The 49423-nt window shown below is 71.6% G+C and carries 49 protein-coding genes and 1 pseudogene; 26 read left to right on the forward strand and 24 right to left on the reverse strand.

Going from position 1 to position 49423, the window contains the following annotated elements; all coding sequences use genetic code 11:
* Positions 1–167: 167 nt before the first annotated feature.
* Together ACFWEP_RS02910 and ACFWEP_RS02915 are read left to right on the forward strand one after the other, a co-directional pair.
* A complete protein-coding gene (locus ACFWEP_RS02910) occupies positions 168–1271 on the forward strand; it encodes an NAD-dependent epimerase/dehydratase family protein (RefSeq protein ID WP_387364536.1) in 1104 nt (367 codons plus the stop codon).
* 15 nt (positions 1272–1286) lie between these two features.
* On the forward strand, positions 1287–2417 hold the full coding sequence (locus tag ACFWEP_RS02915; protein ID WP_387364539.1) for a lysophospholipid acyltransferase family protein: 1131 nt from the start codon (positions 1287–1289) through the stop codon (positions 2415–2417).
* Between the two features lie 120 nt (positions 2418–2537).
* Here ACFWEP_RS02915 and ACFWEP_RS02920 read toward each other — a convergent pair whose 3' ends face one another.
* From ACFWEP_RS02920 to ACFWEP_RS02930, 3 genes are all read right to left on the reverse strand, one after another.
* The gene (locus ACFWEP_RS02920; protein WP_387364542.1) at positions 2538–3761 is read right to left on the reverse strand and encodes a DUF5667 domain-containing protein; all 1224 of its coding nucleotides are present in this window, start codon (positions 3759–3761) and stop codon (positions 2538–2540) included.
* Between the two features lie 250 nt (positions 3762–4011).
* A complete protein-coding gene (locus ACFWEP_RS02925; protein WP_387364545.1) occupies positions 4012–4830 on the reverse strand; it encodes an ECF subfamily RNA polymerase sigma factor, BldN family in 819 nt (272 codons plus the stop codon).
* A 672-nt stretch (positions 4831–5502) separates the two neighbouring features.
* Positions 5503–6453, reverse strand: a complete 951-nt coding sequence (locus ACFWEP_RS02930) for an HAD-IB family hydrolase (protein ID WP_328720134.1) — start codon at positions 6451–6453, stop codon at positions 5503–5505.
* 192 nt (positions 6454–6645) lie between these two features.
* Between ACFWEP_RS02930 and ACFWEP_RS02935 the strand changes: the two genes are divergently transcribed.
* The 5 genes from ACFWEP_RS02935 (at position 6646) to ACFWEP_RS02955 (ending at position 12177) form a co-directional block, all read left to right on the forward strand.
* Positions 6646–6924 carry a glutaredoxin family protein gene (locus tag ACFWEP_RS02935; protein ID WP_387364548.1) on the forward strand — a complete coding sequence of 93 codons (279 nt, stop codon included), beginning with the start codon at positions 6646–6648 and terminating at the stop codon, positions 6922–6924.
* Positions 6925–7230: 306 nt separating this feature from the next.
* On the forward strand, positions 7231–7998 hold the full coding sequence (locus ACFWEP_RS02940; protein WP_327177233.1) for a redox-sensing transcriptional repressor Rex: 768 nt from the start codon (positions 7231–7233) through the stop codon (positions 7996–7998).
* Entirely contained in the window at positions 7995–9527 is a 1533-nt protein-coding gene (locus ACFWEP_RS02945) for a glutamyl-tRNA reductase (protein ID WP_387364551.1), read from the forward strand. The genes ACFWEP_RS02940 and ACFWEP_RS02945 overlap by 4 nt, the downstream gene beginning before the upstream one ends.
* Positions 9524–10510: a hydroxymethylbilane synthase gene (gene hemC, locus ACFWEP_RS02950; RefSeq protein WP_387364554.1), complete on the forward strand. Its 987-nt coding sequence runs from the start codon at positions 9524–9526 to the stop codon at positions 10508–10510. Before ACFWEP_RS02945 ends, hemC begins: the two co-directional genes overlap by 4 nt.
* Positions 10507–12177 carry a bifunctional uroporphyrinogen-III C-methyltransferase/uroporphyrinogen-III synthase gene (locus tag ACFWEP_RS02955; protein ID WP_328720129.1) on the forward strand — a complete coding sequence of 557 codons (1671 nt, stop codon included), beginning with the start codon at positions 10507–10509 and terminating at the stop codon, positions 12175–12177. Before hemC ends, ACFWEP_RS02955 begins: the two co-directional genes overlap by 4 nt.
* A 78-nt stretch (positions 12178–12255) precedes the next feature.
* Here ACFWEP_RS02955 and ACFWEP_RS02960 read toward each other — a convergent pair whose 3' ends face one another.
* Positions 12256–12786: a hypothetical protein gene (locus tag ACFWEP_RS02960; RefSeq protein WP_387364557.1), complete on the reverse strand. Its 531-nt coding sequence runs from the start codon at positions 12784–12786 to the stop codon at positions 12256–12258.
* A gap of 216 nt (positions 12787–13002) precedes the next feature.
* On the opposite strand from ACFWEP_RS02960, the gene hemB reads away from it, so the two are divergent.
* Positions 13003–14007 (forward strand): porphobilinogen synthase, encoded by a 1005-nt coding sequence (gene hemB, locus ACFWEP_RS02965; protein ID WP_387364560.1) that lies wholly within the window; start codon positions 13003–13005, stop codon positions 14005–14007.
* 85 nt (positions 14008–14092) lie between these two features.
* On the forward strand, positions 14093–14656 hold the full coding sequence (locus tag ACFWEP_RS02970; RefSeq protein WP_387364563.1) for a hypothetical protein: 564 nt from the start codon (positions 14093–14095) through the stop codon (positions 14654–14656).
* Between the two features lie 57 nt (positions 14657–14713).
* Here the strand turns inward: ACFWEP_RS02970 and ACFWEP_RS02975 are convergent, their stop codons facing one another.
* The gene (locus ACFWEP_RS02975; RefSeq protein WP_387364566.1) at positions 14714–15136 is read right to left on the reverse strand and encodes a MerR family transcriptional regulator; all 423 of its coding nucleotides are present in this window, start codon (positions 15134–15136) and stop codon (positions 14714–14716) included.
* Positions 15137–15325: 189 nt separating this feature from the next.
* Here ACFWEP_RS02975 and ACFWEP_RS02980 point away from each other — a divergent pair, with 189 nt between their 5' ends.
* The 3 genes from ACFWEP_RS02980 (at position 15326) to ACFWEP_RS02990 (ending at position 18069) form a co-directional block, all read left to right on the forward strand.
* Positions 15326–16294: an SDR family NAD(P)-dependent oxidoreductase gene (locus ACFWEP_RS02980; protein WP_387364569.1), complete on the forward strand. Its 969-nt coding sequence runs from the start codon at positions 15326–15328 to the stop codon at positions 16292–16294.
* Between the two features lie 97 nt (positions 16295–16391).
* Positions 16392–16916 carry a hypothetical protein gene (locus ACFWEP_RS02985; RefSeq protein ID WP_387364572.1) on the forward strand — a complete coding sequence of 175 codons (525 nt, stop codon included), beginning with the start codon at positions 16392–16394 and terminating at the stop codon, positions 16914–16916.
* 70 nt (positions 16917–16986) lie between these two features.
* Positions 16987–18069: a MerR family transcriptional regulator gene (locus tag ACFWEP_RS02990; protein WP_387364575.1), complete on the forward strand. Its 1083-nt coding sequence runs from the start codon at positions 16987–16989 to the stop codon at positions 18067–18069.
* Between the two features lie 43 nt (positions 18070–18112).
* Here ACFWEP_RS02990 and ACFWEP_RS02995 read toward each other — a convergent pair whose 3' ends face one another.
* Together ACFWEP_RS02995 and ACFWEP_RS03000 are read right to left on the reverse strand one after the other, a co-directional pair.
* Positions 18113–18643 (reverse strand): HEAT repeat domain-containing protein, encoded by a 531-nt coding sequence (locus ACFWEP_RS02995; RefSeq protein WP_387364578.1) that lies wholly within the window; start codon positions 18641–18643, stop codon positions 18113–18115.
* A gap of 207 nt (positions 18644–18850) precedes the next feature.
* Positions 18851–19696, reverse strand: a complete 846-nt coding sequence (locus ACFWEP_RS03000; protein ID WP_387364581.1) for a DUF4253 domain-containing protein — start codon at positions 19694–19696, stop codon at positions 18851–18853.
* Between the two features lie 174 nt (positions 19697–19870).
* Between ACFWEP_RS03000 and ACFWEP_RS03005 the strand changes: the two genes are divergently transcribed.
* Positions 19871–20230 carry a hypothetical protein gene (locus ACFWEP_RS03005; RefSeq protein WP_387364584.1) on the forward strand — a complete coding sequence of 120 codons (360 nt, stop codon included), beginning with the start codon at positions 19871–19873 and terminating at the stop codon, positions 20228–20230.
* A 23-nt stretch (positions 20231–20253) separates the two neighbouring features.
* On the opposite strand, the gene ACFWEP_RS03010 is transcribed toward ACFWEP_RS03005, so the two are convergent.
* The 3 genes from ACFWEP_RS03010 to ACFWEP_RS03020 all read right to left on the reverse strand — a co-directional run bounded on the left by ACFWEP_RS03010 (position 20254) and on the right by ACFWEP_RS03020 (position 23318).
* Entirely contained in the window at positions 20254–20799 is a 546-nt protein-coding gene (locus ACFWEP_RS03010; RefSeq protein ID WP_387364587.1) for a hypothetical protein, read from the reverse strand.
* A 482-nt stretch (positions 20800–21281) separates the two neighbouring features.
* Complete coding sequence (gene map / locus ACFWEP_RS03015; RefSeq protein ID WP_387364590.1) at positions 21282–22064, reverse strand: type I methionyl aminopeptidase; 783 nt, start codon at positions 22062–22064, stop codon at positions 21282–21284.
* 39 nt (positions 22065–22103) lie between these two features.
* Positions 22104–23318, reverse strand: coding sequence for an MFS transporter (locus tag ACFWEP_RS03020; protein ID WP_387364593.1), 1215 nt, complete (start codon positions 23316–23318; stop codon positions 22104–22106).
* Between the two features lie 578 nt (positions 23319–23896).
* Between ACFWEP_RS03020 and ACFWEP_RS03025 the strand changes: the two genes are divergently transcribed.
* Both ACFWEP_RS03025 and ACFWEP_RS03030 read left to right on the forward strand, forming a co-directional pair.
* Positions 23897–24907, forward strand: a complete 1011-nt coding sequence (locus tag ACFWEP_RS03025) for a quinone oxidoreductase family protein (RefSeq protein ID WP_387364596.1) — start codon at positions 23897–23899, stop codon at positions 24905–24907.
* Between the two features lie 250 nt (positions 24908–25157).
* A complete protein-coding gene (locus ACFWEP_RS03030; protein ID WP_387364599.1) occupies positions 25158–25751 on the forward strand; it encodes a dihydrofolate reductase family protein in 594 nt (197 codons plus the stop codon).
* 34 nt (positions 25752–25785) lie between these two features.
* On the opposite strand, the gene ACFWEP_RS03035 is transcribed toward ACFWEP_RS03030, so the two are convergent.
* Positions 25786–27120, reverse strand: coding sequence for an aspartate aminotransferase family protein (locus tag ACFWEP_RS03035; protein ID WP_387364602.1), 1335 nt, complete (start codon positions 27118–27120; stop codon positions 25786–25788).
* 93 nt (positions 27121–27213) lie between these two features.
* Here ACFWEP_RS03035 and ACFWEP_RS03040 point away from each other — a divergent pair, with 93 nt between their 5' ends.
* Positions 27214–27960, forward strand: coding sequence for an SDR family oxidoreductase (locus ACFWEP_RS03040; RefSeq protein ID WP_387364605.1), 747 nt, complete (start codon positions 27214–27216; stop codon positions 27958–27960).
* Between the two features lie 36 nt (positions 27961–27996).
* On the opposite strand, the pseudogene ACFWEP_RS03045 reads toward ACFWEP_RS03040, so the two are convergent.
* The 4 genes and pseudogenes from ACFWEP_RS03045 to ACFWEP_RS03060 form a co-directional block, all read right to left on the reverse strand.
* Positions 27997–28473, reverse strand: a pseudogene (locus ACFWEP_RS03045) (DUF6309 family protein); the annotation flags it as partial.
* The gene (locus ACFWEP_RS03050; protein ID WP_387364608.1) at positions 28470–29279 is read right to left on the reverse strand and encodes a phytanoyl-CoA dioxygenase family protein; all 810 of its coding nucleotides are present in this window, start codon (positions 29277–29279) and stop codon (positions 28470–28472) included. The pseudogene ACFWEP_RS03045 and the gene ACFWEP_RS03050, both read right to left, overlap by 4 nt.
* Before the next feature lie 380 nt (positions 29280–29659).
* On the reverse strand, positions 29660–29908 hold the full coding sequence (locus ACFWEP_RS03055) for a DUF397 domain-containing protein (RefSeq protein WP_387364611.1): 249 nt from the start codon (positions 29906–29908) through the stop codon (positions 29660–29662).
* Positions 29905–30690 (reverse strand): Scr1 family TA system antitoxin-like transcriptional regulator, encoded by a 786-nt coding sequence (locus ACFWEP_RS03060; protein ID WP_387364614.1) that lies wholly within the window; start codon positions 30688–30690, stop codon positions 29905–29907. Before ACFWEP_RS03060 ends, ACFWEP_RS03055 begins: the two co-directional genes overlap by 4 nt.
* Before the next feature lie 217 nt (positions 30691–30907).
* Here ACFWEP_RS03060 and ACFWEP_RS03065 point away from each other — a divergent pair, with 217 nt between their 5' ends.
* Entirely contained in the window at positions 30908–31324 is a 417-nt protein-coding gene (locus ACFWEP_RS03065) for an ATP-binding protein (protein ID WP_387364617.1), read from the forward strand.
* 119 nt (positions 31325–31443) lie between these two features.
* On the opposite strand, the gene ACFWEP_RS03070 is transcribed toward ACFWEP_RS03065, so the two are convergent.
* Positions 31444–32259 carry a DUF4232 domain-containing protein gene (locus ACFWEP_RS03070; protein ID WP_387364620.1) on the reverse strand — a complete coding sequence of 272 codons (816 nt, stop codon included), beginning with the start codon at positions 32257–32259 and terminating at the stop codon, positions 31444–31446.
* A gap of 397 nt (positions 32260–32656) precedes the next feature.
* Between ACFWEP_RS03070 and ACFWEP_RS03075 the strand changes: the two genes are divergently transcribed.
* Positions 32657–34243 carry a helix-turn-helix domain-containing protein gene (locus ACFWEP_RS03075; protein ID WP_387364623.1) on the forward strand — a complete coding sequence of 529 codons (1587 nt, stop codon included), beginning with the start codon at positions 32657–32659 and terminating at the stop codon, positions 34241–34243.
* 94 nt (positions 34244–34337) lie between these two features.
* Positions 34338–34544 (forward strand): hypothetical protein, encoded by a 207-nt coding sequence (locus ACFWEP_RS03080; protein ID WP_387364626.1) that lies wholly within the window; start codon positions 34338–34340, stop codon positions 34542–34544.
* Positions 34545–34572: 28 nt separating this feature from the next.
* Here the strand turns inward: ACFWEP_RS03080 and ACFWEP_RS03085 are convergent, their stop codons facing one another.
* Complete coding sequence (locus tag ACFWEP_RS03085; RefSeq protein ID WP_328723705.1) at positions 34573–34881, reverse strand: helix-turn-helix domain-containing protein; 309 nt, start codon at positions 34879–34881, stop codon at positions 34573–34575.
* A gap of 147 nt (positions 34882–35028) precedes the next feature.
* Here ACFWEP_RS03085 and ACFWEP_RS03090 point away from each other — a divergent pair, with 147 nt between their 5' ends.
* From ACFWEP_RS03090 to ACFWEP_RS03100, 3 genes are all read left to right on the forward strand, one after another.
* Entirely contained in the window at positions 35029–35379 is a 351-nt protein-coding gene (locus tag ACFWEP_RS03090; protein WP_387364629.1) for a DoxX family protein, read from the forward strand.
* A 156-nt stretch (positions 35380–35535) separates the two neighbouring features.
* Complete coding sequence (locus tag ACFWEP_RS03095; RefSeq protein ID WP_387364632.1) at positions 35536–36777, forward strand: phosphatidylserine/phosphatidylglycerophosphate/cardiolipin synthase family protein; 1242 nt, start codon at positions 35536–35538, stop codon at positions 36775–36777.
* A 130-nt stretch (positions 36778–36907) separates the two neighbouring features.
* Positions 36908–37336 carry a hypothetical protein gene (locus ACFWEP_RS03100; RefSeq protein WP_328720103.1) on the forward strand — a complete coding sequence of 143 codons (429 nt, stop codon included), beginning with the start codon at positions 36908–36910 and terminating at the stop codon, positions 37334–37336.
* 92 nt (positions 37337–37428) lie between these two features.
* Here ACFWEP_RS03100 and argS read toward each other — a convergent pair whose 3' ends face one another.
* Positions 37429–39213: an arginine--tRNA ligase gene (argS, locus tag ACFWEP_RS03105; protein WP_387364635.1), complete on the reverse strand. Its 1785-nt coding sequence runs from the start codon at positions 39211–39213 to the stop codon at positions 37429–37431.
* A 169-nt stretch (positions 39214–39382) separates the two neighbouring features.
* Between argS and lysS the strand changes: the two genes are divergently transcribed.
* A complete protein-coding gene (gene lysS / locus ACFWEP_RS03110; protein ID WP_387364638.1) occupies positions 39383–41137 on the forward strand; it encodes a lysine--tRNA ligase in 1755 nt (584 codons plus the stop codon).
* A 194-nt stretch (positions 41138–41331) separates the two neighbouring features.
* Complete coding sequence (locus tag ACFWEP_RS03115; RefSeq protein WP_387364641.1) at positions 41332–41607, forward strand: hypothetical protein; 276 nt, start codon at positions 41332–41334, stop codon at positions 41605–41607.
* 48 nt (positions 41608–41655) lie between these two features.
* Here the strand turns inward: ACFWEP_RS03115 and ACFWEP_RS03120 are convergent, their stop codons facing one another.
* Positions 41656–43176: a DUF2637 domain-containing protein gene (locus tag ACFWEP_RS03120; RefSeq protein ID WP_387364644.1), complete on the reverse strand. Its 1521-nt coding sequence runs from the start codon at positions 43174–43176 to the stop codon at positions 41656–41658.
* A gap of 332 nt (positions 43177–43508) precedes the next feature.
* Here ACFWEP_RS03120 and ACFWEP_RS03125 point away from each other — a divergent pair, with 332 nt between their 5' ends.
* Positions 43509–44042 carry a hypothetical protein gene (locus ACFWEP_RS03125; protein WP_387364647.1) on the forward strand — a complete coding sequence of 178 codons (534 nt, stop codon included), beginning with the start codon at positions 43509–43511 and terminating at the stop codon, positions 44040–44042.
* A gap of 21 nt (positions 44043–44063) precedes the next feature.
* Here ACFWEP_RS03125 and ACFWEP_RS03130 read toward each other — a convergent pair whose 3' ends face one another.
* Both ACFWEP_RS03130 and ACFWEP_RS03135 read right to left on the reverse strand, forming a co-directional pair.
* Complete coding sequence (locus ACFWEP_RS03130; protein WP_387364650.1) at positions 44064–45008, reverse strand: DUF3558 domain-containing protein; 945 nt, start codon at positions 45006–45008, stop codon at positions 44064–44066.
* A 184-nt stretch (positions 45009–45192) separates the two neighbouring features.
* On the reverse strand, positions 45193–46020 hold the full coding sequence (locus ACFWEP_RS03135; protein WP_387364653.1) for a DUF3558 domain-containing protein: 828 nt from the start codon (positions 46018–46020) through the stop codon (positions 45193–45195).
* Positions 46021–46237: 217 nt separating this feature from the next.
* Between ACFWEP_RS03135 and ACFWEP_RS03140 the strand changes: the two genes are divergently transcribed.
* Entirely contained in the window at positions 46238–47431 is a 1194-nt protein-coding gene (locus ACFWEP_RS03140) for an RtcB family protein (RefSeq protein ID WP_387364656.1), read from the forward strand.
* A gap of 48 nt (positions 47432–47479) precedes the next feature.
* Here ACFWEP_RS03140 and ACFWEP_RS03145 read toward each other — a convergent pair whose 3' ends face one another.
* The 3 genes from ACFWEP_RS03145 to ACFWEP_RS03155 form a co-directional block, all read right to left on the reverse strand.
* Positions 47480–48238, reverse strand: coding sequence for an SDR family NAD(P)-dependent oxidoreductase (locus tag ACFWEP_RS03145; protein ID WP_387364659.1), 759 nt, complete (start codon positions 48236–48238; stop codon positions 47480–47482).
* 98 nt (positions 48239–48336) lie between these two features.
* On the reverse strand, positions 48337–49119 hold the full coding sequence (locus ACFWEP_RS03150; RefSeq protein ID WP_387364662.1) for a Mut7-C RNAse domain-containing protein: 783 nt from the start codon (positions 49117–49119) through the stop codon (positions 48337–48339).
* 12 nt (positions 49120–49131) lie between these two features.
* A partial coding sequence (locus ACFWEP_RS03155) for a hypothetical protein (RefSeq protein WP_387364665.1) occupies positions 49132–49423 on the reverse strand: 292 nt, incomplete at its 5' end.

Consider the following 49423-nt stretch of genomic DNA (forward strand, 5'->3'; position numbering starts at 1 on the left):
GCTTCCCGCGCCGCATTTCCGGCGCGGTTTCCGGCCCCGGACGCGACGGGTTCGTCAAACCCCGCTCCGGGGAACCCGCAGGGAAACATCCACCCGCTACGGTGACCGGCAGGGGACGGCCCTTTTCGCGGGCGTCCCGCCTCGCGGACCGACGGAAGGCGCTGATCTTGGGGAAGGTCGTGCTCGTCACAGGAGCGGCCCGGCAGCTGGGCGGCCGCTTCGTACGGCGCGTCCAGCGCGAGCCCGGTGTGGACCGGGTGATCGCCGTCGACGCGACCGAGCCCGGGCACCGGCTGGGCGACGCGGTGTTCGTGCGCGCCGACATCCGGCAGCCCGCCATCGCACGGGTGCTCGCGGAACACTCCGTGGACACCGTGGTCCACCTGAACGTCTCCGGCAAGGCGCTCGGCGCGGCCGGCCGGACGGCGATCAAGGAGACCAACGTCATCGGCACCATGCAGCTTCTCGGTGCCTGCCAGAAGTCGCCCACCGTCCAGCGTCTGGTGGTGAAGTCCACCACCAGCGTCTACGGATCCGCACCGCGCGACCCGGCCGTCTTCACCGAGACGACCCCGCCCAAGTCGCTGTCGAGCGGCGGCTTCGCCAAGGACGCGGTGGAGGTCGAGGGGTACGTACGCGGCTTCGCCCGCCGCCGGCCCGACGTCGCTGTCTGCGTCCTGCGCTTCGCCAACATCCTCGGCCCGATGCCGGACTCGCCGCTCGCGGACTACCTCGCGCTGCCCGTACTGCCGACCGTCCTCGGCTACGACCCCCGGCTCCAGTTCGTCCACGAGGACGACGTGATCGACGTGCTGGGGATCGCGGCGGGCGAGCCCCGGCGGGGCAACCTCAACAGCGGCACCTTCAACATCGCCGGCGACGGGGTTCTGCTGCTCTCGCAGTGCGCGCGCCGCCTCGGGAGGCCCACGGTCCCGGTGCTGCTGCCCGCCGTCACCTGGGTCGGCTCGGCGCTCCGCGCGGTCGGCATGACGGACTTCTCGCCGGAGCAGATCCGGCTGCTCACCCACGGCAGGGTGGTCTCCACCACCCAGATGTACGAGACGCTGGGCTTCCGCCCCAGGTTCACCACGGCGGAGACCTTCGCGGAGTACGCCCGCAGCCGCGGCCCCGGGCTGCTGCCGCCGGAGGCGGTCGGCCGCGCGGTCGACCGCCTCGCGGCGCTGCCGCTCGCCGGCCCGGCGCGCCGGGCCCTGCCGGCCGACCCGACGACGGCCCGTACGACGACGCAGACGACGCACGGCGCCAGGTAGAGGAGCGCATCGACGATGGCGGACGCCAAGGTCATTCCGTTCGACGAGGACCGGCCCCGGGGAGGCGCGGGCGGATCACGTTCCGCGCGGCGCCGGACCGGTACGGGCCCCGGCGCGGCAGCCGGGCGGGCCGAGGGCGCCGCCGCGCCCGTGAGCGCCCTGCCGGGCGCCCAGGTGCCCGGACAGGGCCGCGCGGGCGCGGGGGCGCCCCAGGACGCGCGGGAGCCCCATGAGGGGGCGGGGGCGGTAGCCCCCGGGACGGAGGAGGCGCACGAGTCGGGGGAGGCGCACGGGAGCCCGGCACGCGCCGAATGGGACCGGCGGATCGCCGGCGGACTGGCCTTCCTGCGGCGGCGGGTGACCGGTGATTACGAAGTGGACGAGTTCGGCTACGACGAGGAGCTGACCGACCAGGTCCTGATGTCGCTGCTGCGGCCCCTCGCGGACAAGTACTTCCGCGTCGAGGTGAAGGGGATCGAGAACATCCCCGCGGACGGCGGCGCGCTCGTCGTCGCCAACCACTCGGGGACCCTGCCGCTCGACGGGCTGATGCTCCAGGTCGCCGTGCACGACCACCACCCGGCCGAGCGGCACCTGCGGCTGCTCGCCGCCGACCTCGTCTTCCGGCTGCCGGTGGTCAACGAACTGGCCCGGAAGGCCGGTCACACCCTGGCCTGCGCGGAGGACGCCCAACGACTGCTGGAACGGGGCGAGATCGTCGGCGTCATGCCGGAGGGCTTCAAGGGACTCGGCAAGCCCTTCGGCGACCGGTACAAGCTCCAGCGCTTCGGCCGGGGCGGGTTCGTCTCCACCGCGCTGCGGGCCGGGGTACCGATCGTGCCCTGCTCGATCGTGGGCGCCGAGGAGATCTACCCCATGCTCGGCAACGCGAAGACCGTCGCGCGGCTGCTGGGCTTCCCGTACTTTCCCGTCACCCCGACCTTCCCCTGGCTCGGCCCGCTCGGCATGGTGCCGCTGCCGACGAAGTGGACCATCCAGTTCGGCGAACCCATCCCGACCGACGGCTACCCGCCGGAAGCGGCGGAGGACCCGATGCTGATGTTCAACCTCACCGACCAGGTGCGCGAACAGATCCAGCACACGCTCTACAAGCTGCTGGTGCAGCGCCGCTCGGTGTTCTTCTGACCGGTGTTCTTCTGACGGCAGGCCCCACGCGGGGAGAGGGGGCGGACGTCCGGTGTCGATCCGGATGCCCGCCCCCTCGGGCGTGCTGGGGAAACACGCCCTCACGCCGCACGGACGGCGCTACTCGTCCGCGTCCTCCGCGCTGATGCCCAGGCCGGGGAGGAGGCCGGGCAGCAGCGGCGGCAGGGTGACGTCCGGCGTGCTGGAACTGTCGGAACCGCCCGCGCCCTCCGCGTCGCCCGAGCCCGACGGCGTGCCGCCGTCGTCCGTCGGCAGGCCGTCCAGCAGACCGTCCGTACCGCCGAGGAGGCCGTCCCCGGACTCGGGGGACGCCGAACCCGAGGGCGTGGGGGAGCCGCCCTCGGCGGACGAGGCCGCGGAGGAGGGTGGTGACGACGGCGCCGCGGACGGAGCGGTCCGTGAGGAGCCGCCGCCTCCCTGCGGGGCCCCGGACCGCTGCGAGGTGCCCCCGCCGCTCTTGTCCGGGGTACGTGGCAACAGCGATTCCAGCGGTGCGACCTCTTCGTCTATGGCCGCCAGCACCGAGCTGACCTTGTCCCCGACATCGGTGAGCTGGACGGGAAGCCGGTCCCGCAGGCTGCTCCAGCTGTCACGGTGCGAACGGGAGAACGAGTCCAGGGTCTGGATGGGACCGAGGCTGCCCTCGCGCTCGTACGCGGCGTGGAGCAGCCGGTGTCCCTCGGAGGCGTCGTGCGACATCCCACTGAGGGCACGCCGGATCTCGCCCAGCGACTCGTGGTCCAGGTGGCCGGAACGGCCGCGCTCCATCAGGCGGCGCGCTTCGCTGAGCCGGGTCGAGGCCTGGTCGAGGAAGGCCTCGCCGCGGTCGGTGTCGCTGTCGGCCATGGAGCGTTGGATGTCCTCCATGCCCCGCTTGAGGCCGTACAGCGAGTCACCGGGGAGGGCGTCGGAGCTGGCGGCTGCGACACCGCCGAACGCGCCCGCCGCCACACCCACGGTCAGTCCGCCGGCCGTGAGCCCCTTCGCCCAGCGGGATCGGGGCCGGAGCTTGCGGAGCGGGGAGGCCCGGTGGGCTCCCCTGGGGCGTTGCTCGGGCACCGTGGGGCCCGTGGACGCGCCGCCCTCCGCGAACATCGCCTCCATGGCGGCGACGAGCTGCGCCCGCTGCACCACTTTGACTTCGGGATCGAACTGCGGCGACGGCAGTTCACCGAGGCCGTTCGCCAGGGCCAACAGTGCTCCGTGGTCGGCCTGTTCGGCCGGTTCCTCGGGCTGTACGGCCGCCGCACCCTGGGGCGACTGCTCCTCCAGGGCCTGGGCGAAGGCGTTCGCCCGCCGGTGTGCCGAAACGTTTGCGATCACTGGCGGCACCTCCTCTCGTCATGACGGTCGACTCCCCTGAGGGTCCGGAAGGTTGTACACCCGGAGTCGATGCCACTCGATGGGGTGAGTGACGCCGGTCGAGGTGTAGCTACAGGGGGCCTGCATCCGGCACAACGAGCGGCGCGGCACTTGGGTTACGGACGAAAGATGATCGGACCAGTGCGTCATGAACGCGACACGCTGGGCGACAGGGCTGTGCCCTGTCGGCGGCGGCCGGCGGCGGGCCGCGTCAGCGGGCGTCGTCCGGCAGCAGGCGGGCGAGCGTGCGGACGGCCCGGTACTGGAGGGTCTTGATCGCGCCCTCGTTCTTGCCCATCACCCGGGCCGTCTCGGCGACCGAGAGCCCTTGCAGGAACCGGAGCGTCACGCACTCCTGCTGCTGCGGGTTGAGGCGTCGCACGGCCTGGAGCAGCGCGGCGTTGGAGAGGGACTCCAGCACGGAGTCCTCGGGAGAGCGCTCGACCTCGTTGGCGTCGAGCATCTCGCCGGTGGTCACTTCCAGCCGGAAACGGCTGGACTTGAAGTGGTCGGCGACGAGGTTGCGCGCGATGGTGACCAGCCAGGCGCCGAAGTCGCGGCCCTGCCAGGTGAACGTGGAGATGCGGCGCAGCGCGCGGAGGAAGGTCTCGCTGGTGAGGTCCTCCGCCGTTGCCTTCCCGCCCACGCGGTAGTAGATGTACCGGTACACGGTGTCGCTGTACTGGTCGTAGAGGCGGCCGAACGCGTCGGCCTCGCCGGCCTGCGCGCGCTCGACGAGGTCCATCATGCGGGCGCTGTCGCTGTCGGCGGTGGGACGGCGCACGGTCGGCGTGGACGAGGCGGACGAGGCGGACGACCCGGAGGATGCGGTCGAGGCGGCGCGGTTGCTGCGTCTTCCGACCACCGCACCGCGTTCCGCCAGGGCATGGCAAGGGCCGGCAGGTGCGGGTGCAGGGGTGGCGAGCGCGGGTACGGCGTACGCGGTGGGGACGAAGCCGCGCAAGCGGTCGAGGACCGTTGCACGCAGCGTAGCCAGGCCCGAGGCGTCAACCCCGACGTGTGGGTACACGGGACTCCCAGAGGCAGAGCTTCCATCACGAGCAGTTCGAAATCCGTCACCTTCAATCGGGGGTGGCGGGCTCCGTCATGCGTTTGAGGAGAATAACGCTTCGTACAGGCGACGCTACACCGAGTTGCTAAAATCACCGGTTGCGCCAGATTCCGTACCGCTCGGTGACTATTCCGATCGCGGATGGTGACCGGTTATTGATCGAATTGCTTCGGGATCTGTCCCCGCTCGGTACCGGTTGTGGTCGGTCGCCGCCCCTCGGTGGCCGTGGGGGCCGGGAGGCGCGGGGCTTTCGCGCCCTTCCCGCAGGAGGCCGCCGCGTGCCCGGCCCCGGGCGCGGCCCTGCGGGGGCGCGGACCGACGGAGGGGGAGTGTGCGGCGCACAAGGGCGCGCGGGCGGAGTGTTCGGAGGGCCGCGCGAAGGCGCACAGATGTCCGTGCCGAGGGGGAGGCGCCAGGCGGCCGGGCGTCCGTACGCGCGTGCGGACGCCCGGCCGTCGGCGCGTATGGACGTCCGACGGGGCGAACGGCGGGTAAGCCCGGGCGGATACGGGCGAGGCCGGGCGGATACGGGCGGATGCGGGCGAGGCCGGGCGGATGCGGGCGAGGCCGGGCGCGGGTGGGCCCGGACGGGTCGGCCCGCTCACCGCCGGGGCGGCCGGCGGAGTCGGGTCAGCGGCGGCGGCGGTGCAGCGCGACGGCGGCGACGGTGCCGCCGGCCAGGGCGCCGACCCCGGCGGCGGCCGGGAGGGCGACCTGCGCGGCCTTGCGGCCGGTGCGGTAGTCGCGCAGCCGCCAGTCGTGGGCGCGGGCGTGCTTGCGGAGCTTGGCGTCGGGGTTGATCGCGTAGGGATGGCCGACCAGCGAGAGCATCGGGATGTCGTTGTGCGAGTCGCTGTACGCGGCGCAGCGCCCGAGGTCCAGGCCCTCGCCCGCCGCCAGGGCGCGCACCGCCTCGGCCTTCGCGGGGCCGTGCAGCGGTTCGCCGACCAGGCGCCCGGTGTAGACGCCGTCGACGGACTCGGCGACCGTGCCGAGCGCGCCGGTGAGGCCGAGCCGGCGGGCGATGATCGTGGCGGTCTCGACCGGGGCGGCGGTGACCAGCCAGACCTTCTGGCCCGCGTCGAGGTGCGCCTGGGCCAGCGCGCGGGTGCCCGGCCAGATGCGGTCGGCCATGTACTCGTCGTAGATCTCCTCGCCGATGGACATCAGCTCGGAGACGCGGTGCCCCTTGACGATGGAGAGGGCGCTGTCGCGGGCGTCCTGCATGTGTTCCGGATCTTCCACGCCGGCCAGCCGGAACCACGCCTGCTGCCAGGCGAACCGGGTCAGCTCGCGGCGCTGGAAGAACTTCCGTTTGTAGAGGCCCCGGCCGAAGTGGAAGAGTGCGGCGCCCTGCATGACGGTGTTGTCGAGGTCGAAGAACGCGGCGGCGCGGTCGTCGCCGGCCACCGGGAACGCGGGTTCCCCGGGCTCGCCCTCGCCCGGCTTCGCTTCGAGGAGAGTGTCGCCGTCCCCGTCCAGCGTCGCCTTGCGGGCGGCCTCGGCCGCCGCCTCGCCCGCCAGCACGCTCCGTGCCGTGGCGGGGCGCCTGCGAGGTGTGAGCCATCCAAGAGAGGCCATGCGGCGAGCATAACCATTTCGCCGGGCACTTCCCGTCCTGCCGGGTGCCGGGGACGTGAACTCTCCGGTACCCGCTCGTTGAGCGGAGGTGCGGGGCGGCGTCCCGGCGGTGGCGCGTACGCGTCCGGGGCCCGCGGAGCGGGGTGCGCGGCGGGGTGCCGGAGCCGGGCGCGGCGGGCGGAGAATGGGGGCATGAGTGCCCTGCTGCGTCGTACGAAGAAGATGCCCGCCGACCGGGTCGTCACGCTCCTCCAGAAGCCCGGCTGTCACCTCTGCGAGGACGCGAGGGCGGTGGTGGAGGCGGTGTGCGCGGAGACCGGCTCGGTGGTGGAGGAGAAGGACATCACCCAGGACGAAGCGTTGTACGCGCAGTACTGGGAGCAGATCCCGGTGGTGCTGATCGACGGGGAGCAGCACACGTTCTGGCGTGTGGACCCGCAGCGGCTCCGCACGGCGCTGGGCCGCGGCTGACGGCGGGCAGACGCGGCACTGGGTGCCTGAGTCAACGATTTTCGCGTACCATCATGGGCGTTTTGAGTGGTCTCGGGGGCTTGGTCATGAGGAGTGTGTTCGGTTTTGCCCCCTTCGAACCCGCAACGGGTTGATGCGATCCGTGGTTCCGGGATCAGGCGGCGAATTCGCGTGACCCCGGTCACTTTGACCGGACAAAACGGACACAATCTTTGTGCACGTGTTCACAAAGACATAGCCTGCATTCGACGGGGCGGTCTTGGGACATACGGCCGCCTACAGCCCCGCTCATCCCGCAGGAGCACCGTGGCAACTGGCCGAACTCACCGACCGGCGACCCGAAGCCGAGGAATTCCCGAGGCCACTGTCGCCCGACTCCCCCTGTATCTGCGCGCACTGACCGCGCTGTCCGAGCGTTCCGTACCGACGGTCTCGTCCGAGGAACTCGCCACGGCCGCGGGGGTCAATTCCGCGAAGCTCCGCAAGGACTTCAGCTACCTGGGGTCCTACGGCACCCGGGGTGTCGGCTACGACGTCGAATACCTCGTCTACCAGATCTCCCGTGAGCTCGGCCTCACGCAGGACTGGCCGGTCGCCATCGTCGGCATCGGAAACCTCGGCGCCGCCCTCGCCAACTACGGCGGGTTCGCCTCCCGCGGCTTCCGGGTCGCCGCGCTGATCGACGCGGACCCCGCGATGGCCGGCACGCCGGTCGCCGGGATTCCCGTCCAGCACACCGACGACATGGACCGCATCCTCACCGACAACGGTGTGTCCATCGGCGTGATCACCACCCCGCCCGGCGCGGCCCAGCAGGTCTGCGACCGTCTCGTGGCCGCCGGTGTCACCTCGATCCTGAACTTCGCGCCGACCGTCCTCTCCGTCCCCGAGGGCGTCGACGTGCGCAAGGTCGACCTCTCCATCGAGCTCCAGATCCTCGCGTTCCACGAGCAGCGCAAGGCCGGCGAGGACGGCACCGCGGACGAGGCCGACGAGGCCGCGCCGCCGATGCGCGCGACCCCGGTGAACCGGAAGGGACCCGACGGGGACATGCCCGCCGTGATGCCGGCATGAGCCTTCTCGTCGTCGGACTGAGTCACCGCAGCGCCCCCGTCTCCGTGCTGGAGCGGGCCTCGCTCGCCCAGGACGCCCAGGTCAAGCTGTTGCAGGACACCCTCGCCGCGGAACCCGCGGCCGAGGCCACCGTGCTGGCCACCTGCAACCGCATCGAGCTCTACGCCGACGTGGACAAGTTCCACGCGGGCGTCGCCGAGCTGTCGACGCTGCTCGCGCAGCACAGCCAGGTCGGGCTGGACGAACTCACTCCCCATCTCTACGTGCACTACGAGGACCGCGCCGTCCACCACCTCCTGTCGGTGGCCTGCGGGCTGGACTCGATGGTCGTGGGCGAGGGGCAGATCCTCGGCCAGATCAAGGACGCGCTCGCCCTGGGGCAGGAGCTCCACACCGCGGGACGGCTGCTGAACGACCTGTTCCAGCAGGCCCTGCGGGTCGGCAAGCGTGCCCACAGCGAGACCGGGATCGACCGCGCCGGACAGTCGCTGGTCACCTTCGGCCTGGAGCAGCTCGCCGCCGGGCAGGACGTCGACGCCTGGGCCCGGGGCAAGCGCGCCCTGGTCATCGGGGCCGGTTCGATGTCCTCGCTGGCCGCCGCCACCCTGGCCCGTACCGGAGTCGGCGAGATCGTCGTCGCCAACCGGACCCGGGCCCGCGCCGACCGTCTCGTGGAGATCCTCGGCCAGGCGTCCGGACCGGAACTCCGTGCCCGCGCCGTGGAGATGAGCACCGTCACGGACGAGCTGACACGTGCCGACATCGTGGTGTCCTGTACCGGTTCGACCGGTCTCGTGCTGACCGCCGGGGTGATCGCGAAGGCAGTGGGCGCGGAGTACGACGCCGCGGCCGTCCCAGCGCCGAAGACCGCGTCCGCCGCGCCCGTGGACGCGCTGGACCAGCACGCCGCCTGGGTGGAGAACGGCTCGGCCGCCCCGGAGGACCACGACGTGCCGGGCACGGGCGCCGACGCGCGGGCGACCGCGCCGCGCCGCAGCACCATCCCCGCGCAGAACAACGGACCCGTGCGGCTCGCGATCCTCGACCTCGCCATGCCGAGGGACGTGGACGGCGGGGCGCACCGCATCGACGGCGTACGCCTCGTCGACATCGAGTCGCTCGCCGAGGCGTCCGCGGACGCCCCGATGGCCGCCGACGTCGACCGGGTGCGGGGCATCGTCTCCGCCGAGGTGGCCGCCTTCGGCGCCGCCCAGCGCGCCGCGCACATCACCCCGACCGTCGTCGCCCTGCGCACGATGGCAGCCGACGTGGTGGCCGGCGAGATCGCCCGGCTCGACGGGCGGCTGCCCGACCTCGACGAGAAACAGCGCGCGGAGATCACGCAGACCGTGCGCCGTGTCGTCGACAAGCTCCTGCACGCGCCGACCGTGCGGGTCAAGCAGTTGGCGAGCGAGCCCGGCGGCGCCGGGTACGCGGACGCGCTGCGAGAACTCTTCGACCTCGACCCGCAGACGGTGGCCGCCGTCTCCCGGGCAGACCTGAACGACCCGAATAGAGGGCGGTCATGACCGACAGCTCACCCCAGGGTGGGACCGACAACACGCCGCTGCGGCTCGGCACCCGGCGCAGCAAGCTCGCCATGGCCCAGTCGGGCCTGGTCGCCGAGGCGGTCAGTGAGGTGACCGGGCGCGCCGTCGAACTGGTGGAGATCACCACGTACGGCGACGTCTCCCGCGAGGACCTGGCGCAGATCGGCGGCACCGGCGTGTTCGTCGCCGCACTGCGCGAGGCGCTGCTGCGGGGCGAGGTGGACTTCGCGGTCCACAGCCTCAAGGACCTGCCGACCGCGCAGCCCGAGGGCCTGGTGCTGGCCGCCGTGCCGCTCCGTGAGGACCCGCGCGACGTGCTGGTGGCACGCGACGGGCTGACCTTCGAGGAGCTGCCGCCCGGCGCCCGCGTGGGTACGGGTTCGCCGCGCCGCATGGCGCAGCTGAACGCGTACGCCCGGTCGCACGGCCTCTCCATAGAGACCGTGCCGATCCGCGGCAACGTGGATACGCGCATCGGATTCGTACGCGACGGCGAGCTGGACGCGGTGGTTCTCGCCGCGGCCGGTCTCAGCCGTCTCGGCCGGACGGACGAGGTGACCGACTTCCTGTCGCCCGACACCGTCCTGCCCGCTCCCGGTCAGGGAGCACTGGCGATCGAGTGCGCCGCTTCGAGCGCCGACCTCGCCGCCGCGCTCGCGGAGCTCGACGACCCGTACACCCGGGTCGCCGTCACCGCCGAGCGTTCCCTGCTCGCCGCCCTGGAGGCCGGCTGCTCCGCACCCGTGGGTGCGCTGGCCGACCTCCTGGTCGACGGTCAGTCTGTCAACGAACTGCGCCTGCGCGGTGTCGTCGGTTCCACCGATGGTGCCTCGCTGGTGCAGCTGTCCACTACCGGTCCCGTTCCCACGTCGCAGGACGACGCGGCGGCCCTCGGTCGCGAACTCGCGTCGGAGATGCTCGCCAAGGGTGCGGCCGGTCTTATGGGGGAGCGAGCACTTTGAGCCCCACCGGCCCCGCCGTGTCCGACTTTCCGCTGCTGTCCGCACAGGGACACGTCACCTTCCTCGGCGCCGGTCCCGGCGATCCGGGTCTGCTGACGCTGCGCGCCGTCGAGGCGCTCGCGAGCGCGGACGTTCTTGTCGCAGAGCCCGAGGTGCTCGACGTCGTGCGCACACATGCGCGGGCAGGCGTGAGCACCCCTGAGCTGACCGTTGTTGACTCCGCGTCAACAGCCGCCGGAGTGCCTGTACTCAGGGACGCGGCCAATATTGTCATGGAGGCCGCGAAGGGCGGCAGGCGGGTCGTCCGTGCTGTCGCCGGTGACCCGGGTCTGGACGGTGGCGCGGGGGCGGAGATGCTCGCGTGCGCCGCCGCCGGGGTGCCCTTCGAGGTCGTCCCGGGTGTCGCGAACGTCGTCGGCGTGCCCGCGTACGCCGGTGTGCCGCTGCGTGACGCGCAGGGTACGGACGTGCGCTTCGTGGACGCCCGTACCGCGACCGACCGCTGCTGGAGCGAGGTCGGCGCGAGCGATTCGACCGCCGTCGTCTCGACCACTCTGGACTCCGTCGCGGCGGCTGCGGGCGAGCTGGTCTCGGCGGGCCGCAAGCCCGACACCCCGCTGACCGTCACGGTCGCCGGCACCACCACGCGTCAGCGGACGTGGACGGCGACGCTGGGCACCATCGCGCAGCTCTTCAAGCAGACGAAGGTGCTGCCGTCGCCGGACGGCCACCAGCCGGTCATAGCCGTGGTCGGGGACCGTACCTCCGCCGCCCAGCGCGACCAGCTCGCGTGGTTCGAGTCCAAGCAGCTCTTCGGCTGGAAGGTGCTCGTCCCGCGGACGAAGGAGCAGGCGGCCTCGCTCTCCGACCAGCTGCGCTCCTACGGCGCGGTGCCGCACGAGGTGCCGACGATCGCGGTCGAGCCGCCGCGTACGCCCCAGCAGATGGAGCGCGCGGTCAAGGGCCTGGTCACCGGCCGGTACGAGTGGATCGCCTTCACCTCGGTGAACGCGGTGAAGGCCGTTCGGGAGAAGTTCGAGGAGTACGGGCTGGACGCCCGTGCCTTCGCCGGGATCAAGGTCGCGGCCGTGGGCGAGCAGACCGCCGCCTCACTGGTCGATTTCGGTGTGAAGCCGGACCTGGTGCCCTCGGGCGAGCAGTCCGCCGCGGGTCTCCTGGAGGACTGGCCGCCCTACGACCCGGTCTTCGACCCGATCGACCGTGTCTTCCTGCCGCGCGCCGACATCGCCACCGAGACCCTGGTGGCGGGCCTGATCGACCTGGGCTGGGAGGTCGACGACGTCACCGCGTACCGCACGGTCCGCGCGTCGCCGCCGCCGGCGGACACCCGGGAGGCGATCAAGGGCGGCGGCTTCGACGCGGTGCTCTTCACCTCGTCCTCGACCGTCCGCAACCTGGTCGGCATCGCGGGCAAGCCGCACAACGTGACGGTCATCGCCTGCATCGGCCCGGCCACCGCCAAGACCGCCGAGGAGCACGGCCTGCGGGTCGACGTCCTCGCGCCGGAGCCCTCGGTGCACAAGCTGGCCGAGGCGCTGGCGGAGTTCGGCGCGCGGCGCCGGGACGCGGCCAAGGAGGCCGGCGACCCGGTGACCCGCCCGAGCGAGCGGCGCCCGGGCGCGCGGCGGAGGCGTACGACGACCTGACCGGTCGGCGACGGACGTACGGGCCCGGCTGCTCCCTCGTGGAGCGGCCGGGCCTTTTCCGGCCGTGCCCGGTGGGGGTCATCCCGCGCGGTAGCGGCGTGCGGTCAGCGTGACCTCCAGGGCGGATTCCTGCCGCTCCAGCCTCATCACCCCGGCCTGCTCGCCCAGGTGCTGGACGCGCAGCAGCTGTCCGTCGAGGACGACCCGCAGCTCGGTCCAGGGGTGCCGCCACAGCAGGATGTCGCGCTCCCACATCTCCAGTCCGCGCGTGGTCGAACGCAGCACGTACTGCGGGCCCTCGCTGGGTGAGGGCGGGGTGTACCCGGTGTACGTGGGCCGGACCACGTACGCGTTGAGCACGCGCTCTCCGGGTTCCAGTACGGCGTTCCTGGCGCTCTCCCGGCGGCTGGTCCGCCATCCGGTCAGGCCCGCTCCCACGGCGGCAGCCAGGGCCAGTGCCGCCGTCAGCCCCCAGGGCACGTCCTCCAGCGCCAGCGGGAGCCCGACGACGACGGCCGTGACGCACCCCGCGCCGACGGCGGCGGGGACGTTGCCCGCCGGAGCGCTGCGGGTGGCGTTGCCGTCGTTCTCGGTCTCGTCCTCGCTCACGATTCCCCCCGGGACGGTCCGGCCGCACCCCCGCGCGGTCGTCCCTGGAAGCGCCGGTCCGGTCCGGTCCGGTGCGCGTGGCCGTGGTCGTGATCGTTGTCGTGGAGTGATCGTAGGTATGCCCGCGGACGGCCCGGTGAGCGGGTGGCCGGGAGCCCGGGGTTTCCGGCAGGGGTGTCGGTAAGAGCCCGGTGTGGGCGGGTCTATGGTCAAAGGATGACTGCGTACGGAAACTTCCCCGGCTCCCGCCCCCGGCGGCTGCGGACGACCCCGACGATGCGACGGATGGTCGCCGAGACCCGCCTCCACCCCGCGAACCTGATCCTGCCCGCGTTCGTCCGCGAGGGCATCGACGCCCCGGTGGAGATCTCGGCGATGCCGGGCGTGCGGCAGCACACCCTGGACACCCTGCGGAAGGCCGCCGCCGACGCGGTGGCGTCCGGGGTCTCCGGGATCATGCTCTTCGGGGTGCCGGCCGACGAGAAGAAGGACGCCCGGGGCACGGCGGGGACCGACCCGGACGGCATCCTCCAGCAGGGCCTGCGCGCGGTGCGCTCCGAGGTCGGCGACGACCTCGTCGTCATGTCGGACCTCTGCCTGGACGAGTACACCGACCACGGCCACTGCGGTGTGCTCACCGAGGACGGCCGCGTCGACAACGACGCGACCCTGGAGCGGTACGCGGAGATGGCCCAGGTCCAGGCCGACGCGGGCGCCCACACGGTCGGCCCCAGCGGCATGATGGACGGTCAGATCGGTGTGATCCGGGACGCGTTGGACCAGACCGGGTACGAGGACGTGTCGATCCTCGCGTACACCGCGAAGTACTCCTCCGCCTTCTACGGCCCCTTCCGGGAGGCCGTCGGCTCCTCGCTCCAGGGCGACCGCAAGACGTACCAGCAGGACCCGGCGAACATCCGCGAGTCCCTGCGCGAGCTGGCGCTCGACCTCGAAGAGGGCGCCGACATGGTCATGGTCAAGCCGGCCGGGCCGTACCTCGACATCCTCGCCAAGGTCGCCGACTCCGTGAACGTGCCGGTCGCGGCGTACCAGATCAGCGGCGAGTACGCGATGATCGAGGCCGCCGCCGAGAAGGGCTGGATCGACCGCGACGCGGCGATCATGGAGAGCCTGACGGGCATCCGGCGCGCGGGTGCGCAGATGATCCTGACCTACTGGGCGACCGAGGTCGCGCAGCGGCTGGGCGGGCGTTCGGTGTAGTACGCGGTGCGGTGCGGTGCGCAGTGTGCCGGGGCCGGGTGCGGAGGGGTGGCGTTCGCGCCCGGGTTCTTGGGACGATCGGCCGGTGAACCACTTCTCGTACTCCGCCATCGGTCCCGGTCCCGGTCGCGAGTGGTGTCCCCCTGATCCGGTGCGGGCCGAGCCCGGCCGGTGGCCGGAGCTGGAGGCGGCGCTCGCGGTGGTCAACCGCGACGTGCGGGCGACCCTGCCGGGCCAGGAACCGCTGGTACTGATGAGCGTCCCCTCGGACGAGCCGCCGTCCTCGGCCTCCACCGGAGGCGAACAGGTCTACGTGGCGATGCCGGACGGCAGTTGGCAGGGCAACCCGGTCAACCCGTGGGAGCTGGACGATGGTTACCCGCCGGAGCCGGACGACCCGGACACTTTTCTGGCCGTGGTCGCAGAGACGGCGCAGGAGACCGTGATGGAACTCCTCTGGCGGGTCTGGCCCGTCTGCCCCGCCCACGGGACCGGCATGCACACCTACCCCCCGGAGAGCGCCGGCGGCGAGCGCCCGGACGAGGCCGACCTGTCGGGCCCACCGGCGTGGTGGTGCGGGGGCGGGCGGGACGGCGGGTGGCACGAGGTCGCCCGGGTGGGGGAGTTGGCCGCGACCGTCTCCGCCTGACCCGTTCACCGGACCTCGGGCCGGGCCGAGACGGGCCCGTCAGCGCTACGGGTCCCGTCAGCCTTGCGGGTCCCAGAGTCCGCCGGCGGCGCCGCGGTCGAGATGCTCGGAGTAGACGCCGACCTTCCAGGCGATGACGGAATGGCACTCCTCCAGCTCCCGGATCCGGGCCTCGACGCGCTTCTGATGGGCGTTGAGGAGCTGGAGGCGGTCCGCTTCGTTGCCCGGCCCGTCCCTCACGAGTTCGGCGAACCGCTTCAGTTCGGCGAGGGGCATTCCCGATTCCCGCAGCCTCACGCAGATCAGCAGCCACTCCAGGTCCGCCGTGGTGTAGCGGCGCCGGCCGCCCGTGTTCCGCCGGACCGGTGCGATCAGCAGGCCCTCGCGCTCGTACAGGCGCAGCGCGTGCACGCTGAGACCGGTCCGCTCGGCCACCTCGCCGATGCTCAGCTGCTCGGCGCGGGTCTCGGAGGACGTCATCCCCGCACCCTAGGGGTTGCCCCGCAATTCGTGGTGGGCCCCGCACCGCCACCGCCACCGCCCCGGCGTGCCGGGGGCCCGCGTCGAGGCCCACCGCCGACGTCGGAGATCGTGTGCGTGGCTTCGTGGGGGCCTGTATCGGGTTCTGGGCTTGATCTAGACCCCGCTCCAGCTCGTAGCGTCCTCGGCATGACCATCCAAGACCAGCAGCCGCTCGGCTCGCCCTTCTCCGCCGCCAGCACCGCCGAGGACGTCATGGCCGGTGTCGATCTCTCCGGTAGGACCGCCGTCGTGACCGGGGGCTACTCCGGGCTCGGCCTGGAGACCACCCGGGCTCTCGCGGGCGCCGGGGCCCGGGTGATCGTTCCCGCGCGTCGGCCCGCCATCGCCGCTGCCGCCCTCGACGACGTGAAGGGCTGCGAGGTCGTTCCCATGGACCTGACCGACCTCGACAGTGTGCGGGAGGCCGCCGCACGGATCACCGCCTCCCTGACCCGGCTCGACCTCCTGTTGGCGGTGGCCGGCATCATGGCCACCCCCGAGCGGCGCGTCGGGCCCGGCTGGGAGGGCCAGTTGGCCGCCAACCACTTCGGGCACTTCACTCTCGCCTGCGAGCTCTACCCTCTTCTCGCCGCCGCCGGTGGCGCGCGCGTCGTCGTCAACAGTTCCGGTGGGCACGCCATGACCGACTTCCGCCGGCACGACCCGCACTTCCGTACCGGGTACGACAAGTGGCTGGCCTACGGCCAGTCGAAGACCGCCAACGTACTGTTCGCCGTACACCTCGACACCCTCGGACGCGACGACGGCGTCCGGGCGTTCGCTCTCCACCCCGGAAAGATCATCACCGGGCTGCAGCGGGAGATGACGCTCCAGGAGCAGATCGATCGAGGCTGGGTGGATGAACAACGGAACGTCGTGGGGGCCGACTTCAAGACTCCCTCGCAGGGCGCCGCCACCGGCATGTGGGCCGCCACGTCCCCGCTCCTCGAAGGCCGGGGCGGGCTCTACCTCGAAGACTGTGACATCGCGCACGCCCGGACCCGGGACGCCACGGACGACGACGGTGTCCGTGAGTACGCCGTCGATCCCGAAGCGGCCGAACGGCTCTGGGAGTTGTCCCTGGCGGCGACCGGCGCCACCCCGGTCGGCAGGTGACCTTGCAGGCCGTGGGCCGGGCGGCCTGGCGGGGCCACGGGGCCGGGCGCCCCGTAAACCGAGGGCCGGGGAGCCGGCCGCCGAGGTAGAAGGGGGCATGGACCCTGCCCTTCTGGAACGGCTGAACACGGACGTCGATCAGCTCGTCGTGCACCACGGACACACGAACCACATGCGCGACTACGAGATCGTCTTCGACGTGGGCCCCGGCTTCCCGTACGCAGCGACGCCGACCTTTCTGCGGTACCTCTTCCGGTACTGCGTCGAGGCCCGGTGCGAGACGTTCCAGTCCGCGGAGACCTGGCGGGCCTCCCTGGACGATCGTCTCCTCGACCGCGGGACCGTCGACCCCGACCTCGGCGGGTACGTGTGGGGCATGAGGTTCCACGAGCTGTACGACATCCGGCTCTGCCTCGGGTCGGACGCCACGCGCCGCTGGACGCAGGCGGTGGGGATCGATTTCCACCAGGTCCGTAGGGAGACGACCGCGCACGACCTGACCCTCCTCTTCTCGGACCTGGAAGTGAGCGAGGTCCCGGTCGGATACGCGCCCTTCGTCGCGGGTGAGGATTCCGGTCCGTCCGACCCCGTCCCGTCCGGCGTGCCGGCCGCCGGTTCCTGAACACCGGGGACGACGAGTTGTTGACCCTCGACCTGGTGGAGGGCCCAGAGTTCCGGACGTGGAGAGCGAGATGCGCGGCATTGGTGAGATGGCCCGGGAGAGCGGGCTGAGCGTGAGCGCCCTGCGGTTCTACGACGGTGCCGGGGTACTGGTCCCGGCCTGGGTGGATCCGGTCAGTGGCTACCGCTGGTACGGCTCCGAGCAGCTGGAGGAGTCCCGGCTGCTCGCGCGGCTGCGCCGGGCGGGTATGCCGTTGGCGGACATCCGGCTGGTCCTTGCGGGCTGGTCCGGCGCGGACACCGATCTGGTGCGGAAGCTGCTGGAGGCGCATCTGCGCCGTCTCGAACGGGGGCTGTCCGATGCCCGCACCGAGTTCTCCTCGCTCCGAGCTCTACTCGACCGCAGGGAGAAATCGATGACCGTGCTCCGCACCGACCCCGTCCGGCTGACCGTTTCCGCGCCCGAGCTGGCCGCGGCGTTGGACGCGGTCCGCTTCGCCGCCGGAACCGACCCGGAGCTGCCGATGCTCGGCGGTGTCCTGTTCGACGTCGAGGGCGAGGTTCTTCACGTCGTGGCCACCGACCGGTACCGGATGGCTCTCGCGCGAGCCGGTGCCACCGGACATGACGGGGCCCGTGTGCAGGCCGTCGTACCTTCCCCGCTCGTCGACGCGATGCGGGCGCTGCTCGGCGACGACGCGTCCGTCCGGCTCACCGTGGACGGTGTCCGCGTGACCCTGGAGGCGGGGGACCGGCAGGCGGCCGGCCAGTGCGTCGATCAGGGCTTCCCCGACTACCGTCGCCTCGTCCACCTGCCGGCCGGGCGCCGTGCTCCCGTCGATGTCGCGGCGTTCCGTGAGGCGGTGGAGGCGGGGCCCGTACGCCCGAGTGAGGCGCGGGAGCAGGACGGAGTCTCCTTCGACCTCATCGTGCTGGAGGTGTCGGCCGACGGCGGGATCACCGTGTGCGAGGACGGTGACGGTGGCGGGAGCCGTATCGCGGTCAACCGCGCGTTCCTCCTGGAGGCCCTCGCCGCCGGCGCCCAGGACCAGCTGATTCTGGAGGTCGGTGCCCCCACGGCGCCGCTGGCGATCCGCCGGACCGACACCGACACCACCTTCTCGATGCTGATGCCGGTCCGCTTGGAGAGCTGACCGCCGGCCAAGCGCGCGGCGACGGGCCTGCACGGGACATGTCCTACCCGGCCGCCTCCTGCTCCCAGCCCGCGAGGATACGGGCGGCCTCGTGGCCGAGGTGGGCGTCGGCGGAGAGCAGGCGGAGCACCTCGGCCCGGCCCTCGCTCGGACCGGCCTCGCTGAGGGCGGCGAGGGCGTTGTCCCGTACGAGCGGATCGGGGTCGCCCAGGACGGCTTCGGCCAGCGCCGCGTGCACGACGGAGTCGTCGGCGTACGAGCCCAGCGCCATCACCGCGTACTGCCGGACCAGGTCCTCGTCCGGGTGTTCGACGGTCGTGACCAGGACGGCTCCGGCGAGGCGCCAGGTCTCCGGATCGGACGGGGGCCAGAGCCGCAGCGCCTTCGTCGCCTCGACGCGCGCGAGGTCGAACGCCTCCTGGTCGGCGACGACCTCGATGAGGAACGACAGGATGCCCGGATGGTCCGGCTCGGTGGAGAGCATGCCACCGAGGTCGTAGGCGATTTCCCGCCTGCGGTCGCTCTCCTGGGGCAGCGTTCCGTACTCCGCGATCAGCTTTTCCGTCCGGTTCATGGGATATGCGTTTCCCCGGACGCGATGTTCCACGCATCGGGGCGCGTTCCCGCACCCCGCTCCGTGGATGAGCACGCGGCAGCCTCGGAGCGGGGCCCCGTCCCCGGCCGTCGTGCCGGTGGACGGAGCGCGGCCCGGCTTCTCCCCTCGTGGAAGCCGGACCGCGTGATCGGGGGCGGACCCGACCGGCAGGTCAGGTCCTGCCGGTCAGTCCCACCAGAAGGACCAGGACTCGCTGTTCAGCAGGTGCTTCTCGGCGTACGCGTCGAGGTCGTACGGCGGGTTCTGGTCGATGTTGTCCGGGCAGAAGGCGTAGTGCTCGGCGGCGAGTGCCCGGGCCTGGGGGAGCGTGGTCGGCGGGCGGCCGACCGACACGGTCAGGGTGTCGAAGCCCAGCGCCACGACCCGGATGTCGTACCGGTCCTCCCAGGAGCGGAGCACCGCGCAGAGGCGGGCGACGTCGTCCTCGTGGTTGACCGGACCCGTCCAGCCGATGGCGGCGGGGATGTCCGCGCTGCGCCGCGCGGGTACGAGCGCCGGGCGCAGGCCGGTGCCGTCGCCGTCCAGGTGGAGGCTGCTGAGCATGTCGGCCAGATCGGCGGCCAGTCGGTCGGGGTCGTCAGGGCCCGCAGCGGCCGGGGACGGGGCCAGGCCGGGCCACTCGGGGGCTTCGGCGGACGCGGTGCTCCCGCTGGAGGGGTCCTCGGATTCGCCGCCGGTGCCGCCGAGTTCGTCGGCGGCGTAGGGCTCCCAGAAGCCGAGGAGCACCTCCTCGGCGTCGTGGTCCCCCGGGTAGGAGACGCGTCCGGGATCGAGGTCCCAGGCTCCCGGCGGCTCCTGGCGCGGTCCCTCGTCGATCAGCACGGGAAGCAGCCCGACCGGCCGGCCGATGGCACGCAGGGCCGCGAAGCCGCCCGGGGCCGCCGCCGCGTTCGCGTACCAGAACAGGGGTTCGTGCCAAGGGCCGTCGATCGTGGTGTCCACGAGAGAGCCGGACGGCAGATCCAGCCCATGGGAGGCAAGGGACGGAAGGGGGTTCGGGAGCGTCGCCATGCCGCAGACACTAAGGGGGGCCACTGACAGAGTCGTCGCGGCGTTACTGACACCGTGCCTGACAGTGCGGCTCTGCACGGCCTGAAGTGCTCGAACACTCCTGTTTCTGGGCCCGGTTCGCGCGAGAATCCCTCTGCGGGGCATCCGCAGAGCCCCCGCCGCCGAAGAGGAGACATGGCCCCTCAACCGAAGCAACCCGAGCGCCCCGAGCAGTCGAAGCGACCCGAGCGGTCCGGATCGGCCCGGCAGGGCAACCAGAAGCGCGAGAGCGACCAGAGGCGCGAGGGTGACCACGTCAACCCGGCCAAGCGGACCAAGACTTCGCGCCTCCCGGACGGTCGGCTGCTCATCGCTGACATCGACCTGGAGCTCCCCCCCGGCCGGAGTCCGCTCCAACGGGCCCTGCGTACAGCCGATATCAACCTCCCGCCGACCAGGTCCAGGACGTCCGGCGCCACCCACCCGGGCGGGCCGGCCGTGGGCGGACCGGCCGTGGACGGTTCCCCTTCGGACGGAGAATCCGCAGAGGGGTGAACGGCCGTCCGCGTGTGCCTCGTTCAGTCCCCCTTCGGTGTCGTCGCGTACGTGAACGGGCCGACGACACCGGCACTGTGGTGGGCCGCCGCCTGGAGCGCCGCGGTGATGCGCTGCCGCGGTTTCAGGTCGAGTGCACCGGTGGCGTGGAGTGCGCCGAGGGCGATGTCGTCCCCGCAGCCGACCGCCGCGTACTGGTCGGAGGGTTCGCCGACCTGGTAGTCCGAGTGGATGGTGTAGAGCCGCCCGGCTATGCCGACGAGGAACGTGCCCGCCTGCTCCTGCTCGGACTCCTTGCGTGCCCAGCCGCCGTCCTTGAGGCAGGAGCGCAGCGCGTCGATGAACTTGGTGACCATGAACCGGTCCAGATCGCCGCTCGGATGCGGTACCTCGAACGCGTACCGCAGGAGTTGTCCCATGCGGAACGACGAGGTGAACCCCATGACGTAGGGGCCGTTCCGGAACACCTTGAGGTCCCGGCGGACGGTGATCGAGAGCCCGGAGACCCCTGCCGAGTCGCCGCCGAGGTGGACACGGTTCTTGTGGACGAGCCCGACGATCACGGTCATACGGAGGCAACCTCACGAGGTGGTCGGAGTCGGAGCGGCCCCGGGGGCGGGGGCCGTGCGCGGTGGGCGGGTACCGCCCGATGGGCGCCTGGTGGGCGCCTGGTGGGCGTCGGATTCCGGTCGGAACCGGCACGGCCGCGGCCGGTGGTACGGGACGGGTGTCAGGAGATGCTGCCCGGGGCGGTGCGCGGCGAATCGCGGCCGGTGGCGCACTGGGGGGCGCACGAGGGCGTGTTCTCGAATGTGGCGCCGTACGCCCGGGGGCAGGTGTTCCGCTGACGGCCCAACAGGTGTCGCAACCCCGGCGGCCGAGAGGCGCCCGTACGTGCCGCCGTCCGCCCGCGGCCGTCCCGTGCCGCAGGGGCCCGTCAGGAACTGTGCGGTGTCCGGGACCCGGAGGCTGTCGGTGGCGACGAGGATCCGCGGCGGCACACACGGCCGCCGGGACGCTCGTCGCCGCGCCCTTCGTCGCCGCGCCCTTCCTACGGTCGTGCCCGCGTGGGCAGGGTGAGGATCTCGGCCCCGTCCTCGGTGATGGCGATGGTGTGCTCGCTGTGCGCGGTCCGGCAGCCCGTGGCGCTGCGCAGCGTCCAGCCGTCGGCGGCGGTGACGAGTGTGGCGGTGTCCGCCATGATCCAGGGCTCCAGTGCGAGCAGCAGCCCGGGGCGCAGCTCGTATCCCCGGCCGGGCCGTCCGGTGTTGGCCACGTGCGGGTCCTGGTGCATGGTCGAGCCGATGCCGTGCCCTCCGAACTCGGTGTTGATCGGGTATCCCGCCTCGCCGAGTACCGTGCCGATGGCGTGGGAGAGGTCGCCGATGCGTGCCCCGGGCTTGGCGGCGGCGATGCCGGCGGCGAGCGCGCGTTCGGTCGTCTCGATCATCGCCACGCTCTCCGAGGGCCTGGCCTTGCCCACCAGGAAGCTGATCGCGGAGTCCGCGGCCACCCCGCCCTTGGCCACGGCGAGGTCGAGTGTCAGCAGGTCCCCGTCCGTCAGGGTGTAGTCGTGAGGGCGTCCGTGGAGCACCGCGTCATTGACGGCCGTGCAGATGTAGTGCCCGAACGGGCCGCGCCCGAAGGAGGGTGCGTAGTCGACGTAGCAGGACTGCGCGCCCGCCTCGGTGATCATCTCCTTCGTCCACCGGTCGATCTGCAGCAGGTTCGTGCCGACCGTGGTGCGCTGCTTCAGCGTGTGCAGGATGTCTCCGACCAGGGCGCCGGTCTCTCTCGCCCGCTCCAGCCGCGCGGAGTTCAGGATCTCGATCATGGGGTGTCTCCCGTGTGTCCAATAACTATACCGGTCTAACTATACCGGTATGAGAATGGGGGCCCGACAGGCCCACCGGGCCGCGTAGGGCATCGCCAGTCCGGCGAGCACGAAGACGCCGCCGAGGGCCAGCCAGCCGGGAACGCCCCAGGTGATGCAGACGAGGCCCAGGACGGAGGGCGCGAGGGAGCTCGCCAGGCCGGTGCCGGTGGCGCCGAGTCCGGAGTACTGCCCCTGGGCGTGGGCCGGAGCCAGTCGGAAGCTCAGCTCGAACGAGGCGGCGGTGTGCCACAGTTCGCCGACCGTGTGCACGACGACGCCGGCGATGATCAGGACGGTGGCGAGCCGCGCCGGTGCCCCCGCCGCGAGCGCCACCGACGCCATGCCGAGCAGGAACGCCACTCCGGAACGGGCCGCGCCCCGGCCCGCCGAGGCGGTGTCGACGACCGACCGGCTCGCCCGTACCTGGAACACCACCACGATCAGGGTGTTGATCACCGCGCACCCGCCGACCAGCCACTGCGGGGCCGCGCTGTGCCCGACGATCCACAGGGGCAGCGCGAACACCAGGACGTGCCCCTGGAGCGAGAGGACCGAGTCCAGCGCGGTGACCACCACGTACGGACGGTCCTTCAGTACCTCCCAGCGGCTCGTGGGTGGGGCGCCGGTCTTGGACTCCTGCTGCCGGGACGGCGCCTGGTGCGGCAGCCTGCCCACGAGGGCCGCGCAGAGCAGGAAGCTCAGGGCGTTGGCCAGCACCAGCGCCAGGTACGCACCCCGGGTGTCCAGCTGCACCACCACGCCGGCCATGACTCCACCGCAGGCCCCGGCCAGATTGGCCACGGCCCGCAGGTAGGACCGGTACTTCGTCGGCTCGGCCCCGGCGAGTCCGCGCGTCAGCGGCCCCCTGGCGGCGGCGCCGGCCGAGGAGGCGAGCTGGGTGACGGTGATGACCAGCACGAACATGCCGAACGAGTGCACCAGCACCAGCACCGCCATCGCCACGGCCTGCACCAGCTGGATCACCAGATACGTCTCGCGGGGCCCGCGCAGGTCGGCCACCCGCCCCACCGGAACCCCGGCCGCCAGGCCGATGAGGGCCGCCACTCCCATGCCCAGGCCGACCTGCGCCACCGACAGTCCGACCGAGCGGGTGAAGAAGAGCGCGGCGGCGGTCATGAAGAGTCCGTTGCCGATCGAGCTGATGAAGGTCGCCGCCGCGAGCGTCCGCCGCGGTCCCGGCTCGGGCAGCACGAGCCCCGACTTTCCGGGGCGGCCCGGCGTGTTCGGTGCCGCTGTCGCGACGGGTCCGTCCGGCGCCGGGCCGGATGTCCCGTCGGCTTCCACGCGCGAAGTCCTCAAGTGTCTGCTCCCCTCCCCGCGGGCCTCGTGGCCGCCCCGGGACGATGCACCACGGCCCTCCCGCCGCGATAGCCGTGTCGACCTGGCGAAATGTCACATCTCGCAGGGGAACGGGGAGACGCTCGTGGGGCGTTGTGACGAGTGACGGTGGGCCGGTTCGGTGACCGCTCCGTGGCGCTTCCGCGCCATATGTTCGGCCCGGCGTCCCCAGCGCGCTGTTCCGGCCCCCGCCGGCCCCGCGCATGGCGCGCCCCTCCCGCGCCCTTCCCGGAGGGGTGAGGCGGACGCCGCCGCTCCGGTGGCGGAAGCGGCGGGTGGTGCGTTCGGCGACCCTTGACGGCCTCGGTCTCCTGTCCCGGACCCGGGAGCACAGCAGGTGTCTCAGCTTTCGGCGGCGGGCTGGTCTGCCTGCCGGGAATCGGATCGCCATCAACGGGGTTGGTGGTGGGAAAGCCGTTGTTGGAGGGGTCATGCGGGCGATTCAGGTGTACGAAGTGGGCGGTCCCGAGGTGCTGCGGGAGGCCGAGGTGGACCAGCCGCGGCCGGGTCCGGGCGAGGCGGTCGTGGAGGTCGCCGCGTCCGGGGTCAACTTCCTCGACGTCTATTACCGCGAAGGCCGTTACCCTCTCCCGCTGCCCTTCACCCCGGGCTCTGAGGGCGCCGGCACGGTCGTCGAAGTCGGCCCCGGCGTCGCCGACGTCGCGGTCGGGGACCGGGTCGGTTGGGTGGAGATTCCCGGGACGTATGCCGAGCGGGCCGTCGTGGACTCCTCCCGGCTGGTGCCGCTGCCCGACGACATCGGCTTCGAGACAGCCGCCGCCGTGCTCCTCCAGGGCATGACCGCGCACTATCTCGTCAAGGACGCCTACCCGGTTCAGGGGGGCGACACGGTGCTCGTGCATGCGGCTGCCGGCGGCATGGGGCTGCTTCTGACCCAGCTCATCAGCCATCTCGGCGGCAGGGTGATCGGCACGACGTCGACCACGGCGAAGGCCGAGCTGGCGAAGCGTGCCGGGGCCGCCGAGGTGATCCTTTCCTCCGCGGTCGACGACCTCGCAGCCGAGGTCAGGCGGCTCAACGGCGGTCAGGGACTGCCGGTCGTCTTCGACGGCGTCGGCGCGCACACCTTCGACGCGAGCCTGGCCAGCCTGCGAACCCGCGGCCATCTCGTGCTCTTCGGCGCGGCAAGCGGTGCCGTGCCGCCGTTCGATCCGATTCGGCTCGCCCACGGCGGTTCGCTGACCCTGATCCGGCCCAGCCTCGGGGACTTCATCGCCGATCGGTCCGAACTGCTCCGACGGGCCGCCGATGTGTTCGAGTGGGTGCGGTCCAAGGCGCTCGAGGTCACCGTGACGGGCCGCTACGCGTTGTCCGAGGCCGCCCGGGCCCACAGCGATCTGGAGGCTCGGCGTACCACCGGCAAGCTGCTCGTCGTACCCGACGCGGCCGTTCCCGGACGCCGCGAGGAGACGCAGAGCTGATCGCGGGCGACGGGGGCGGGGATCAGCGGGCCAAGATCAAGTGGTGGCGGGTTTCCGGCGTATCCGGCTCACGCCTCTGTCGCCGAGAACGGCCGTCCCCGATGTCCCCCGGGGCCGGACATGCCGGGCGGGTACGGGTCACGGTCCGGGCGGCCCCGCCCGCGTAACGTTTCGGGCCACCCGCACCCGTACGCGGTACCCGTGCTCCGCACGCCGTGCCGCGTACCCCAGCCGACCCGCGAGGCCGCCGATGCGCAAGCTCATCCTGTCCATCTCCGTCTCCCTCGACGGGTTCTTCGAGGGGCCGGACCACGACATCGACTGGCACTTCGTGGACGAGGAGCTGCACCAGCACTTCAACGACGAGCTGGGGAGGATGGGCGCGTTCATCCACGGGCGGGTGACGTACGAGCTGATGGCCGAGTTCTGGCCCACGGCGGACGCCGACCCGGCGAACGCGGGGACGGTGGCCGAATTCGCCACCATCTGGCGGGACATGCCGAAGTACGTCTACTCCCGCACCCTCGACCGGGTCGGCTGGGGCTCCACCCTCGTGCGCGAGGTCGACCCCGACGCGATCCGCGCGCTGAAGGCCGAACCGGGCGGTGACCTGGTGGTCGGCGGACCGATGCTGGCGGACGCCTTCCGGCGGCACGGCCTCATCGACGAGTACCGGATCTACGTCCACCCGGTACTCATCGGGCGCGGCAACCCCCTCTTCCGCGATACCGAAGCCCGCACGAACCTGCGCCTGGTCGAGACCCGGCCGTTCGGCAGCGGCGTAGTGCTGCTGCGGTACGAGGCGGAGGGCGGTAGCACGGGCGCGGACGGGCCCGTGAGCTGAGCCGTTCCGGGAACCCCCGCACCGCAGACCGTCGTCACAGGGCCCCGAACGCCTCCGTGACGGCCGTGCAGGTCGCTGCGAGGTCGTCGTCCGTGATGCTGGCCGAGACGAACCAGCAGGCCATGGGGAAGGCGTTGGCGTGGACTCCGCGTTTGAGGAGTTCGTGGCGGAAGGCGTGCGACCGGGCCTGGTCGACGCGCAGCAGGTCGCGGTAGTTGCGGGTGGGCAGGCCGTCGGGGGTGAAGACGGTCTGGAACATGGCGCCGACGCCCTGGACCGAGCAGGGGATTCCCCGGTCGTGGGCGGCCTTCTGCGCCGTTTCCATCACTTGGCGGCCGGCGTCCTCGATGCGCTGGACGACGTCCGGGTCACCGAGTTGTCGCAAGGTCACCAGCGCGGCCGTCGCGCAGAGCGGCGAGGCGTTGTACGTGCCACCGTGCTTGACGCGTCCCGAAGCGAGTTCTTCCATGATCTCCCGGCGTCCGGCGAAGGCGGCGATGGGCAGTCCGCCCCCGAGGGCTTTGGAGAACACGGCGATGTCGGGCACGACGGCGAAGAGGGCCTGAGCACCGCCGGGGCCGGTGCGGAACCCGGTGCAGACCTCGTCGAAGATCAGCACGATGCCTCGGGCGGTGCACTCCTCGCGGAGGGCTTCGAGGTATCCCGGCTCGGGCATGGTGCAGGCGTTGTTGGCGACGATCGGCTCGCAGATGACAGCGGCGAGAGCCCCAGCGTGGGCGTCGAGGACCGTGCGCAGTGCGGTCAGGTCGTTCCACGGGCACACCACCACGTCGTCCACGACACCGGCGGGGATCCCCGGGGAGTGGGGCACGGACCGTGGCGCCGTGCGGGGGCCGGCTTCGGCTTCGGTGGGGCGGTTCGAGATCGCCAGGGTGTCCGACCACCCGTGGTAGTGCCCTTCGAACTTCAGGATCCGTGAGCGCCCGGTGTGGCCGCGGGCCGCGCGTACGGCGCCCTGTACGGCCTCGCTGCCGGAGTTCGCGAAGCGGACGAGTTCCGCGCAGGGCACCATCCGGCAGATCGTCTCGGCGAGTTCGACCTCCGGGACGTTGCAGGTGCCGAACATCGTGCCGGTGTGCAGTACCCGGGTGAGGGCGTCCGTCAGCACGGGCGGGGCGTGGCCGAGGATCGCGCTGCCGTAGGAGATGAGGTAGTCGACGTACTCGTTGCCGTCGACGTCCCGGATGCGGGAGCCCGCCCCGCTGGTGATGTAGAGCGGGTAGGGGTGCGGGCCCGTGGAGGTGAGACGGGAGGAGGAGCTGATCCCGCCCGCGAGTGACTCCTTGGCGCGTTCGAACCAGGATCGGCTGCCGTCCGTGCCGTGCAGGGCCTGTAAACGGTCATTCATGGTCGCTCCTGTTTGCTGGGTCATGCCCGGGGACACGCTGTTGGATGTTCGTGCCCGTTGCTGCAGAGGGTGTTGGCGAAGGGGTGGTGCGGTGTGGTGAGGACTGCTGTGGTCACGGGAGCGGGCAGCGGCATCGGACGCGCCTGCGCCCTGGGTCTCCTGGCCGACGGATGGACGGTCGTGCTGACCGGCCGGCGGGAGGAGCGGCTGCAGGAATCGGCGCGCCTGGCCGACGCCTCCTGCCGCGCGCGTGCGGTGGTGCTGCCCGCGGACGTCACCGACCCGCGGTCGGTGGACGCGCTCTTCTCCGCGGTGGTGGAGCGGTGGGGGCGGCTGGACCTGCTCTTCAACAACGCGGCCGACCTGATGCCGTACACGGCCACCGAAGACGTGGACGTGGCGGACTGGCACCGGGTCATGGAATCGGTCGCCACCGGAGCATTCCTGTGCTCGCGAGCGGCCTTCCGGATCATGAAGGCACAGACTCCCCGGGGCGGACGGATCATCAACAACGGTGCTCCCTCGGCGCAGATCCCGAGACCCGACTCGATCGCTTTCACCGCGGCCAAGCACGCCGTGGCGGGCATCACCCGCTCGCTCTCTCTCGACGGCCGCCGTTTCGACATCTCCTGCGGGCAGATCGACATCGGCAACGTGACTCCCGCCGACCGCCCCCAGCCCGCCGTCCGGCAGCCCGACGGCTCACTGCGGGTGGAGCCCACCATGGACGTCCGGCACGTGGTCGACACGTTCCGGGCCATGGCCGCCCTTCCGGTCGGGGTGAACATCCAGTCCGTCCTGGTGATGCCCAGCGCCATGCCCTACGTCGGCCGGGGGTAGGCCCGCCACGTAAGCCTTCAGGGTCCGGCCGGGTACCAGCAGACCGGCCCGCTCCCAGGCCAGCATCCGGTGCAGCCCGTCCAGGTGGATCAGCCCTTCCCGGACGGTCAGCCCTTCGTAGTCCGGACCTCCTACCGCCCGGGCGCTCAGGAACACCGCGGTGGGTACGGCGCGCGACTGGCGGTCCAACTTGTGTGCACACAGCGGGTTGGACCGGGTGTACGTGCCCCCGAGCATCGTCAGCCGGGCGGCGGCGACCCGCACGGTGAGACCGGTTCTCGGGATCAGTTCGACGTCCCCTCCCTCGCCCAGATGCCAGGGCAGCACCACACCGCGGACTTCCGGTCCCTCCAGCAGCACTTCGTGCCAGCGGCCCTCCGAGAGGGTCTGCGCGTTGTGGATGTGGCGCTCCGCCTCGTCGTTGGAGTTGGCGGTGTCCCCGGGGCGGTACGGGTGGTGCCGCCCGAAGTGGCTCAGTACCTCGTCGAAGGAGACGGCCTGGAGAATCCTCATGCCGCACGCCCGGCGCCCTGCGATTCGTACGCGCTGAAGTGACGTTCCTCGAAGAGTTCCTGCCACCGTTCCTGCCCGTCCCGGAGCTTCCGGCCGGCTGCCAGTATCCGCCGCCAGTACGGCTTGACCGGAGGCCACAGCTCACCCGTACGGCAGTACGACGCGTCGATCAGGTAGCGGTCCGGCTCCCCGGACGCGGAAGCGTCCGTGGCGCGACGGGTGTGGAACAGCGCGGAGTGAAGGACCACGGCGGACCCCGGGGGCAGTTCGGTGATCAGTGACTCCCCGGGCAGGACCCCCGTCCCCAGATGGCTGCGGGCGTCCTTCTCCGCGACCTCGTGGTGCGAGCCTGGCAGCACGGCGAGAGCACCCATGCCTGGCCGCAAGCCCTGGACGTAGTGGAGGACGTGAACCATCGGAAGCCGCCGATGGCGCTGGGGCCGCTGCTCGTAATCGTGGTGCCAGGGCTTGCCCGGAGCCCCGGGCGGGCGGCGGTCGCTGTGGAGGTGGTGGAACACGAAAGCAGGGCCGAGCAGATTCTCGCTCTCCAACAGTTCCAGCAGCGGCGGGTAGGCGACCAGCTCGCCGTGCGCCGCCATCTCCAGCTCGACCGCTTCCGGCTCCGGGGACCGTTCGGGGCATAAGCAGGCGTCGATGGACCGCTGCCTCAGACCCGAGTCCACCCAGTGGTCGACCTCCCGAGTCAGGCGCCTCACGAACTCGGCGGGCAGCAGGCCCCGAAGGACCAGGAAGCCCTTCTCGTCGAACTCGTCGATCTGCGTTGCGGCATGCGAAGAGACGGTCACGGGGCTTGACCTCCGATGTACGCCGATGGGTGACCCGGGGGGTGGCACGGGTCTTGCCATCCATATCCCGGCCCCTCCGCGACCATGCCGTCACGCAGCGGAATGGCCGGTCACCGGCGCCCGCGGTGTGGCGCCGGTGTCTCGGAGAGGCGGGGAGGGTTTCCCGAAACGGGTGATGCACCGATGTCCGGCGGAGGACGGCCGGAATGCGCACTGGGGAACGGGAGCCGGTCCGACGTGGTGTGGCCCCGGGGCCCTTCTCCGAGTCAGGCGGCGTCTTCGGACTGCCGCCGGCCGACCGGGACGCCCTCACGAACGGGCGCATCGTCACGCCGGATGGGCCCCACCGGCCGGCATCTACTGGATCGTGCCACGGGCTCCTACGCGGAGGCCGTGGCCGCGTAGGCGGCGAAGGCGCTCCAGGTGCCGGTGGCGACGGTGAGGATGGGGCCCTCGGGGTTCTTGGAGTCGCGGATGTGGATGGCGGCGGGGTGGGCGGAGACCTCGACGCAGGCGCCGCCTTCTTCGCCGCTGTAGCTGGACTTCTGCCAGGAGAAGGCCACTTCGAGGCAGGCGCCGCCTTCGTCTCCGCTATAGGTCGACTTGAACCACTCACGTGTGGTGCTCATTGCTCTCCTAGCAGCCGGTCCAGCAGGCTCCGCGTTTCTTCTGCATTGAGAGCCTGCGTTCGCAGCATGGCATATTTCTGAGCCAGCAGACTGACCTCGATCGGCTCCGCCACGAGTTGGCTGCCCCGTTGTGTCTCGGCGTACGCGAGCTGCTGAAAGTCGGGGGTCTCCAACAGGATGAACGGCCCGTTCAGACCGGCGTGCGAATGACGCCCGAGAGGCATCACTTGCAGCGAAATCCCGGCAAAGTCGGCGCAGTTGCGTAGGTGTTGCAGGGAGGGGTAGTACACGTCGTCCCCTCCCAGGCGATCAATGATGATCGCCTCAGAGATGACGAAGCTGATGGTGGGCGGGGTTTCCCGCTGCAAGATGTCTTGCCTCGCCAAACGTGTGGCGACCTGCTTTTCGATTTCGCCCGCGCCGAAGGCCGGGACCTTGCTGCGGAACACCGCCCGCGCGTACTCCTCCGTCTGGAGCAACCCCGGCAGCACCTGGTTCTCGAACCACGACAGCGCCAGCGCCTCGCGTTCCAGGTCCATGTACTGCTCGGCCCAGGCCGGGATCAGGTCCACCTCCGGGAGGTTCTCCACCGCTGTCGCCAAGGCGCCCTTGGTGTCGAGTAGTTCGTCCAAGCGGTGTGCCAGGTCGGGGAGTAGGGCGCGTCTGCCCTGCTCGATCGAGGCGATCGTCTCGACCTGAACGCCGACGCTTGTCGCCAACTGGGTTTGGGTGAAACCTGCCTCGATACGGAACAGGCTGACCAGCTTGCCGACGAGCTTCATGGCAGACGCGTTCCTGCGCTGCCGATTCCTGGTGTGCATGCCCTCCCAATCCCCACGGGGACCCGTACGTCACGCGCGCGCGACCCGTACAAAAGATTTGTACGGGTGCGCGCACTGCATCAGCGTAGTCACCGAGGGTGACTCTGGCGCGGTGAACGAAACAAAAGGGACCACCTCCCACCCCGCGCTCCCCGTGCGTGCCAAGCCTGCCGTTGCTGTGCGTGAGATCCTTTTCTGGCGCCAACGTCGTTCGGTCGCCGCTGTGAGGGAGTTCGTACGGCGCGCCGCCCAGGAGTGGGGCTTCGGTGCGCGCATTGACGATGTCGTGCTGTGTGCGAGCGAGTTGGCGACCAATGCCGTGCTGCACGGGGTGCCGGCCGGGCGGGGGTATCGCGTACGGATCGAGAGCATCGACGCCGGGGCCGGGTTGCGGATCGAGTTCCACGACAGCGGTGACGGCCCGGAGTCGGTCCGGGCCTCGGAGAGGGCGTGGCCCGAGGAGAGCGAGTCGGCCGACGAGTCCGGGCGCGGGCTGATCATCGTGAACGCGCTCGCCGACCGCTGGGGAGCCGTGGTGCGCCGGCCCGGGAAGATCGTCTGGTGCGAGTTCGCGAAGGGCACGGCACCCCGGTGACGTACGGCCGGATACGGCCCGGCGGGTGCCGGCTCGCGCCCGGCACCCGCCGTCGTGGGTGATGCCGCCTCCACCGCTGCGGGGAGTGAGGCGGACGGAAGTCCCGTAGGAGAGTTCCCTCAGAACGAGGTGGCGGTCCCGAAGTCGGACTGCCAGTAGGTGACCTGGGCGGAGCTGTCGATCCAGACGGACTTGCCGAGGGTGACGGTCACCTGTCCGCCGCTGAAGCTGCCGCCGTTGTCCTGGAAGTTCACCCGCAGCGCCTTCACGTCGAAGCCGCCTTCGCCGCTGCCGTCCGCGGCCGAGGTGCGCACGGAGGCGTAGGCGGACTGGCCGGGCTCCAGCGCGATCACCGACTGGGGCACGCTGTTCTCGTCGTAGGCCATGACCGCCTGGGCGCCCTCGTAGCCGATGCCCGGGTAGCCGACCGCGTTGCAGGCCGTCGAGCCGGTGTTCGTCACCGTCAGCAGGACGTGGTTGATCGGGCGGGCGAGGATGCTGCCCTTCACCTTGCTGTTCGTGCCGTCGCAGCTCGGGTAGGTCGACGCGTTGTCGTCGCTGTCGGAGGAACCGCCGGAGGAAGCGCCGGACGACCCGGTGGACGACGACCCCTTGGACGAGCTGCCGGATCCCGAGGTGCCCGAACCGGAGGACGTGCCCGAGCCGGAAGCGGAACCCGAGGACTTCGAGCCCGAGGAGCCGGTGGAGGCGGAGGACTTCTCCTGGGTGGACGTCTTGCCGTCCGTCGCGGCGGTGTCGCCACCGGACGGGGCCGGCGCGGCGGTGGTGTCGGCCGCCGCCTGCGGGGAGGCGATGGCCCGGTCGATCGTGGCCGGGTCTTCCTCGCTGCAAGCGGTCAGGGAGAGTGCGCCGATCAGGGCGGCGACGCCGAAGACGGAGGCACGGGTGATGCGGCGGGTGCGGAGCTGACGCATGGTGAGGGTCCTTTTTCTGAGAATGTGTTGGTCTCGGTGGGGCGCCGGTTGGGCGTCCCGAGGGTGAGCCGGTGTACTGGACAATGAGGTGGTCGTCAGTGGCACTGGAGTGGGAGGACCGCCGCGCAAGCGGCGATCAGCACTGCCGTGACCACGGTTCCGAGGCGGGCCGCGAGGCCGGATCCGGGCATGACGGCTCCGTGTGGTGAGGGTGGTGGGGTGTGTGCCGTTCGCGGTCGGCGACCCGGCATGGCCACATGCTGTCCGGCTCCTTGTCCCAGCGGCAATGGATCACCGGCCAGTTGGGACGCTGGAACGCTGAAACGTCCTCTGACCTGCGGGTATGCGAGGTGCCTGGAACGCTCTTCCGGGACGGGAACGAAGGGGGAACTGCCGCGTGGGCACGGAAATCCAGGACTTCGCCGCAGCGCTGGTCGCGCTGAAGGAGCGGTCCGGCATGAGCTACGGGACGCTGGCCAAGCGGCTCCACATGAGCACGTCCACCGTTCACCGGTACTGCAACGGCGACGCCGTGCCGCACGAGTTCGCACCGGTCGAGCGCCTGGCGAGGCTGTGCCGTGCGACCCCCGACGAGATGGTCGAGCTGCACCGGCAGTGGATTCTGGCCGACCAGGCGAAGAAGCAGGGAGCGCGGAAGGAATCCGCCGCGGCGCCCGCGCCCGTCACCCCCTCCTGGGCCCGCCCGGCCCACGCGGCCGACGCGGAAGACGCGGAGACCTCAGGGGGCGGGGGCCGGGCGCGAGCAGAAGCGGAGTCCGGCCCGGGCGGAAAAGCGGAACCGGCAGCGGAGGGGGAAGCGGCATCGGCGGCGGGCGAAGAACCGGAGGTGGCTGCCGCGAACCCCGACCCGGCCCTGCCTGCCGCAGAGGCCCCGGCCGCAGTCACCCGTCCGGCCACCCACCAGGCCACCCACCCGGTCACCCACCCGGTCACGTCCGACGCCGGAACGCCCCCGGAGGACGGGCCGGACCCCTTGGTGACGGCCCGGCAGGACAAAGCGGCCGGACCCCGTCGCCCGAGGTCCCGGCGCACGCGCGTCCTGTTGGCCGCCGCCGTCGTGGTCGCGCTCGGCGTGCCGTCCGCGATCGTCGCCGGTAATCTCGCGGGCGGCTCCGACGACGGCCGGAACGCCGATTCCGCCGGAGCCACCGCGACCGCCGTACGGAACGCCTCGCCGACCCCGACCCACAAGGCGACCACCAAGCCCTCGGCGAGCGCCTCGGCCTCCGCGTCGCCCTCCTCCTCGGCGACCGCTTCGGACGGGCCGGACGCCACGGCGTCCCCGGCGAAGAAGGGGACGGTGTCGTCGGACGAGGTGCCGTTGAGCGCGACCATCAGTTCGTACAACTGGGATGCGCCCTGCGGGCAGTACACGCTGCTGGCGGACGATCCGTCCGACGTACCGCCGCCGCCCCCGCCGCAGGACGCCCGGAGCTGGGGGAGGTCGCTGGGCGGGGTGGAGGGCGGCGGGCAGCGGCTGGAGCTGACCGTCCAGGGCTCCTCGTCCGAGGCGGTGGTGATCAGCGCTCTCCACGTACGCGTCGTGGCGCGCAAGGCACCGCTCGCCTGGAACGCGTTCTCGATGGCTCAGGGATGCGGCAGCGCCATCCTCCCGCGCAGCTTCGACGTCGACCTCGACGACAGTCAGCCGCGCACCGAGCCGGTCGCCGGGAAGCAGGGTGACGCGGTCCTCCCCGCGCAGGACTTCCCGTTCCGGACCAGCTCGACCGACGTCCAGGTCTTCGACCTCGACGTCCACGTGGAGGGCCACGACGTCTCCTGGTACCTGGAGCTCGACTGGACCAGCGGGGACCGGCACGGCACCCTGCGCGTGGACGACCGGGGCGAGCCCTTCCAGGTGAGCAGCGTCTCGGCCCGGCCGTCGTACATCTACTGGCCGGACCGGGCGCAGTGGATGGACAAGGACTACACCGACCCGTCCATGGCGGACGAGGGGGAGTGACTGAGGGCCGCTTCCGCTCCCTGGGATACGAGTGGAACATGAACTGACCGTGGGCCGTTCCCGAGGCCGTCGCACCTGAAGGGAGTCGGATCGCATGACGGACGAAGCTGCTGAGTACCACTACGTGTGGGACGGTTCCGAGGAGGGCTGGGTCGTCCTCCGCACGAGGGTCGCGCTGGGCACCATCTTCAACACGCGTGATCGCCTCGCCCTCGTCATCGAGGACGACGCCGTGTACGCGCGGGTGATTCACCTCATGAGCGTGCACGGGCGGCCGTTCCTGGACACCCTCCCCCCGTGACCTGAACACCAATCTCTGTGGACAGCCCTCAGGCGGTCTCCTCGCCCTCCCGGAAGGTGACGATCGCCTCGCCGTTCTCCCGCGCCCATGCGGTGAGCATCCGGATGGGCTCCTCCAGGGTGCGCCCGAGGTCGGTCAGGCTGTACTCCACGCGCGGCGGTGCCTCGGCGTACGCGTGCCGCTCGACGAGCCCGTTGGCCTGGAGGCGGCGCAGCGTCTGAGTCAGCACCTTGCGTGAAATGCCACCGCTCAGTTCGACCAACTCGCCGTGCCGCAAAGGGCCGTCGGTCAGTGCGAAGAGCGTGACCATGGACCATTTGCTCGCGATGATCTCCATGGCGAGGAGAGCGGGGCAGTCGGCGAGGAACAGGTTTCCGGGTCGCAGGCTCACACCCTGAAGGTTACCCGGAGGTTCCTGACGGCTGCTTATCGTCGTCGGGGTGCGCACGCCTCCTACTCGCCCACCGCATGATCGGGGTGTCCCGTGTTCGTCTCCCTCGCCGTCACGACTGTGGTCATGGCGGCCCTGCTTCTGGTCTCGGCCACCGCCAAGTCCTTGCGGACGCGCCACATCACCGAGCAGATGTCCACCCTCGGTGTGCCACAGAGCCTGATGGGGTTCCTGACAGCCGCCCAGATCGCGGGCGCGGCCGGTGCGGTCGCCGGACTTCGCTGGGGGCCCGTCGGAATCGCCGCCGCGATCGGCCTGACGCTCTACTTCGCCGGGGCCGTCGTCTTCCACCTGCGCGTCGGCGACCACAAGGGCTCGCTTCCGGCGGCGAGCCTCGCCGTGGCCTCCGTCGCCCTGATCGTGCTGCGTGCCGCCACCCTCTGAACCGCCGCGCCGGGCCACGCCGCCTCGCCTTTCGGGGACCGTACGGGAGTGACCCGGCGTATCGCGGGCAGCCGGAACGACGGCCGACCGCCCGCCCCGTCCTCGGCACCCGCCGGGGCAGCGGGCCCCCAGCCCCCGCTCTCCGGAAGGTGATCCATGACCAGCAGCACGCTCGACGCCGCGCCCTCCGGCAACGGCGAGACCGAGGGGAACGGGCAGGGGCGGATCGACCCCGCGCTCTCCGCCGAGCGGGTCCAGCGCCTCAGACGGAGGCTGGAACGGCTCATCGGGATCGCCGCGACCGAGGGCAACGCGCTCCTCCCGCTGCGGAACGGCGACGAGATATTCGGCGCGATGCTCGGGGCGATACGGGACGCCGAGCACACCGTGGACATGATGACCTTCGTGTACTGGCGCGGGGACATCGCCGAGAAGTTCGCCGAGGCGCTCTCCGAACGCGCACGGGCCGGGGTCCGGGTGCGGCTTCTGCTCGACGGGTTCGGCAGCCGGCTCATCGAGAAGGACCAACTGGCGATGATGAGCGAGGCGGGCGTGCACGTCGCCTGGTTCCGCAAGCCGCTCTACCTCTCGCCGCTCAAGCAGAACCACCGCTGCCACCGCAAGGTCCTCGTCGTGGACGAGCGCACCGCCTTCACCGGCGGGGTCGGGATAGCCGAGGAGTGGTGCGGCGACGCGCGCGACGAACACGAGTGGCGGGACACCCACGTGCGGCTGCGCGGCCCCGCAGTCGACGGCCTCGCCGCCGCGTTCGCGCAGAACTGGGCCGAGTGCCACCCGGAACTCTTCGACGCCGAAGACCGGTTCGTGCCCGGCGCCCAGGAGGGCGACTCGATCGTGCAGGTGGTACGCGGCTCCGCCAGTTTCGGCTGGCAGGACATGCAGACCCTGATCCGGGTCGTCCTCGAATCCGCTGAGGAACGCGTCCGCCTCACCACCGCGTACTTCGCGCCCGACGCGTACTTCACCGAGCTGCTCTGCGCCGCCTCCCGGCGCGGTGTCGAGGTCGAGATCCTGCTCCCCGGCCCGCACACCGACAAGCGGGTCTGTCAGCTCGCCGGGCAGCGGTACTACGAGGACCTGACCGCGTGCGGTGTGAAGATCCACCAGTACCAGCCGACGATGATGCACACCAAGACCCTCACCGTGGACCGGGTCGCCGCCCTCATCGGCTCCACCAACTTCAACCGGCGCTCCCTCGACCACGACGAGGAGGTGATGCTCGCGGTGCTGGACCCCGAGTTCACCGCCGTGCTCGACGGCCACTTCGAGCAGGACCGCGTGCGGAGCGAACTGATCGACGGCCGCCGCTGGCGCCGCCGCTCGATGATGCAGCGGGCCCGCGAGGCGTCGGTGTACCCGATCCGCCGGTTTCTCTGATCCCCCGGTTTCTCTGATCCCTGCCCCAGGTGTGGCACGGTCCGCGCGGGGCAGACGGAAGGCCCCAGCCGCCGTACGCCCGGGGCCGCCGCCCGCCCCCGGGACGTACGTCACCTGAAGGGAGTGGCCCATGAGCGCGTTCGCCGACACTTCACGGGAAACGACGGCGGCGGTGATCACCGAACCCCTGCCCGATCTCCAGCTCCAGTTGCTGATCCAGCTTCTCGACCGCGAACTCCGTTCCAGCCTGCCGCTTACCCTCACCATCGCCGGAGGCGTCCTGCACGGGGACGTCATCGGGCACGAGGAGTGGAAGGCCGAATGGGCGCGGAGCCTGCGCCAGGTGGAGGGCGAGGGGGCGAACCTCCTCGCCGAGTTCCCCGAGTCCGTCGACCAGGGACTCAGCGAGTTCGGGGCCGAGGAGGATCCGGGGCTGCCCCGCTGGATCCACCTGCGGGACGTCACCCTCAGCGTCGGCGGGGTGAGCCCGGTGCTGCTGCCGCTCTGGCGCGGCCGGCTCTCCGACGTGTCGGGGTGGGCACTGGGCCGGCCGCAGTAGGGGAATCGATCCCGCGCCCATGCCGAAGGCCCGGCGGATCGGGTGATCCGCCGGGCCTTCGTACGCCAGGTGCCGTCAGGCGCCGGTGACCGTCAGAGGCGTTCGGGCGTCCGGATGCCCAGCAGTTCCATGCCCGTGTGCAGGGTGCGGGCGGTCAGCTCCACGAGGAAGAGCCGGTTCTCGACGACCTCGGGGGCGTTGTCGTCGCTGAGCACCTGGCACTGGTCGTAGAACGTCGTCAGGTGCGACGCCAGCTGGTAGAGGTACGCGGCCAGCTTGTGGGGCTCGTACCCTGCCGCGGCCTCGTCCAGCGTCTCGCCGAACCGGTCCAGGTGCAGGCCGAGCGCCCGCTCCGCCGGGGCCAGCTCCAGCTCCGGGTGGGCGACGGGCTTCGCGTCCCCGGCCTTGCGCAGGATCGAGCGGATACGGGCGTAGGCGTACTGGAGGTAGACCGAGGTGTCGCCGTTGAGCGAGACCATCTGGTCCAGGTCGAACTTGTAGTCGCGCACGGCGGACGTGGACAGGTCGGCGTACTTCACCGCGCCGACGCCGACGTACCGGCCGTTCTCGACGATCTCCTCCTCGGACAGGCCCACCTTCTCGGCCTTCTCCCGCACCACGGCCGTCGCCCGGGAGACCGCCTCGTCCAGGAGGTCCTCCAGCCGGACCGTGACGCCCTCACGGGTCTTGAACGGCTTGCCGTCCTTGCCGAGGACCGTGCCGAAGGCCAGCTGGTGCGCCGTGACGTCCTCGCTCAGCCAGCCGGCCCGGCGGGCGGTCTCGAAGACCATCTTGAAGTGCAGCGACTGCCGGGCGTCCACGACGTACAGCAGGGTGTTCGCCTTGAGGTTCTGCACCCGGTCGCGGATCGCGGAGAGGTCGGTCGCCGCGTAGCCGTAGCCGCCGTTGGTCTTCTTGACGATCAGCGGGACCTGGTTGCCGTCCGGGCCCTTCACGTCCTCGAAGAAGACGCAGAGCGCACCCTCGGAGCGCACGGCGACACCGGTCTCCTCCAGGATGCGGCAGGTCTCCTCCAGCATGTCGTTGTAGCCCGACTCGCCGACGATGTCCGGGTCGGAGATCTCCATGTCGAGCTTGTCGAAGACGGAGTAGAAGTAGACCTTCGACTCGTCCACGAACCGCTGCCACATGGCGAGCGTCTCCGGGTCACCCGCCTGGAGCGCGACCACCCGGTCCCGGGCGCGGGCCTTGAACTCCTCGTCGGAGTCGAAGAGCGCGCGGGACGCCTTGTAGAGCCGGTTCAGCGAGGACATCGCGGCCTCGCCCGCGGACTCCGCGTCGGTGCCCACGGTGTCGTGGCCCAGCTGGTCCGGGTGCTCCACGAGGTACTGGATGAGCATGCCGAACTGGGTGCCCCAGTCGCCGATGTGGTGGCGCCGGACCACGGACTCGCCGGTGAACTCCAGGATGCGCACCATCGCGTCACCGATGACCGCCGACCGCAGGTGGCCGACGTGCATCTCCTTGGCGACGTTCGGCTGGGCGTAGTCGATGACCGTGGTGCCCGCGTCCGCGTCGGTCGGCACACCGAGGCGGCCCTCGGCGTCGGCGGCCCGCGCGGCCAGCGTCGTGAGGATCGCCCGGTCGGTGAGGGTGACGTTCAGGAAGCCGGGGCCGGAGACCTCGATCTCCTTGATCAGCTCACCCGCCGGGATGGCGGCCGTGACCTGCGACGCCAGCTCGCGGGGGTTGCCCTTGAGCTTCTTGGCCAGCGCGAGGATGCCGTTGGCCTGGAAGTCGGCCCGGTCGCTTCGTCGCAGCAGCGGGTCGGCGGCGCCGGCGTCCGGCAGAGCTGCCGTCAGGGCGTCCGCCAGCTGCTGCTGGAGCGTGGAAGCGAGGGAAGGGACCGAGGCCATGTGCCGGCTGCCGTTTCCGTAGGGGGTAATGGGTTTCCCCAAGTATCCCACGGGCCGTGGGCACGTTCGCAAAGCCATTTGAGTCGCCCTCGCAAAGCCATTTTCGCGCTCCGCCCCGTACCTGGGAGAATGACAGGGCCCCCGAAAGATTCCTGTACGAGAGAAGGGCGTGCCGACCGTGGCCGAGAGTCAGACAAGCACCGAGACCGACTGGGTCTCCCGCTTCGCGGACGATGTCATCGCCGAATCGGAGCGTCGCGCGCCTGGCAAACCGGTCGTCGTCGCGTCCGGCCTGTCCCCGTCCGGCCCGATCCACCTCGGCAACCTCCGCGAGGTCATGACCCCGCACCTGGTCGCCGACGAGATCCGCCGTCGCGGGTACGAGGTCCGCCACCTGATCTCGTGGGACGACTACGACCGGTACCGCAAGGTCCCGAACGGCGTCCCCGGCATCGACGCGTCCTGGGCCGAGCACATCGGCAAGCCGCTGACCTCGGTGCCCGCCCCGGCCGGGTCCGCGCACCCGAACTGGGCCGAGCACTTCAAGGCCGCCATGACCGAGGCGCTGGCCGAGCTGGGCGTCGAGTACGACCCGATCAGCCAGACCGAGCAGTACACCGCCGGTGTCTACCGCGAGCAGATCCTGCACGCGATGAAGCACCGCGCCGACATCGACGCCGTCCTCGACCGGTACCGGACCAAGAAGGACCCGGCTGCCGCGGGCAAGGGCAAGCAGCAGCAGAAGAAGGTCGACGAGGCCGAGCTGGAGGCCGCCGAGGGCTCCGGCGCCGCCGACGAGGACGACGGCAGCGGCAGCTCCGCCGGGTACTTCCCGTACAAGCCGTACTGCGGCAACTGCGGCAAGGACCTCACCGTCGTCACCTCCTACGACGACGACACCACCGAGCTGAACTACACCTGCTCGGAGTGCGGCTTCGCCGAGACCGTGCGGCTCAACGAGTTCAACCGCGGCAAGCTGGTCTGGAAGGTCGACTGGCCGATGCGCTGGGCGTACGAGGGCGTGATCTTCGAGCCCAGCGGCGTGGACCACTCCTCGCCGGGCTCGTCGTTCGTCGTCGGCGGCCAGATCGTCCGCGAGATCTTCGACGGCGTCCAGCCGATCGGCCCGATGTACGCGTTCGTCGGGATCTCCGGCATGGCGAAGATGTCCTCCTCCAAGGGCGGGGTGCCGACCCCGGCCGACGCCCTGAAGATCATGGAGGCGCCGCTGCTGCGCTGGCTGTACGCCCGCCGCAGGCCCAACCAGTCCTTCAAGATCGCCTTCGATCAGGAGATCAACCGGCTCTACGACGAGTGGGACTCCCTGGAGCGCAAGGTCGCCGAGGGCACCGCGCTGCCGGCCGACCTCGCCGCCCACGGGCGCGCCGTCCGCACGGCCGCCGGTGAGCTGCCGAGCACCCCGCGCCCGCTGCCGTACCGCACGCTGGCCTCCGTCGCCGACATCACCGCCGGCGCCGACGACCAGACGCTGCGCATCCTCAGCGAGCTCGACCCCCAGAACCCGCTCACCTCGCTCGACGCGGTGCGCCCCCGCCTCGACCGCGCCGAGAACTGGATCACCACCCAGGTCCCGGCCGAGGCCCGCACGGTCGTCCGCACCGAGCCCGACGCCGAGCTCCTCGGTTCGCTGGACGAGCAGGGGCGCGAGTCGCTGCGCCTGCTGCTGGAGGGCCTGGACGACCACTGGTCGCTGGACGGGCTCACCACGCTCGTCTACGGCGTGCCGAAGGTGCTCGCGGGTCTGGAGCCGGACGCCAAGCCGACGCCCGAACTCAAGGTGGCCCAGCGGTCGTTCTTCGCCCTGCTCTACCGCCTGCTCGTGAGCCGGGACACCGGCCCGCGCCTGCCCACCCTGCTCCTCGCCGTCGGCGCGGACCGGGTGCGGGTGCTGCTGGGGGCGTAATCGCCCGCGGTACGACGGAAGGGGCCGCAGTCCGGAGTGATCCGGGCTGCGGCCCCTTTTCCCCACGGGGCGGCGGGCGCTCTTCCCGTTGACACGGTGATCACCACAGGCGTTCTCTGCGGCGGAGAGCGGACCGCCCGCACGGTGCGACGCTCGGGAAACGGCGTCGAAGACGCCGGGGAGACGGGGTTCGCATGTGGCAGGGCTGGTTCGCGCTGATCGTCGGATCGGGGCTGTCGGTGGCGGCGATCCCTTACCTGACCGGCCGGAAGACGGCCGGTTTCCGCCGTCCCCGGGTGGACGGCTGGGCGGTGCTGACAGCAGGTGCCGGCCTGTTCTTCAGCGCGCTGCTGGACATCGTCGAGGTGGGCGGCGCCGCGCTGCTTCCTCCGGCTTGCCTCGTCCTCCTGGGGCTGCTGCTCCTCGCCCGCAGCGGACCGGTCAGCCGGTTCACCCGGCACCGGGTGTGACGGCCGGCAGGCTTCGAGCCGCGGAAGGGATGCGACGGGCCTGTCGGCTCAGGCGATGTGGTCGGCCGCGAGCTCCGCGTCGTAGCGCTGCTTGAACTCCGGCATCAGGCGGCGCAACAGGGCGCCGCTGCGCGGGTGGTGGACGTTCTGGCCGTCGGCGAGGTGGATGGAGAGAACGTCGATGCTGGGGTAGCCGCTGTTCGTCGCGACGAACGTCCGGAAGACCTGGTACGCGATCTCGGCGTACTCGGCGTCCTCGGCGCTGTCCGCGGTGGCGGCGATCCCCGCGCCACCCGCGTTCCCGGCCTCGGCGGTGGCCCGGGAGGCCCGCTCGGCCTCCCGCACGGTCTCCTCGGCCTCCTGGACGGCCTCCCGCGCGCCCTCGTCGGCGTCCGACGGCTGCTGGGCCTCGCGCGGGTGCGGGACGGCGCCTATGGTGCCCACGTTGCCGAGCGGGCGGGTCCGGCCGCCCGCGCCCGAGGGCACCTGGGTGGGCGTGCGCTCGAATTCCTCGTAAAAGGGGTCGTAGCCGCCCTGGTACTCCTGGTCGGACGGCTGTCCCGCGAACCACGGGCTGCCCTGCGCGTCCGGGTCGGGGTCCACCGGTGCCCAGTCGCCGCGCTCCTGCTGCTGGATGTCCTGCGGGTACGGCCCCTGCGGGTACGGGTCCTGGGGGTAGGCGTCCGGCGGCACGTCGTCCGGGGCGTACCCGTCCTTGGCGTACCCGCCCCGTGCGCGGCCGTCCCGCTGCCCGGGCAGGACCGCGCGCGGCGGGAGGTCCCGCTGCTGGGGGTGGGGCGCCGCGGCCTGCCGCCGGTCGAGGTCCTGGGCGTGCTCCGTGCCGTCGTACGGGGTCAGTTCGGGCTTCGGCGCGGGCGGCAGCAGCACGGGTTCGATCCCGGCCGCCGCCAGTCCGGCCGGGGCGGTCTCGGCGAGCGGTACGCCGTACTTGGCGAGCCGCAGCGGCATCAGGGCCTCGATCGGGGCCTTGCGCCGCCAGGTCCGGCCGAAACGGGCCTGAAGGCGGGCCTGGTAGATCAGCCGGTCCTGTTCGAGCTTGATGACCTGTTCGTAACTGCGCAGCTCCCAGAGCTTCATGCGCCGCCACAGCTTGAACGTGGGCACGGGGGAGAGCAGCCAGCGCGTGAGGCGCACGCCCTCCATGTGCTTGTCGGCGGTGATGTCGGCGATCCGGCCCACCGCGTGGCGGGCGGCCTCGACGGCGACGACGAAGAGGATCGGGATCACCGCGTGCATGCCGGTGCCGAGCGGATCGGGCCAGGCGGCGGCGCCGTTGAACGCGATGGTCGCGGCCGTCAGCAGCCACGCCGTCTGGCGCAGCAGCGGGAACGGGATGCGCATCCACGTCAGCAGCAGGTCCAGCGCCAGCAGCACGCAGATGCCCGCGTCGATGCCGATCGGGAAGACCAGGGAGAAGTTTCCGAAGCCCTTCTCCAGGGCGAGTTCGCGCACGGCTGCGTAGGAGCCCGCGAAACCGATCGCGGCGATGACCACCGCTCCGGCGACGACGAGCCCGATGAGTACCCGGTGCGTGCGTGTGAGCTGCATCGCGGCCACCCGCGATCCCCTCCCCGACCTCTGTTCTCCGTCCGGCTTCTGTCATCCGGCGGGGCCCAGCCTGGCACATGTGTACGAGTCGTGATGCGCGGGGAGGCCGGGAGGGCCGCCCGCGGGGGTGTCCGAGGGGAGTCCTCGATTCCGCAAAGAGGGCTCTGGGCTGGGACGTTGGCCCAGGGGCGATTTTCGGTCACGACTTGGGAGCGGCCGGGGGGAACGGCTGTTCGCGGTCCTACGCTGTCCTCGCGGCAGGGGCTTCAGCAGCCCCCTCGCCGCCCCTCGCGGCCGGCTTCGGCCCCTACGAGCAGACCTGGTGATGCCCCATGACCCCGGACGTGGTCTCCGTACGCCCCGGTATCCGCCTCACGCTGATGCCCGCCGCCTTCCTTCTCGCGGCTGCCGCCCTCAGGGCGTTCGCGGACGGCGGGGCGTTCGAATGGTGGGTTTTCGGCGTCATGGCGGCGCTCTTCCTGGCCGCACTCGTGGCCGTCCGCTTCGCATGCGCCGTCACCGTCACTCCCGGCACCGTCACCGTGCGGCTGCCCCTGCGGACCGTCTCCTTCGACCTCGGACAACTGCGTTCGGTGTCCGGCGGGCGTCCGCCGGGCAAGAAGCGTGGCGTGGAGGCGTTGAGGTTCGAGGGGCTGGACGGGACCCGCGCCTCCATCGCCATGGTGGCCGTCTCCCTGGCCGACCGCCGGCGCCTGGTCGCCGCCCTGACGGAGCGTACGACGCCGGACGTGGTGAGGTGGGACGCGCCGATGCGCGAGATGCTCGCCGAGGCCCCGGAGACACCTGCGGGGCCCGGCCCTGAGAAAGCGGCCGGACCCCGGAGTGAGGCTGATCGGACGTCCTGATCGGCGGACGCCGTCCGGGCGTCAGGACTTCTTCGTCGCCTTGGGTGTCGCCTTCGCGGTGGCGCCCGAGTCCGAGTCCGAGTCCGTGTCCGAGTCGGCACCGGAGTCCGGGGCGGCGCTCTTGCTGCTGCTCGTCTTCGGGCTGTCGCTCTCGTCGCCGCTGCTCTTGCTGCTGCTCGTCTTCGGACTGGAGCTGGTGGTGGCGCTCGGGCTCGCCGACTTCTCGGACGCGGAGCCGCCGCCCGTACCGCCGACGGCCGCCACGACCTCCTTCGCCGCGGTCTCCGCGCCGGCCAGGATGTCCGCGGCGGACGGGGCCTTGGCGCCCGCGTAGCCGGTGCCGTTGTAGTTCACCGAGACGACGACGTTGGCCGTACGCACGACGATCGCCGCGTAGGTGAAGTCCTCGCTCGTCTTGTTCACGGTGTACGTGACCGCGGTGGCCTGGTCGCCGATGCCGGAGACGGGTGCGGTTTCGAGCTTCTTCGCGCCCTCGGCCGCCTGCGCCTTGGTGACCGACTTGGTGTAGTCGGCGGTCGCACGGTCGGCGCCGCTGCCGATCGACGCGTCGGAGTCGTACCGGACGAGGCCGATGTCCAGCCAGTGGTACACGGAGCCCTTGACGCCCTTGTCGTCCAGGCCGTTCCAGGAGCAGCTGCCCCGGGCGTCGTCGTCGGAGGACTTGCCCACGGTGCCGCCGGCCTTCTTCGCGGACGGGACGAGCTTCTTGACCGTCTTCGCGGAGATCGCCTTGCACGGGTCGGGCAGCCCGGCGAACTTCGCCGGCTCCACGGTGGGGGTCGGGGAGGCCGAAGCCTCGGAGCTCGACGAGCCGGAGGTGGTGGAGCCGGTGCTCTTCTCCTTCGCGTCGTCGCCGGAGTCCGACGAGCAGCCGGCGGCGACGAGCATCACCGGGACGGCGGCGCAGAGGAGTATGCGGGACAGTCGCGGGGCTGATCGGTGCATGGTTCCTTCACTCGGACGGGACGGGACGGCACGGGGCGACGATCGCGGTCGTTCCCGAGGCCGGACGGGCGGTGCGGGTGCGTGTTCCGGAGAGCCACCGTACGACGGACGCGGAATCCGCGTGGCCGCGGCGGCCGGCCGCGACGGTCCCGCGCGGGGGCCCGCCGGCGCCTGCGGAAGCGGCCTATTCGCTGATGGTCTCGTCCAGCCCGCGGGCCAGTGCCTGGGCCTTCTCCTGGAGTTCCGCGCTCTCGGGCACCTCGGCGGCGTCGGTCACCTGCTCGGCGTACCGGACGCTGACGACCACGTTCGATGTGCGGAAGACCACGCTGACGGTGCGGCGCTGCGCTGCGGAACCTCCGCTTTCGAGGGAATCGTCCAGGAAAGCGGCATTTCCGATGTTGTTCAGTGTCCGGGGCGCGAGGTCCTCGGAAGCCCCGTCGTCGCCCCCGGTGTCGTTCCCGGTCGGGTTCAGCGACGCGGGCGTGGTCGGCGAGGTCGAGCCCTGCGGCGACACGCCCTCTCCGGTGGAGGGGGAGGCGGTCGCGGACGGGCTCGCGGAGTCGTCCGCCGAGGGGGAGGAGGCGGGCAGGCCGGCCGCCTCCGCCTTCTTCCCGTACACCGTGGAGGCGCTGTCCTCGTCGCTCACCGTGGGGTCGTAGGAGACGACCCGCTCGAAGTCGACCACCAGGGTCCGGGTGGAGTCCGCGGTGCGCGCCTGCCAGGTGCAGCCCGCCTTGCGGTCGGTGTCGTACGTGACCGACGCCCGGCCCTCGTACGCCACCTCCCGCTGTTCCTCCGAGAGGTCGGCCAGGCCCGGCAGGAGTTGCTTGAGCGTGCCGGTGCTCACGGACCGGCAGGCCTCCGGCAGCGTTTGGTACTTGCCGGGGGGCGCGACCGAGACGGTGGGGCTGCCGGGCTTCGCGTCGGTGGTGGCGTCCTCGGTGCCCGAGCCCCCGGTGCAGCCGGCGACGAGCGCCGCGAGAAGCGCGATGCCCGGAACGTACGCCATGGGTCGCAAGGTCCCAGGCCCCCTTCGATACGAAAACGAGTTGCCGCGCGACGGCGGCCGATGGACACAATGTGTATCGCACGTGCGGCTGTGAATGCCGGTCGGCCGAGATGTTTGCCGACCTTGGCACCGGTTTTGCGCTTTAAGTCTTTTGGGGCCTTTCGGGCCACTTCTACTGTCTTTCCTGTCAGGTCCTGTCGGGGGAAAACGAGGATTCATGTCGTACGTGGAGATGCCGGGCGCGCAGGTACCGATCCGGATGTGGACCGACCCCGCGTCGGTCGAGGACGTCGCGATGCAGCAGTTGCGGAACGTCGCCACCCTGCCGTGGATCAAGGGGCTCGCCGTGATGCCCGACGTCCACTTCGGTAAGGGGGCGACGGTCGGCTCGGTGATCGCCATGCACGGCGCGGTCTGCCCCGCCGCCGTCGGCGTGGACATCGGCTGCGGGATGTCCGCCGTGAAGACCTCCCTGACCGCGAACGACCTGCCCGGCGACCTCTCCCGGCTGCGCTCGCGCATCGAGGAGGCCATCCCGGTCGGACGCGGCATGCACGAGGAGCTGGTGGACCCGGCCTCACTGCCCGGGGTGGGAGCCGCGGGCTGGGACGACTTCTGGACCCGGTTCGGCGGGATCGCCGACGAGGTCAAGTTCCGCCAGCAGCGGGCGGTGCGGCAGATGGGCACCCTCGGCGGCGGCAACCACTTCATCGAGTTCTGCCTCGACGAGGCCGACTCGGTCTGGCTGATGCTGCACTCCGGCTCGCGCAACATCGGCAACGAGCTGGCCGACCACCACATCGGCATCGCCCAGAGCCTTCCGCACAACCAGGGCCTGATCGACCGCGACCTCGCGGTCTTCGTCGCGGACACCCCGCAGATGGCCGCCTACCGCAACGACCTGTTCTGGGCGCAGGAGTACGCCAAGTTCAACCGCGCCGTCATGATGGGCCTCTTCCAGGACGTGGTCCGCAAGGAGTTCCGCAAGGCGAAGGTCACCTTTGACCCGGTCATCTCCTGCCACCACAACTACGTGTCCGAGGAGCGGTACGACGGCATGGACCTGCTGGTCACCCGGAAGGGAGCGATCCGGGCGGGCTCCGGCGAGTTCGGGATCATCCCCGGGTCCATGGGCACCGGCTCGTACATCGTGAAGGGCCTCGGCAACGAGAAGTCCTTCAACTCCGCCTCGCACGGCGCGGGCCGGCGGATGAGCCGGATGGCCGCGAAGCGCCGCTTCACCACCAAGGACCTGGAGGAGCAGACGCGGGGCGTCGAGTGCCGCAAGGACTCGGGCGTGGTGGACGAGATCCCGGGGGCCTACAAGCCCATCGAGAAGGTCATCGACCAGCAGCGCGACCTGGTCGAGGTCGTCGCCAAGCTGAAGCAGCTGGTCTGCGTGAAGGGCTGAGACGGGAAGCGCGCCCACGGGCCTGGCCGGTGGGCGCGCGGCCGTCGCTCAGAGCGTGCGGTGCACCTTGGTGTTGGACGCCTGGGCGCGCGGGCGCACGACGAGCAGGTCGATGTTGACGTGGCTGGGGCGCGTCACGGCCCAGCCGACGGCGTCGGCCACGTCCTCGGCGGTGAGCGGCGCGTCGACGCCCGCGTACACCTTGGCGGCCTTCTCCGCGTCGCCCCGGAAGCGGTTGGTGGCGAACTCGTCGGTCTTCACCATGCCGGGCGCGATCTCGATCACCCGCACCGGCGTACCGACGATCTCCAGCCGCAGGGTCTCGGCGAGCACGTGCTCGCCGTGCTTGGCCGCGACGTAGCCCGCGCCGCCCTCGTACGTCCCGTGGCCCGCCGTCGAGGTCAGCACCACGATCGTGCCGTCGCCGCTCGCCGTGAGGGCGGGCAGCAGGGCCTGGGTGATGTTCAGGGTGCCCAGGACGTTCGTCTCGAACATCTGGCGCCAGTCCGCCGGGTCGCCGGTGGCGACCGGGTCCGCGCCGAGCGCGCCGCCCGCGTTGTTCACCAGCACGGCGAGAGCCTTGAAGGCGGTGGCGAACTCGTCCACCGCCGCGCGGTCCGTCACGTCCAGGGCGTACGCGGTGGCCTGGTGGCCCGCCGCGTTGATCTCCTCGGCCAGCGCCTCGACGCGGTCCTTGCGCCGGGCGGTGAGCACCACGCGGTAACCCTCGGCGGCGAGCCGGCGGGCGGTCGCGGCACCGATGCCGCTGCTCGCGCCGGTGATGACGGCGATGGGGGTGGCGGCCATGACGAACTCCCTCGGACAGGTGACCGGTACGGGGCCAGGATAGGCAGAGCCGTGCCCCGGGTTCCGGCCGGATCTGGCCGGAACGCAGGCCTCCGGCCTCAGCCGGCGCCCGGCGCGCCGAACTCGCGCACCGCGTCCGCGACCACCGTCTCCAGATGGCCGTGGTGCGCGCCCCGCCAGTAGACCCGCTCGCACACCGTGCACTGCGCGAACACGTCGTACGCCGCCTGCGTACCCTGCTCCAGCCGGTCGGCCACCGCCTCCTTGTCCGCCTCCCGCAGCGGCCCGTTGCACGCGGTGCACCGCGACCACGGCGCCAGCACCGGCGCGAAGCGCCCCAGCACGTCCCGGAGCTGCTCCGCGGGCCGGTCGCTGTAGACGTACGCCCCCGCCCAGAGCTCCCGCCTCCGCAGCAGCCCGCGGTCCCGCGAGAGCATCACGCGCCGCTCGCGCGCGGAGAGTGCCGCCAGCGCGGGGTCCCCGATGTCCTCGCTCTCGTACGCCGCGTCGACCCCGAGCAGCCGCAACCGCCGGGCCAGCGTGCCCAGATGGACGTCCAGCAGGAACCGCAACGGCGCCCCCGCCACCCGCTGCGGACGCTCCACCGCGCGTACGGCCACGTGCTCCCCGGTACGCGGGACGTGCGACACCGGCACCACCGCCCCGTCCACCACCAGCGCCCCCACTTCGGTGAGCGGCACGCCGAGCGACTCCACGACGTGCCCGAGGGTCGACACTCCGTCCGTCGCCAGCGCGGTCACCCCCTGACGCCGTTCGTGCGCGACGAACAGCCGCAGTTCGGAGGTCACTTCGACGGTGATCCGCTGCTTGGCCGCGGAGGGCTGGGTCGCGGCGGGCTCGGGCGCGGGATGCTCGGTCACGCGCCCAGGATGTCACCGGGGCGGTGCGGGTGGCGAGGCGATTACGGGCGGGGCGGGCGCCGGGGCCGGGGAGCCGGGGGCCGTGTAGAGCGGGCCGAACGCGGCGTACGCGTCGGCGAGGATCTCCTCGGCCGTGACCAGCGTCCGCTCCTCGGCGAGGCGGAGCGCCTGGCGGGTGTACGGGGAGGGCGGGGCGGGGTGGGGGCGGCGCCCCCCCCACGCGCCCCCCGCGGACGCGCCCCCCGCGCGGACCCGGGCGGGGGCGGGCACGGGCGGCCACACAAAGCCCCCCGCGGGACCACCA

This window comes from Streptomyces sp. NPDC060198 (genome assembly GCF_042728415.1).
Taxonomy (GTDB): domain Bacteria; phylum Actinomycetota; class Actinomycetes; order Streptomycetales; family Streptomycetaceae; genus Streptomyces.

Coding starts and splice junctions, on each gene's coding strand:
- ACFWEP_RS02915 (WP_387364539.1), top strand. CDS start 1,287: ATGGCGGACGCCAAGGTCATTCCGTTCGACGAGGACCGGCCCCGGGGA.
- ACFWEP_RS02930 (WP_328720134.1), bottom strand. CDS start 6,453: ATGGCCTCTCTTGGATGGCTCACACCTCGCAGGCGCCCCGCCACGGCA.
- ACFWEP_RS02935 (WP_387364548.1), top strand. CDS start 6,646: ATGAGTGCCCTGCTGCGTCGTACGAAGAAGATGCCCGCCGACCGGGTC.
- ACFWEP_RS02945 (WP_387364551.1), top strand. CDS start 7,995: ATGAGCCTTCTCGTCGTCGGACTGAGTCACCGCAGCGCCCCCGTCTCC.
- hemC (WP_387364554.1), top strand. CDS start 9,524: ATGACCGACAGCTCACCCCAGGGTGGGACCGACAACACGCCGCTGCGG.
- hemB (WP_387364560.1), top strand. CDS start 13,003: ATGACTGCGTACGGAAACTTCCCCGGCTCCCGCCCCCGGCGGCTGCGG.
- ACFWEP_RS02975 (WP_387364566.1), bottom strand. CDS start 15,136: ATGACGTCCTCCGAGACCCGCGCCGAGCAGCTGAGCATCGGCGAGGTG.
- ACFWEP_RS02980 (WP_387364569.1), top strand. CDS start 15,326: ATGACCATCCAAGACCAGCAGCCGCTCGGCTCGCCCTTCTCCGCCGCC.
- ACFWEP_RS02985 (WP_387364572.1), top strand. CDS start 16,392: ATGGACCCTGCCCTTCTGGAACGGCTGAACACGGACGTCGATCAGCTC.
- ACFWEP_RS02990 (WP_387364575.1), top strand. CDS start 16,987: ATGCGCGGCATTGGTGAGATGGCCCGGGAGAGCGGGCTGAGCGTGAGC.
- ACFWEP_RS02995 (WP_387364578.1), bottom strand. CDS start 18,643: ATGAACCGGACGGAAAAGCTGATCGCGGAGTACGGAACGCTGCCCCAG.
- ACFWEP_RS03000 (WP_387364581.1), bottom strand. CDS start 19,696: ATGGCGACGCTCCCGAACCCCCTTCCGTCCCTTGCCTCCCATGGGCTG.
- ACFWEP_RS03005 (WP_387364584.1), top strand. CDS start 19,871: ATGGCCCCTCAACCGAAGCAACCCGAGCGCCCCGAGCAGTCGAAGCGA.
- ACFWEP_RS03010 (WP_387364587.1), bottom strand. CDS start 20,799: ATGACCGTGATCGTCGGGCTCGTCCACAAGAACCGTGTCCACCTCGGC.
- map (WP_387364590.1), bottom strand. CDS start 22,064: ATGATCGAGATCCTGAACTCCGCGCGGCTGGAGCGGGCGAGAGAGACC.
- ACFWEP_RS03025 (WP_387364596.1), top strand. CDS start 23,897: ATGCGGGCGATTCAGGTGTACGAAGTGGGCGGTCCCGAGGTGCTGCGG.
- ACFWEP_RS03030 (WP_387364599.1), top strand. CDS start 25,158: ATGCGCAAGCTCATCCTGTCCATCTCCGTCTCCCTCGACGGGTTCTTC.
- ACFWEP_RS03035 (WP_387364602.1), bottom strand. CDS start 27,120: ATGAATGACCGTTTACAGGCCCTGCACGGCACGGACGGCAGCCGATCC.
- ACFWEP_RS03055 (WP_387364611.1), bottom strand. CDS start 29,908: ATGAGCACCACACGTGAGTGGTTCAAGTCGACCTATAGCGGAGACGAA.
- ACFWEP_RS03060 (WP_387364614.1), bottom strand. CDS start 30,690: ATGAAGCTCGTCGGCAAGCTGGTCAGCCTGTTCCGTATCGAGGCAGGT.
- ACFWEP_RS03070 (WP_387364620.1), bottom strand. CDS start 32,259: ATGCGTCAGCTCCGCACCCGCCGCATCACCCGTGCCTCCGTCTTCGGC.
- ACFWEP_RS03080 (WP_387364626.1), top strand. CDS start 34,338: ATGACGGACGAAGCTGCTGAGTACCACTACGTGTGGGACGGTTCCGAG.
- ACFWEP_RS03085 (WP_328723705.1), bottom strand. CDS start 34,881: ATGGAGATCATCGCGAGCAAATGGTCCATGGTCACGCTCTTCGCACTG.
- ACFWEP_RS03095 (WP_387364632.1), top strand. CDS start 35,536: ATGACCAGCAGCACGCTCGACGCCGCGCCCTCCGGCAACGGCGAGACC.
- ACFWEP_RS03100 (WP_328720103.1), top strand. CDS start 36,908: ATGAGCGCGTTCGCCGACACTTCACGGGAAACGACGGCGGCGGTGATC.
- argS (WP_387364635.1), bottom strand. CDS start 39,213: ATGGCCTCGGTCCCTTCCCTCGCTTCCACGCTCCAGCAGCAGCTGGCG.
- ACFWEP_RS03115 (WP_387364641.1), top strand. CDS start 41,332: ATGTGGCAGGGCTGGTTCGCGCTGATCGTCGGATCGGGGCTGTCGGTG.
- ACFWEP_RS03120 (WP_387364644.1), bottom strand. CDS start 43,176: ATGCAGCTCACACGCACGCACCGGGTACTCATCGGGCTCGTCGTCGCC.
- ACFWEP_RS03125 (WP_387364647.1), top strand. CDS start 43,509: ATGACCCCGGACGTGGTCTCCGTACGCCCCGGTATCCGCCTCACGCTG.
- ACFWEP_RS03130 (WP_387364650.1), bottom strand. CDS start 45,008: ATGCACCGATCAGCCCCGCGACTGTCCCGCATACTCCTCTGCGCCGCC.
- ACFWEP_RS03135 (WP_387364653.1), bottom strand. CDS start 46,020: ATGGCGTACGTTCCGGGCATCGCGCTTCTCGCGGCGCTCGTCGCCGGC.
- ACFWEP_RS03140 (WP_387364656.1), top strand. CDS start 46,238: ATGTCGTACGTGGAGATGCCGGGCGCGCAGGTACCGATCCGGATGTGG.
- ACFWEP_RS03145 (WP_387364659.1), bottom strand. CDS start 48,238: ATGGCCGCCACCCCCATCGCCGTCATCACCGGCGCGAGCAGCGGCATC.